At 38.0% G+C, this 57,671-nt stretch carries 60 protein-coding genes and 1 riboswitch (2 of these 61 running past the window's edge); of the genes, 43 read left to right on the top strand and 17 right to left on the bottom strand.

The window, feature by feature from the left end; all coding sequences use genetic code 11:
- The 7 genes from HCH28_RS06640 to HCH28_RS06670 form a co-directional block, all read left to right on the top strand.
- Positions 1-761, top strand: the 3' portion of a protein-coding gene (locus HCH28_RS06640; RefSeq protein ID WP_221680303.1) for an MFS transporter. The gene continues 505 nt to the left of window position 1, outside the view; only the last 761 of its 1,266 coding nucleotides appear in the window; its start codon lies beyond the left edge, outside the window; the stop codon is at positions 759-761.
- A 210-nt stretch (positions 762-971) separates the two neighbouring features.
- Positions 972-1,208, top strand: a complete 237-nt coding sequence (locus HCH28_RS06645; protein WP_221680304.1) for a P-loop NTPase family protein — start codon at positions 972-974, stop codon at positions 1,206-1,208.
- Between the two features lie 559 nt (positions 1,209-1,767).
- Complete coding sequence (locus HCH28_RS06650) at positions 1,768-2,556, top strand: lipid II flippase Amj family protein (protein WP_255600892.1); 789 nt, start codon at positions 1,768-1,770, stop codon at positions 2,554-2,556.
- A gap of 149 nt (positions 2,557-2,705) precedes the next feature.
- Complete coding sequence (locus HCH28_RS06655; protein ID WP_221680306.1) at positions 2,706-3,380, top strand: response regulator transcription factor; 675 nt, start codon at positions 2,706-2,708, stop codon at positions 3,378-3,380.
- A complete protein-coding gene (locus HCH28_RS06660) occupies positions 3,377-4,738 on the top strand; it encodes a sensor histidine kinase (RefSeq protein ID WP_221680307.1) in 1,362 nt (453 codons plus the stop codon). The genes HCH28_RS06655 and HCH28_RS06660 overlap by 4 nt, the downstream gene beginning before the upstream one ends.
- Before the next feature lie 149 nt (positions 4,739-4,887).
- Positions 4,888-5,850 carry an alpha/beta fold hydrolase gene (locus HCH28_RS06665; protein WP_370635331.1) on the top strand — a complete coding sequence of 321 codons (963 nt, stop codon included), beginning with the start codon at positions 4,888-4,890 and terminating at the stop codon, positions 5,848-5,850.
- A 190-nt stretch (positions 5,851-6,040) separates the two neighbouring features.
- The gene (locus HCH28_RS06670) at positions 6,041-6,907 is read left to right on the top strand and encodes a DMT family transporter (protein WP_221680308.1); all 867 of its coding nucleotides are present in this window, start codon (positions 6,041-6,043) and stop codon (positions 6,905-6,907) included.
- Between the two features lie 26 nt (positions 6,908-6,933).
- On the opposite strand, the gene HCH28_RS06675 is transcribed toward HCH28_RS06670, so the two are convergent.
- The gene (locus HCH28_RS06675; protein ID WP_202341089.1) at positions 6,934-7,620 is read right to left on the bottom strand and encodes an ArsR/SmtB family transcription factor; all 687 of its coding nucleotides are present in this window, start codon (positions 7,618-7,620) and stop codon (positions 6,934-6,936) included.
- Positions 7,621-7,708: 88 nt separating this feature from the next.
- On the opposite strand from HCH28_RS06675, the gene HCH28_RS06680 reads away from it, so the two are divergent.
- The 4 genes from HCH28_RS06680 to HCH28_RS06695 all read left to right on the top strand — a co-directional run bounded on the left by HCH28_RS06680 (position 7,709) and on the right by HCH28_RS06695 (position 10,391).
- Positions 7,709-8,017, top strand: coding sequence for an antibiotic biosynthesis monooxygenase family protein (locus HCH28_RS06680; protein WP_004230621.1), 309 nt, complete (start codon positions 7,709-7,711; stop codon positions 8,015-8,017).
- 25 nt (positions 8,018-8,042) lie between these two features.
- A complete protein-coding gene (locus HCH28_RS06685; RefSeq protein ID WP_221680309.1) occupies positions 8,043-8,873 on the top strand; it encodes a CbrC family protein in 831 nt (276 codons plus the stop codon).
- A 23-nt stretch (positions 8,874-8,896) separates the two neighbouring features.
- Positions 8,897-10,006, top strand: a complete 1,110-nt coding sequence (locus HCH28_RS06690; RefSeq protein WP_221680310.1) for a PA2928 family protein — start codon at positions 8,897-8,899, stop codon at positions 10,004-10,006.
- A 94-nt stretch (positions 10,007-10,100) separates the two neighbouring features.
- A complete protein-coding gene (locus HCH28_RS06695) occupies positions 10,101-10,391 on the top strand; it encodes a hypothetical protein (RefSeq protein WP_221680311.1) in 291 nt (96 codons plus the stop codon).
- Positions 10,392-10,506: 115 nt separating this feature from the next.
- Here the strand turns inward: HCH28_RS06695 and rpoN are convergent, their stop codons facing one another.
- Positions 10,507-11,826 (bottom strand): RNA polymerase factor sigma-54, encoded by a 1,320-nt coding sequence (rpoN, locus tag HCH28_RS06700; protein WP_255600896.1) that lies wholly within the window; start codon positions 11,824-11,826, stop codon positions 10,507-10,509.
- A 567-nt stretch (positions 11,827-12,393) separates the two neighbouring features.
- On the opposite strand from rpoN, the gene HCH28_RS06705 reads away from it, so the two are divergent.
- The 9 genes from HCH28_RS06705 (at position 12,394) to HCH28_RS06745 (ending at position 22,786) form a co-directional block, all read left to right on the top strand.
- Entirely contained in the window at positions 12,394-13,785 is a 1,392-nt protein-coding gene (locus HCH28_RS06705; RefSeq protein ID WP_221680313.1) for a sigma-54 interaction domain-containing protein, read from the top strand.
- Between the two features lie 320 nt (positions 13,786-14,105).
- Complete coding sequence (locus HCH28_RS06710) at positions 14,106-14,876, top strand: SDR family NAD(P)-dependent oxidoreductase (RefSeq protein WP_221680314.1); 771 nt, start codon at positions 14,106-14,108, stop codon at positions 14,874-14,876.
- A gap of 27 nt (positions 14,877-14,903) precedes the next feature.
- Complete coding sequence (gene gcvPA, locus HCH28_RS06715) at positions 14,904-16,292, top strand: aminomethyl-transferring glycine dehydrogenase subunit GcvPA (RefSeq protein WP_221680315.1); 1,389 nt, start codon at positions 14,904-14,906, stop codon at positions 16,290-16,292.
- A 22-nt stretch (positions 16,293-16,314) separates the two neighbouring features.
- Positions 16,315-17,901 carry an aminomethyl-transferring glycine dehydrogenase subunit GcvPB gene (gene gcvPB / locus HCH28_RS06720; protein WP_221680316.1) on the top strand — a complete coding sequence of 529 codons (1,587 nt, stop codon included), beginning with the start codon at positions 16,315-16,317 and terminating at the stop codon, positions 17,899-17,901.
- Positions 17,902-17,913: 12 nt separating this feature from the next.
- Entirely contained in the window at positions 17,914-18,660 is a 747-nt protein-coding gene (locus tag HCH28_RS06725; protein WP_221680317.1) for an SDR family NAD(P)-dependent oxidoreductase, read from the top strand.
- A 21-nt stretch (positions 18,661-18,681) separates the two neighbouring features.
- Positions 18,682-19,509 carry an ABC transporter substrate-binding protein gene (locus tag HCH28_RS06730; protein ID WP_221680318.1) on the top strand — a complete coding sequence of 276 codons (828 nt, stop codon included), beginning with the start codon at positions 18,682-18,684 and terminating at the stop codon, positions 19,507-19,509.
- Positions 19,510-19,710: 201 nt separating this feature from the next.
- Positions 19,711-20,406 (top strand): amino acid ABC transporter permease, encoded by a 696-nt coding sequence (locus tag HCH28_RS06735; protein WP_004230603.1) that lies wholly within the window; start codon positions 19,711-19,713, stop codon positions 20,404-20,406.
- Positions 20,381-21,103: an amino acid ABC transporter ATP-binding protein gene (locus HCH28_RS06740; protein ID WP_004230601.1), complete on the top strand. Its 723-nt coding sequence runs from the start codon at positions 20,381-20,383 to the stop codon at positions 21,101-21,103. The genes HCH28_RS06735 and HCH28_RS06740 overlap by 26 nt, the downstream gene beginning before the upstream one ends.
- A 30-nt stretch (positions 21,104-21,133) precedes the next feature.
- The gene (locus tag HCH28_RS06745) at positions 21,134-22,786 is read left to right on the top strand and encodes a M20/M25/M40 family metallo-hydrolase (protein WP_221680319.1); all 1,653 of its coding nucleotides are present in this window, start codon (positions 21,134-21,136) and stop codon (positions 22,784-22,786) included.
- 423 nt (positions 22,787-23,209) lie between these two features.
- On the opposite strand, the gene HCH28_RS06750 is transcribed toward HCH28_RS06745, so the two are convergent.
- From HCH28_RS06750 to fdhF, 3 genes are read right to left on the bottom strand one after another with little or no spacing between them, the layout of a single operon-like run.
- A complete protein-coding gene (locus tag HCH28_RS06750; protein WP_221680320.1) occupies positions 23,210-24,256 on the bottom strand; it encodes an Mrp/NBP35 family ATP-binding protein in 1,047 nt (348 codons plus the stop codon).
- Positions 24,257-24,268: 12 nt separating this feature from the next.
- Positions 24,269-24,748 carry a helical membrane plugin domain-containing protein gene (locus HCH28_RS06755; protein WP_221680321.1) on the bottom strand — a complete coding sequence of 160 codons (480 nt, stop codon included), beginning with the start codon at positions 24,746-24,748 and terminating at the stop codon, positions 24,269-24,271.
- 4 nt (positions 24,749-24,752) lie between these two features.
- The gene (gene fdhF / locus HCH28_RS06760) at positions 24,753-27,689 is read right to left on the bottom strand and encodes a formate dehydrogenase subunit alpha (RefSeq protein WP_221680322.1); all 2,937 of its coding nucleotides are present in this window, start codon (positions 27,687-27,689) and stop codon (positions 24,753-24,755) included.
- Between the two features lie 574 nt (positions 27,690-28,263).
- Between fdhF and HCH28_RS06765 the strand changes: the two genes are divergently transcribed.
- Genes HCH28_RS06765 through moaA form a run of 3 tightly spaced genes read left to right on the top strand, consistent with a single transcriptional unit; the run spans position 28,264 to position 30,456 of the window.
- The gene (locus tag HCH28_RS06765) at positions 28,264-28,611 is read left to right on the top strand and encodes a Na-translocating system protein MpsC family protein (protein WP_004230595.1); all 348 of its coding nucleotides are present in this window, start codon (positions 28,264-28,266) and stop codon (positions 28,609-28,611) included.
- Positions 28,612-28,623: 12 nt separating this feature from the next.
- Positions 28,624-29,439: a formate dehydrogenase accessory sulfurtransferase FdhD gene (gene fdhD, locus HCH28_RS06770; RefSeq protein WP_221680323.1), complete on the top strand. Its 816-nt coding sequence runs from the start codon at positions 28,624-28,626 to the stop codon at positions 29,437-29,439.
- Positions 29,440-30,456, top strand: coding sequence for a GTP 3',8-cyclase MoaA (gene moaA / locus HCH28_RS06775; RefSeq protein WP_221680324.1), 1,017 nt, complete (start codon positions 29,440-29,442; stop codon positions 30,454-30,456).
- Positions 30,457-30,507: 51 nt separating this feature from the next.
- Here the strand turns inward: moaA and moaC are convergent, their stop codons facing one another.
- From moaC to HCH28_RS06790, 3 genes are read right to left on the bottom strand one after another with little or no spacing between them, the layout of a single operon-like run.
- Positions 30,508-30,990, bottom strand: coding sequence for a cyclic pyranopterin monophosphate synthase MoaC (moaC, locus tag HCH28_RS06780; protein ID WP_048392450.1), 483 nt, complete (start codon positions 30,988-30,990; stop codon positions 30,508-30,510).
- Positions 30,983-31,573 carry a molybdenum cofactor guanylyltransferase gene (gene mobA, locus HCH28_RS06785; RefSeq protein ID WP_221680325.1) on the bottom strand — a complete coding sequence of 197 codons (591 nt, stop codon included), beginning with the start codon at positions 31,571-31,573 and terminating at the stop codon, positions 30,983-30,985. Before mobA ends, moaC begins: the two co-directional genes overlap by 8 nt.
- Positions 31,570-32,064: a MogA/MoaB family molybdenum cofactor biosynthesis protein gene (locus HCH28_RS06790; RefSeq protein ID WP_221680326.1), complete on the bottom strand. Its 495-nt coding sequence runs from the start codon at positions 32,062-32,064 to the stop codon at positions 31,570-31,572. The genes mobA and HCH28_RS06790 overlap by 4 nt, the downstream gene beginning before the upstream one ends.
- 107 nt (positions 32,065-32,171) lie before the next feature.
- On the opposite strand from HCH28_RS06790, the gene HCH28_RS06795 reads away from it, so the two are divergent.
- From HCH28_RS06795 to moaD, 5 genes are read left to right on the top strand one after another with little or no spacing between them, the layout of a single operon-like run.
- On the top strand, positions 32,172-33,188 hold the full coding sequence (locus tag HCH28_RS06795) for a thiazole biosynthesis adenylyltransferase ThiF (RefSeq protein ID WP_221680327.1): 1,017 nt from the start codon (positions 32,172-32,174) through the stop codon (positions 33,186-33,188).
- Between the two features lie 13 nt (positions 33,189-33,201).
- Positions 33,202-34,491 carry a molybdopterin molybdotransferase MoeA gene (locus tag HCH28_RS06800; protein ID WP_221680328.1) on the top strand — a complete coding sequence of 430 codons (1,290 nt, stop codon included), beginning with the start codon at positions 33,202-33,204 and terminating at the stop codon, positions 34,489-34,491.
- On the top strand, positions 34,461-34,979 hold the full coding sequence (gene mobB, locus HCH28_RS06805) for a molybdopterin-guanine dinucleotide biosynthesis protein B (protein WP_221680329.1): 519 nt from the start codon (positions 34,461-34,463) through the stop codon (positions 34,977-34,979). The genes HCH28_RS06800 and mobB overlap by 31 nt, the downstream gene beginning before the upstream one ends.
- Complete coding sequence (locus HCH28_RS06810; RefSeq protein ID WP_221680330.1) at positions 34,976-35,452, top strand: molybdenum cofactor biosynthesis protein MoaE; 477 nt, start codon at positions 34,976-34,978, stop codon at positions 35,450-35,452. Before mobB ends, HCH28_RS06810 begins: the two co-directional genes overlap by 4 nt.
- On the top strand, positions 35,449-35,682 hold the full coding sequence (moaD, locus tag HCH28_RS06815; protein ID WP_221680331.1) for a molybdopterin converting factor subunit 1: 234 nt from the start codon (positions 35,449-35,451) through the stop codon (positions 35,680-35,682). Before HCH28_RS06810 ends, moaD begins: the two co-directional genes overlap by 4 nt.
- Positions 35,683-35,719: 37 nt before the next feature.
- Here moaD and modB read toward each other — a convergent pair whose 3' ends face one another.
- Together modB and modA are read right to left on the bottom strand one after the other, a co-directional pair.
- Positions 35,720-36,376, bottom strand: a complete 657-nt coding sequence (modB, locus tag HCH28_RS06820) for a molybdate ABC transporter permease subunit (protein ID WP_221680332.1) — start codon at positions 36,374-36,376, stop codon at positions 35,720-35,722.
- Positions 36,377-36,379: 3 nt separating this feature from the next.
- Positions 36,380-37,165, bottom strand: coding sequence for a molybdate ABC transporter substrate-binding protein (gene modA, locus HCH28_RS06825; protein WP_221680333.1), 786 nt, complete (start codon positions 37,163-37,165; stop codon positions 36,380-36,382).
- 162 nt (positions 37,166-37,327) lie between these two features.
- Here modA and HCH28_RS06830 point away from each other — a divergent pair, with 162 nt between their 5' ends.
- The 3 genes from HCH28_RS06830 (at position 37,328) to HCH28_RS06840 (ending at position 39,867) form a co-directional block, all read left to right on the top strand.
- Positions 37,328-38,254: a helix-turn-helix transcriptional regulator gene (locus tag HCH28_RS06830; RefSeq protein WP_221680334.1), complete on the top strand. Its 927-nt coding sequence runs from the start codon at positions 37,328-37,330 to the stop codon at positions 38,252-38,254.
- A gap of 228 nt (positions 38,255-38,482) precedes the next feature.
- On the top strand, positions 38,483-39,109 hold the full coding sequence (locus HCH28_RS06835) for a trimeric intracellular cation channel family protein (protein ID WP_255600900.1): 627 nt from the start codon (positions 38,483-38,485) through the stop codon (positions 39,107-39,109).
- Positions 39,110-39,165: 56 nt separating this feature from the next.
- On the top strand, positions 39,166-39,867 hold the full coding sequence (locus HCH28_RS06840) for an SIR2 family NAD-dependent protein deacylase (RefSeq protein WP_221680336.1): 702 nt from the start codon (positions 39,166-39,168) through the stop codon (positions 39,865-39,867).
- A 30-nt stretch (positions 39,868-39,897) separates the two neighbouring features.
- On the opposite strand, the gene HCH28_RS06845 is transcribed toward HCH28_RS06840, so the two are convergent.
- From HCH28_RS06845 to crcB (HCH28_RS06855), 3 genes are read right to left on the bottom strand one after another with little or no spacing between them, the layout of a single operon-like run.
- A complete protein-coding gene (locus tag HCH28_RS06845; RefSeq protein ID WP_221680337.1) occupies positions 39,898-40,245 on the bottom strand; it encodes a hypothetical protein in 348 nt (115 codons plus the stop codon).
- 14 nt (positions 40,246-40,259) lie between these two features.
- Positions 40,260-40,589, bottom strand: coding sequence for a fluoride efflux transporter CrcB (crcB, locus tag HCH28_RS06850; RefSeq protein WP_221680338.1), 330 nt, complete (start codon positions 40,587-40,589; stop codon positions 40,260-40,262).
- On the bottom strand, positions 40,586-40,948 hold the full coding sequence (gene crcB / locus HCH28_RS06855) for a fluoride efflux transporter CrcB (protein WP_255600813.1): 363 nt from the start codon (positions 40,946-40,948) through the stop codon (positions 40,586-40,588). The genes crcB (HCH28_RS06850) and crcB (HCH28_RS06855) overlap by 4 nt, the downstream gene beginning before the upstream one ends.
- 905 nt (positions 40,949-41,853) lie before the next feature.
- Between crcB (HCH28_RS06855) and HCH28_RS06860 the strand changes: the two genes are divergently transcribed.
- Both HCH28_RS06860 and HCH28_RS06865 read left to right on the top strand, forming a co-directional pair.
- Positions 41,854-43,596, top strand: a complete 1,743-nt coding sequence (locus HCH28_RS06860; protein ID WP_004230573.1) for an ABC transporter ATP-binding protein — start codon at positions 41,854-41,856, stop codon at positions 43,594-43,596.
- Complete coding sequence (locus HCH28_RS06865; protein ID WP_221680340.1) at positions 43,593-45,326, top strand: ABC transporter ATP-binding protein; 1,734 nt, start codon at positions 43,593-43,595, stop codon at positions 45,324-45,326. Before HCH28_RS06860 ends, HCH28_RS06865 begins: the two co-directional genes overlap by 4 nt.
- 49 nt (positions 45,327-45,375) lie before the next feature.
- On the opposite strand, the gene HCH28_RS06870 is transcribed toward HCH28_RS06865, so the two are convergent.
- Complete coding sequence (locus HCH28_RS06870) at positions 45,376-45,744, bottom strand: hypothetical protein (protein WP_004230571.1); 369 nt, start codon at positions 45,742-45,744, stop codon at positions 45,376-45,378.
- Between the two features lie 195 nt (positions 45,745-45,939).
- On the opposite strand from HCH28_RS06870, the gene HCH28_RS06875 reads away from it, so the two are divergent.
- The 5 genes from HCH28_RS06875 (at position 45,940) to HCH28_RS06895 (ending at position 50,025) form a co-directional block, all read left to right on the top strand.
- Positions 45,940-46,443 carry an RNA polymerase sigma factor gene (locus tag HCH28_RS06875; RefSeq protein WP_221680341.1) on the top strand — a complete coding sequence of 168 codons (504 nt, stop codon included), beginning with the start codon at positions 45,940-45,942 and terminating at the stop codon, positions 46,441-46,443.
- Positions 46,433-47,437, top strand: coding sequence for an anti sigma factor C-terminal domain-containing protein (locus HCH28_RS06880; RefSeq protein ID WP_255600816.1), 1,005 nt, complete (start codon positions 46,433-46,435; stop codon positions 47,435-47,437). Before HCH28_RS06875 ends, HCH28_RS06880 begins: the two co-directional genes overlap by 11 nt.
- Positions 47,438-47,595: 158 nt before the next feature.
- Complete coding sequence (locus tag HCH28_RS06885; RefSeq protein ID WP_004230568.1) at positions 47,596-48,351, top strand: SDR family NAD(P)-dependent oxidoreductase; 756 nt, start codon at positions 47,596-47,598, stop codon at positions 48,349-48,351.
- 25 nt (positions 48,352-48,376) lie between these two features.
- A complete protein-coding gene (locus HCH28_RS06890) occupies positions 48,377-48,805 on the top strand; it encodes a MarR family winged helix-turn-helix transcriptional regulator (protein WP_255600819.1) in 429 nt (142 codons plus the stop codon).
- Positions 48,806-49,251: 446 nt separating this feature from the next.
- A complete protein-coding gene (locus HCH28_RS06895) occupies positions 49,252-50,025 on the top strand; it encodes an IclR family transcriptional regulator (RefSeq protein WP_221680342.1) in 774 nt (257 codons plus the stop codon).
- 27 nt (positions 50,026-50,052) lie between these two features.
- On the opposite strand, the gene HCH28_RS06900 is transcribed toward HCH28_RS06895, so the two are convergent.
- Complete coding sequence (locus tag HCH28_RS06900; RefSeq protein ID WP_221680343.1) at positions 50,053-51,252, bottom strand: aminotransferase class V-fold PLP-dependent enzyme; 1,200 nt, start codon at positions 51,250-51,252, stop codon at positions 50,053-50,055.
- A 14-nt stretch (positions 51,253-51,266) separates the two neighbouring features.
- Complete coding sequence (locus HCH28_RS06905) at positions 51,267-52,355, bottom strand: M24 family metallopeptidase (protein ID WP_221680344.1); 1,089 nt, start codon at positions 52,353-52,355, stop codon at positions 51,267-51,269.
- A 281-nt stretch (positions 52,356-52,636) separates the two neighbouring features.
- Between HCH28_RS06905 and HCH28_RS06910 the strand changes: the two genes are divergently transcribed.
- The 3 genes from HCH28_RS06910 (at position 52,637) to lepB (ending at position 54,745) form a co-directional block, all read left to right on the top strand.
- On the top strand, positions 52,637-53,572 hold the full coding sequence (locus HCH28_RS06910) for an LCP family glycopolymer transferase (protein ID WP_004230561.1): 936 nt from the start codon (positions 52,637-52,639) through the stop codon (positions 53,570-53,572).
- 351 nt (positions 53,573-53,923) lie between these two features.
- Positions 53,924-54,034 carry a transcriptional regulator gene (locus HCH28_RS06915; protein WP_221680345.1) on the top strand — a complete coding sequence of 37 codons (111 nt, stop codon included), beginning with the start codon at positions 53,924-53,926 and terminating at the stop codon, positions 54,032-54,034.
- A gap of 150 nt (positions 54,035-54,184) precedes the next feature.
- A complete protein-coding gene (gene lepB, locus HCH28_RS06920; protein WP_221680346.1) occupies positions 54,185-54,745 on the top strand; it encodes a signal peptidase I in 561 nt (186 codons plus the stop codon).
- A 36-nt stretch (positions 54,746-54,781) separates the two neighbouring features.
- Here lepB and HCH28_RS06925 read toward each other — a convergent pair whose 3' ends face one another.
- The gene (locus HCH28_RS06925) at positions 54,782-54,985 is read right to left on the bottom strand and encodes a hypothetical protein (protein ID WP_036218669.1); all 204 of its coding nucleotides are present in this window, start codon (positions 54,983-54,985) and stop codon (positions 54,782-54,784) included.
- Positions 54,986-55,144: 159 nt separating this feature from the next.
- A riboswitch (purine riboswitch) is annotated at positions 55,145-55,244 on the top strand.
- 74 nt (positions 55,245-55,318) lie between these two features.
- Between HCH28_RS06925 and HCH28_RS06930 the strand changes: the two genes are divergently transcribed.
- Both HCH28_RS06930 and HCH28_RS06935 read left to right on the top strand, forming a co-directional pair.
- On the top strand, positions 55,319-56,509 hold the full coding sequence (locus HCH28_RS06930) for an MFS transporter (RefSeq protein ID WP_004230558.1): 1,191 nt from the start codon (positions 55,319-55,321) through the stop codon (positions 56,507-56,509).
- 253 nt (positions 56,510-56,762) lie between these two features.
- Positions 56,763-57,671, top strand: partial view of a cation-translocating P-type ATPase gene (locus HCH28_RS06935; RefSeq protein WP_221680347.1) — the start only. The gene runs 1,698 nt beyond the window's last position; 909 of the gene's 2,607 nt are visible here — the first part of the coding sequence; its start codon is at positions 56,763-56,765; its stop codon lies beyond the right edge, outside the window.

The following is a 57,671-nucleotide window of genomic DNA, read 5'->3' on the forward strand; positions in this document are numbered from 1 at the left end:
ATTTAGTAGAATGGATGGGAAAAGTGGCCCTGTCTATCGGTATTCCAGCTCTAGCGGGACCATTTCTATTATCTGCTTTGGCCTTTATTATGGCGGGGCTTGTATTGTTTACTATGTTGCGTCCTGACCCTCTAGAAATAGCGAAAGCCATAGAGGCACATAAGCAAAAAATGAACAAAGAAAATCAAACACCATCCATGCCTATATCAAGCAATAAAAGAGGCCTAGCGGTAGGAGCAACAGTTATGGTCCTAACACAAATTGTCATGGTGGCCATCATGACAATGACACCTGTACATATGAAACATCATGGACATGGATTAGCTGAGGTTGGTATTGTGATAGGGTTTCATGTAGGTGCTATGTATCTGCCATCACTCGTCACAGGTATGCTTGTTGATAAAATCGGACGTACGGCAATGAGTATTGCTTCAGGTATTACGCTGCTGCTCGCGGGCGTAGTGGCTGCATTTGCACCAAGCGATTCCATGGTGTTACTCATTGTGGCACTTTCTTTACTGGGATTAGGTTGGAACTTCGGCTTAATTAGTGGAACTGCTCAAATTGTTGATGCGACGGAGCCTTCTACCCGTGCAAAAACACAGGGGAAAATGGATGTCTTTGTGGCATTGGCAGGTGCATCAGGTGGTGCGCTATCAGGTATGGTAGTAGCGAATTCAAGCTATGCAGTGTTGTCCTTAGCAGGAGGGCTATTGTCGTTAGTATTAATTCCTGTTGTCATTTGGTCTAGAAGAGCCTAAAAAAGAGAAGGAGAAAAAAGGGAATCTCATCATCTTGGACATGGTACCTTTTGATTGCGCAAGATGTTGTCCGACGTGATATGTTAAAGGTGCATTTATCGAGAAGGCAATCTTTCTATTGAATTAATTCGTCAAATCGCAGAGTATGGTAAAGGTCGTTGTGAAGTTGTCATTGTAGAAGGAATATTACATACCAGTCGTTATGGAGCTATGTTAAAAGATTTAATCCACTTCTATGATCAGAAGGCCAATACTTATTATTTTGATTTATCTTTTGAGGAAACCGTTATTCGTCATCATTCTAGCGCTAAAAAGAATGACTTCGGGGAAGATTCTTTACGTGCTTGGTGGAATCCGCATGATTATCTTGGGGTGGATGGAGCATCGCTGCTGACGGAAGAGATGTCACAGGATGATCGATTAAAATTGTTGGTAAAGCAACTATAGAAGTAACAAAAACTTACCCTTTCTTAGGGTAAGTTTTTTCATAGTGTTGAAAAACAAAACCATCAATAGAATTGTTGTAAAAGGTAAAAATGGATTTCCGTGCAGGTCACTTGCTTTCCTCTTTGGCGAACACAGCTCCGTTTAGAGGTTTACCTGTATCGCTATCCCAGAAGATTCAAGTAGCCTTCCACTCCAACCCATTAAAATGTTTCTTTTTTAGAAAAATTTATCGAATAAAACAAAGGTGTTCACTACTCTTTATGGCGAGGGTAGTCACTCATCACTTCTCACTACTGCCAGTATGAAAGAGGAAAAGACACTTTTGTAGAATGGTTGATTGGAGAGGAGTCAGCAACACAGAGGAGACCCCTAAAGCGAACGCCCTGGAAAGGACACTGGCGGAACGAAATCAAACCCTCGCCTTTTAAAATTGCATTTTCTACCGTTGACATCACATTTTTTCAATTGGAACTATTTTATTGAATAAGCGTTACAATATTAAATCGTTAGAAAGCGAAGAGTAGGTACATATGTGGATTTAATAACAGAAAAATTAATCATGATTGCTTTATTTATTTTAATCATTCATGCGATTGAAACGCTTGCCTATGCCGTACGTTTATCAGGAGCACGTGTCAAATTACTAGCATCGGCTTTATCTCTTTTTAATGTAATGGTCATGGTGTCGAGGTTAGCAAATATGATGCAACAACCATTTACAGGGAGCCTTGTTGATACAGCCCCTACGGTTAATGCGATGACATTTGTAGAGCATCAATTTCGACTAATTATTGGAGCGGCTTCGCTTGGAACAATAGTAGGAATCTTACTTATCCCCACCTTTGTAGCCATTTTTTCAAGGGCTATCGTTCATTTGGCTGAGGAAAGAGGTTCAATCCCGTCTTTATTGAAAAAGGGCTTTACATTTGACTATGTAAGACGGGGGATTAAGCATATTCATACACCAAATTTTAGTTATTTAAAAGGCATTCGTCTACAGGATATACCGATTAAATTATTTGTCATCAATATTGTCATTACAGCTATCTATACGATTGGCGTTTTATCTGCATTGTATGCCACATTATTAGTACCAGAATTAAAGACTACTGCTGTTATGGCATCTGGATTAATTAATGGCATTGCAACGATACTATTAATCCTATTTATTGACCCGAAAATATCCATTCTAGCAGATGATGTGATCAATAAGAGAGGAAGCTATCTAGACCTAAAAAGAATGTCTGTTATGATGATGTTTTCCAGATTTTTAGGAACCATTGTGGCACAGTTATTATTGATTCCAGGGGCTCATTACGTTGCATGGTTTGCAAAGCTAATTGCTTGATTAGAACCACTTCCTTTATGTTTTTTTAGGAAGTGGTTTTTTACTTTTAGGACACAGCAATTAATCGTGAGGTGTGGTAGGGGAGAAGTAAAGAAATTATATAGTATAATGTGGGTGAATAATAGATTCGAAAAGAGGGGAACGAATGTATGCCAACGATACTTGTTGCGGATGACGATGCGAACATTCGTGAACTTGTTTGCCTTTTTCTGCGCAAAGACGGGTTCACTACAATGGAGGCAGGAGATGGTAAAGAAGCATTAGCCATCTACGGCTCAGCACCTATTGATCTTGTTGTACTGGATATTATGATGCCAACGATGGATGGCTGGACACTATGTAAGGAGCTCCGCAAAATGAATATGGATCTTCCTCTACTGATGCTGACTGCAAGAGGGGAGACATGGGAAAAAGTGAAGGGCTTTGAGCTTGGAACGGATGATTATTTAACAAAGCCATTTGATCCGTTAGAGCTAACTGTACGTGTAAAGGCACTTTTAAAGCGCTACAGAATTGGCCATTCGCAGACCATTCAACTTGGTCAAGTCACGTTGGACCGTCAGACCTATAAAGTAATGAGAGGAAAAGATGTTATTTCACTACCACTCAAGGAATTTGAATTATTATATAAGCTTGCAGAAACACCTGGACAAGTCTATACAAGAGAACAACTGATCGACCAAATTTGGGGGATTGATTATGTGGGAGATAATCGAACCATCGATGTACATATTAAGCGCCTGCGTGAGCGCTTCAACACCATCACTGATTTTCATATCGATACAATAAGGGGTCTGGGCTATAGGCTTGAGGTTGAGGAATGATTAAATCTTTATATACACGCGTCGTTTTAATCTTTCTAGTTGCTGTCATTGGGGGAACTGTTATCTCTTTTTTCATGGCAACATGGGTATTTAAAGATAAATTAAATGAAAGCTTACAAATTCCCTTACTAAATTTTGGACAAGACATGGTACAAATTTTTGACACATTGCCATATCATGAAGCAGATCGTTTTATACGTGATATGCATCAGCTTGAATCCTATCATATTCGCATTTATGAAGAAACAGGGCAGTTTACGTCTTACGGAAAGCTTCATGGCAATCAGTTAGCCCCTGTAACAATGGAACAAGTACAAGCTGTACTGGATGGAGAGGTCATTCAAGTAATTCCAAGTGGTATTTCATCAATATTTGTCGGCATACCTCTAACAACAGAAATGGGAACTAGAGCGATGTTTATCCAAACGATTTCTTTACCTTCAACCTCTTTTTCCATTAAGTTGATTTTGAATTTTGCTACTTATGCCCTTGTTATTGGAAGCGTTGTGTTTTTAGTTGCAGCGATGTTTTTAGTCAAGCCAATCAAAAAACTAACACAAGCAACTAAACATATTGCTGGTGGTGATTTCAATGTCGAATTAAATATTAAGCAATCGGGGGAGTTAGGTACGTTGGCTAAAAGCTTTGAAGACATGGCGGAGGAGTTACAGCAGCTAGAGCAAATGAGGAGGGATTTTGTATCAAATGTGTCTCATGAGGTGCAATCTCCACTTACCTCCATTTCTGGTTACGCATTAGCACTGAAACAAGTCGATGTAACGGATGACGAGAAACGCCGTTATCTTGATATCATCATTTCAGAGGCCAATCGAATGTCTAAGATGAGTGATAGTCTTTTAAAGCTGAGCTTACTAGAATCAAAGACACAGCCAATGCTTCTCGATACGTTCAGTCTAGATGAACAAATTAGACGTGTCATAGTCTCCCTCCAGCCTCAATGGTCCTCTCGTAATATTGATTTTGAGCTTCAGTTGAAGGCTGTTCGCCTCATGGCTGATTACGATCAATTACATCAGGTATGGACAAATATTCTTACGAATAGTATTAAATTTTCAAGTGCTAATGATACGATTGAGATCAGCATGAAGCATAGTGCAAATCATGTGACAGTCCGAATAGCGGATAGAGGCATTGGGATTTCTTTAGAGAATCAGCAACGTATATTCGAACGGTTTTTCAAGGCTGATCGTTCCCATAGTCATAAGTATGAAGGCAGTGGGATGGGGCTTGCTATCGTAAAGCAAATCGTCTCGCTACATCGAGGAGAAATTGAAGTCGAGAGTGAGCTTGGATACGGGACGACAATGATTGTCAGATTACCTATCACCTTAAATTAAAGAGAGAATGTTTGTCGTAACATTTTTTTTGTTGTTCATCTTGTGTTCATCTTGTCGTCATGCGTAAGACATCTCTCTCCTTTATAGTAACACTAACAGCTCAAAAGTAGCTGGAATAATCGTAGTAAAGGAGGGAGGCACGAGTAAAGGTGAATCCCCCTCGTGCATCAAACATGAAAAAATTTATGCGTGTTTTACTGAAATCAATGGCAATCCTAGGTGTATCAATTGTGGGGTTACTTGTCATTGTTTTTACAATAAACATTATTTGCAACAAAATAGAGCAAGGAAAAATAGAACCCTATGGTCAGCTCGTCTCCGTTAATGGGGAAAAGATGAATGTCACTATTCAAGGAAAGGGTACTGAAACCATCGTATTACTACCAGGCTTTGGGACTGCAGCACCGACGCTTGATTTTAAGCCATTGATAGATGAACTAGCTCCCTATTATAAGATCGTCTCAATAGAGCCATTTGGCTATGGCTTAAGTGAGGATACAGCTAAAGAACGAAGCACAGAGAATATTGTTAGTGAAATTCATGAAGCTTTACAGGAGTTAAAGATTGATCGGTATTTGCTAATGGGCCATTCGATAGCAGGCATCTATGGACTCGATTATGTTAATAAATATCCGAATGAGGTAACTGGATTTGTCGGAATTGATAGCAGTGTCCCTACACAGGATGGTATGGACACGAAGTTTCCAATCAAGTCGTTACAACTTCTAAAAAAATCAGGGATTGCAAGAATTCTTATAAAATTTTCAGATGATCCCTATGCAGGTCTTCCGTATGATGATGACACAAAAGAGCAAATTAGGATGATTACACTCAAAAACTTTTATAATACAAGTACTTCAAATGAATTAGAATATATAAGCGAAAATTTTACAGCAGCAAAAAATCTTATATTCCCTAAAGATTTACCGCTTCTCTTATTTGTCCAAGCAAAAAGTGGTGGAGTTGAAAAGAACTGGATACCGCTTCATGAAGAACAAGTCAAACATTCAGTTTATGGCAAAGTAATCACATTGGATGGGGATCATTACTTACACCATACAAAATCGCAGGACATCGCAGACAACGTCAGATCGTTTATGCAAAATAAATAATCCATAGTATCTTACCTCTTTGCTTTTGGAGGTAAGATTTTTTAAAGACTATTCCTTTCATTAATTTCTTCCTAAGGAAAGCTTATAAAATTTTTCAATCGAGTTGTAATCCATACTTCGATGAGTATTGAAATACTTCCTGATTATAATGGACGTAGAACAATTATTCTATCAGGTAAGGAGCTATTGGATGAAAAATTATCAATTTATTGCTTTATTAGTAGTAACGACCTTTTTAATGGGTTCATCATTTGCCATTGTTAAATTAGGCTTACCGTATGCCTCGCCTTTATTATTGGCTGCACTTCGTTTTATATTGGCTGGTATAATCATGGCGATCGTTGTTATCATCTTGAAGAGACCCCATCCTATTACAAGGAGGGAGTGGTTCAAGTTATGCATGATCGGGCTCTTTCAAACGGCAGGTGTGATGGGGTGTATTTTTTTAAGTCTACGCACCATCACGGCAAGTGAGTCTTCTATTTTAACATTTACAAACTCATTACTGGTTGTGATTTTTGCCACCATTTTCATGAAAGTGCGCTACCGTTTCTATCAATGGATAGGGGTTTTATTTGGTTTAATCGGGGTGATGATTACGATGGGGGCACAAGTTGATTTGAAAGTAGGGATCCTTTTTGGCTTGCTATCAGCTATTTTTTGGGCTACTGCCACCCTGTTAGTGAAAAAATGGGGCGTGTTATTTGATACGTGGGTTTTATCTGCTTATCAGATGCTGTTTGGTGGCTTACTATTATTAATAGGAAGTTTATTGTTAGAACAGCCATTTTTTATTGTGAACCCACAATCGTTATTTATTCTATTGTGGCTTAGTATTTTTTCCTCCATCATTCAATTTGCAGGGTGGTATTATCTTCTGCAAAATAGTGATCCAGGGAAAACAAGTGCCTATTTATTTTTAGCTCCTTTTTTTGGCGTATTAACAGGCTGGGTGTTATTGGATGAACCGTTAAAACCATCACTAATGGTTGGCGGCTTACTCATCATCATGGGCATTTATTTAGTAAACCGTACTTTTAGTAGAGAAAAGGGCTAGGAGATAACTCCGTGCCCTTTCCTATTTTACAAATCTAAATGAAAGATCTCTTTAAAGCCTATTTTCCCTTTCTCCGTCACTTTAATGGCGCGAATAGAGGGAACGCGTAAAAGCCAACCAAGGTTGAAAAATTGATTTAATAGCTCACAGCCTAATGCACCAGCTAAATGATAACGCCGTTCACTCCAATCTAAACAGGCATGAGAAAAGGATCGTCGTTTTCTCTTTAAAGCAGTTAAATCGATTCCGAATGTCGTAAAAAATAATGTGCCCTCATCTGTCAGGACAAATTGTTTACCCTCCAATGTAAGATAGCCTGCCTTCAGCATTGATTCCGTTAATTGGACACCCAATTTACCAGCAAGGTGATCATAGCAAGTTCTAGCATCCTGTAATAACTTGATTTGGCTCGATTGCTTTAATGAACGTACTTCAGGTGGTGGAGAGATGGCTAGGAATGACTCTAAAAAATGAGCAATGTCCTCACCAGCCAATTGAAAATAACGATGACGGCCCTGTTTTTCAACTTTTATCAGCTTTCCTTCTACTAATTTAGCAAGATGAAAGCTAGCAGTTTGTGGTTTGATGGCAGCCATATAAGCTAGTTCACTAGCCGTATGAAAACGACCGTCCATCATACTAGCAAGTATGGTTGCCCTTGATGTTTCACCAAGAAGTGCCGCTATTTCTGCCATGTTTGGATTAATTCCCATTCTGTCACAATCCTTTCAGTGTCCTATATTTAGATTTTAGTCAAAGTCATTATGGTTTACAATAAAAGTAATGGAGGAGGAGAAATAAATGGAAACATATTATGCAGTGATTTTTACATCGCAAAGAACTGAGCAAGATGGGGATGGCTATGGCAAGATGGCTGACCTAATCGATGCCTTAGCACAGCAACAGCCTGGCTTCATTCGTGTTGAAAGTGTTAGAAATGAGGAAGGAAAGGGCATAACAGTGTCTTATTGGGAATCGCTAGAGGCTATCCAAGCATGGAAAGACAATGCTAAGCATTTAACAGCACAACAATTGGGTAAAGACAAATGGTACACAAACTATAAAGTGGAAATCTGCCAACTGATAAAAGATTATTCATTTGCCAAATAGCAAGTGAGAAGGAGGCTTATTTTTTATGACGATTGTGGAAGAATGGCACGAACTAAGACAAAAATTTAATCCTTCCAATCCGATAACCATTAATCAAATGCATATTTTTAAAGATCAATTAAAGCAGGTTCAACAAACAGAAGAAACATTAAGGATATTAGTAGAGGTTTACTGTTTACTTAGGATGTATCCTGAGGCATATCAGTTATTTACTGTCATTATGAATAAAGACGATAAAAAGGATCTGAAAAAATATGGCGTTCTCCAGACCTACATAGATAAACCAATTACGGTGAATCCTCTGCTACCAAGAAAAATTAGAGACCATCAGCAACTTAAAACGAAAATTCCAACGTTTAAATATCTACCAAACCCTCTTGAGGCTGAAATTTTTGAAACAGATGAAATCGTTGTATGTGATTGTTGCGAGCAAGAAGTGGATGTTTATTATACTGGTGGTATTTATGCAATTGAGGACGTAGATTATCTTTGTCCTTCCTGCATCCATAGCGGGGAAGCAGCTCAAAAATATGATGGTTCTTTCCAGCAAGACTTAATGGATGATGAACAGGTTACGAATCCCAAGTTTGCGGAGGAAGTGCTCTTTCGGACGCCTGGCTATGTAAGCTGGCAGGGCAATAATTGGGTGGCACATTGCTCTGACTATTGTGCGTTTATCGGCTATGTTGGTTGGCGTGATTTAGTAGAGCTAGGAATTGAGGATCAATTTGATAATTATACCGGCTTTTCAAAAGAAGAACTTTCCGCATCCTTAATGAACAATGGGCATCATCAAGGATATTTATTTCAATGCTTGGAATGTGACCGTTATGTGCTTTATTCAGATTTTAGTTAATCGTTGTTTGAGGGGGTAGAGAAGTGGAACAATTTCTACAACGATATATCTATTCATGGCGTTTAAATGGTTGGCTCACCCACGATATTTTTTTCTGCATCGTGCTAGGCATAGGATTTTTACTGTTAATGTTTATCGTCATGAAACGAAAACGACTCGTTACTTCTAGCATTTTGCTCATTGTTTTTTTATTGGTCAGTAACCTATTAATGATTGTTTTTGGCTTAGCGGGGAGAGGCTTTCCCATCAAATCAGATTCTCCGATTTATACGGATGATTCACAAAGCATTGCTGTTCAAATGGTGCAAGGCTCAGAAAATAATGGGACATCGAATGGTATTACACATGTAATCGCCCACCATCTCCTAGTAGCTGTGAATTTACAAACAGGTGAAAAGCAATGGACAAAATCAGCTTCCTATAAAGAAACACTGCTCGGGGAATTTATGGGTGGTGTTCTTGTCCATCATCGTGATGATGAATTTGGTCAATTATCACTGGTAGATATGGAAACAGGCAAAGAAATACTTTCTGAAAAAGATTTTCGAACGCACCACCCGTCATTAATAGCGATATTGAGCAATAACGCACATCAAATGGCTGTCCTAGAGAACAATTTATATTTGGAAGGGGTCGATGGCAAATTCTATCGCTTTGATGGTAAAACATTAAGTGAGGATGCGAAGGCTCAAGATTACCTATCTGCCCGTTTTTTCATCGAGACAGAGTTGCCAGGATATTTTGCCACACATCCACAGCCTGTAGAGAATTATCAAGGTATTCGAGATTTTAGTGAAGCTGTCCTAACTGAGCCAGCCATTCGAGCCTATGAAAATTTACAACCAAAAGTGGTGGATGTAGATATCATAGAAAAAACGGCTCTTGTTTCATATAGGCAAACACAGCGAGAAAGTGCTGAACACATGTTATTGCTCTATGATATGAACAAACATCAAATATTGTGGGAAAGCAATATTGGCATCATTAATTCCCAGCAGCAACAGCCCGCTGTACGGACTTTAGAGAATAGCTATGTTATTCAAGCTGGTGATAGATTACTGGTATTGGACAAACAAATGAAAAAGAGGTCTGTTCACTATCATCTACGTTGGAATCGTCCTATTGATGAGTGAAATCTACTGGAAAAATCGTTCTTTTTTTGATTCGCCAAAAAAGGAGTATAATTTAAGTAGGAAGAAACTCTGATTAAAAGGACGGCATGCGAATATGGATGAGCAATTAGTAGAGTGGATTATACGCTTTCAAAGGGACAAGGATATGGAAGCACTGGCCCATTTAAAAGATTATTGTTATGAGATGATCGAGCCTTTGATGGAAGAATTTACGATGAAGTATGGCGAAGAAGCAGGAGAGTTATTACGCCTAAAGTGGGATAAACGATTTTATTTTATATTTACAAAATATCAAGTGAATGTAGGGCTACCCCTAGAGACATTTGTAAAAAATACGTATCGTTTTTATTTCATGCAGGTGTTACAAAAGGCTGGTTATAAGTAATCGAAAAAACCCTTCATTTGGGAACTGACAGTCGTTTTTGAGACAGTCAATCCCCATAATGAAGGGTATTTATTTTGTCTTTAACCTCTTAATAAGTAACTGATAATAAAGTTTTTTATAAATAAATGCGTTTAGATGAATTGGCTATGTTCAATTCTTTACGATATTTTGAAACTGTGCGTCGTGAAATTCGAATACCCTCAGTTTCTAATTTTTCAGTTAGTTGTTGATCTGATAAAGGAGTTTTTCTATTCTCATTTTCTACCAATTTTTTAATGCGACTTTTTATATAGGACACAGAATCAAGCTTTCCTGAATCGTTGATAATTCCTTTTGTAAATAAAGACTGGAGTGCAAAGATTCCATGTGCTGTACGGATAAATTTATTTTTAACCGCACGACTTATGGTGGATTCATGCATATTTAATGCTTGTGCAACATCTTTTAAACGCATAGGAGATAAGGCTTTTATTCCATGTTCAAAGAATGAAGCTTGTAAATCAAGCAGTAATCGTGTCAGGCTGTATAAAGTTTTATCACGTTGAGCTATTCCTTGTGTTAAAGCTATAATATCGTTCATGCATTGTTGGTAATAGGCATAATCTTCAACGGACTCTTTTAATAGATCTACGTAATCTTGATTAATTTCTATTTTAGGTAAAAACCGATTATTTAGTTCTATTATCCATTCCCCATCCAATTTGCTAATGATTATATCAGGTATAATATACACGCTAGTAGCATTATTATCCAATGAAGCTGGAATGGGTTTTAGGTTTCGTATATATTGTATTGTTCTTTGAGTTTCTTCTATTGAAATGTCGTAAGTTGTACTTAACAATTTAATTGATAAATTAGCTACTTGTTCTAAATGATGTTGAATGAATGGAGCTGCAAATGGTGGGGCCTCTATATCATTGTAAATTTGAATTAATAAATATTCTTTCATATTTCTAACGCCAACGCCAAGAGGTTCGAATGTTTGTAATAGATCTAACAGTGTATTTATATGGTCTAAAGAGATGTTAAATGATTTAGCAACTTTGGATAAATCTACATTTAAAAATAGATGTTCATCGAGGTTATGTATGAAATATTTTAAAATTTCTCTGTCATGTTGTGTAAGACTTAGATGTAAAGGTATTTGATCGAGTAGTTGGGTAATATATGAATGTTGCTGTGTTAGCCTAGTTTGAATGAAATCATACTGTTGCTTTTGCTTAGGTTGAATACCTTTTATAGACATTGTGGCAAGGTCTACAATATCCTTTGTGTGATTCATGTTTTTCTCAATAACAGTTAATAGTGGATTTTCATTTGATTTCTCATAAATATGTTGTTCTAATTCGGAGCTGGAGTATTGTAGTAGTTCCAATTGATGAATGAGTTCAGTTGTCAACGTTTGAGTAATTTGTTGTGAGACGTTTAAATTCATTTTCAAGGGAATCACCTCATTTTCTCTATGTAATGTTATTATTATCTAATCTACAAATTTTGTCTATATTGGATCAGATATTTAGTAAAAAAACATAATGCTTAAAGGTAACTAGTTCTTACAATGAGTAGGAAAGCAGATAAAGATAAATGAGCTGTTGTTGAATGAGATAAACTTCTAATTTAGAGGATGATATAGAATATAGACATAGTTATAAATGTTAGCTACCCAGTCATGGAATGCCCCATTTAAAGTTAGATATTCTGTTTAACTTTTAGCTACCCAGTCATGGAATGCCCCATTTAAAGTTAGATATTCTGTTTAACTTTTATGGGGCAATTCAATTTTGCATGGCTTTTCTCATGCTCTATAATCCTAACTTGAAGAAAATTATAAAGGTAAGATGTAACTTTTGGCGAATTAAAAAAGATAAGATAATTAAACTTCCGTAAAAGGTGTAATTCTCATGAAACCTAATCCATTAACTATTTTACGGACTATTACGAGCTATTTTCACTATAAACAAATTGGCTATATTACTTTTTCGATTTTTGTGGGGGGAATATCATGTTGAATGCCGAAAAATTAGTGCAATCTATGCTGGATGCCTTTGGTGAACTATTACAATTGGAAATGGCCTATTTCACTTCGAATGGTGAAGTTTTTATAGCAACGGAAGAATATAGAAAGCAAAAAGGGATACAGGTACACCTTCCGTTCTTTCAGAAGTATTATTCTAAATCTGTTCAATATTTACAAAAACCTGGTCAAATGAAAGTATGTTCTGGTTGTAGGTTCCAAAATAACTGTCCATCTAAAGTGGAAATGCTAATGAATTTAGTAAAAGGAGATCGTCACTTCGGATATTTGACATTTGTCAGTTTTACAGATGAGGGGGAGAAAAAATTTTCATCTGAGCCGAAGGAATATCAGTATTGGTTAGCTCGGTTGGGAGATATGATTATGAATGCCCTGAACAACGAAGGATCCTATTTATTGCTTGAACATAAAAAAGGATTTGATACGAAATATGTATTAGGCAACGCACCTCACTTACAACTTATAAAGAGTAAGTTAAGTAGTATTGCAAATAGCCCATCTTCAATTGTCATAACAGGAGAGACGGGAACAGGGAAAAGTTTATTAGCGAAATATATTCATTCAAATAGCATTACACACAAAGGGAAATTTATAGAGTTGAATTGTGCAAGCATTCCAGAAAACTTGTTTGAAAGCGAGTTATTTGGCTATGATGAAGGGGCGTTTACAGGGGCTAGAAGAAAAGGGAAAATGGGCTATTTTGAAGTAGCAGATAAAGGTACTTTATTCCTCGATGAAATTACAGAATTACCATTACATTTACAAGCGAAGCTATTAACAGTTTTGCAAGATGGGCTTATTTATAGAGTCGGAGCAATTGAGCCTAGAAAAGTAAATGTCAGGATTATTGCTGCGACAAATAAACCTTTAGAAGATATGGTGAGAAAAGGTGAGTTCCGTTCGGATTTATATTATCGACTAAATGTGATCCCTTTAACATTACCTCCTTTAAAAGAAAGAACAGATGAAATAGAATATTTGATTGTAAAGTTACTTGAAAAGATTCAGCATAAAACAGGGAAATTTATTAAAGATTTTTCGCAGGAATTTTTGGAGGAATTGAAATTATACTCTTGGCCAGGGAACATAAGAGAGTTAGAAAATGTATTAGAGTACAGTATGGTAATGGAAAATTCCCTACAATTAACAAGGGAAAGCTTACCGAAATATATCATCGAGAATAATCAAGCACAAAATCTTTTTAGCAATTCTACTATATTGAAAGATACAGAAATGGAGGTCATTTACCAAATGCTCTCTATATATGGAAATGACACTGCTGGAAAAGAACGTGTTGCTGAAGAATTAGGCATAAGTACAAGAACGCTTTATAGAAAACTAAAAAGTGTAAATTTATAGTTTAAGTTTGACACAAATACCTTGCTTATAGAGATTTTTAAATTTCTCAACTCCTTAATGGGGAATTTAAAATGAACTTCCTAGGTATTTGTGTTTTTTTATGGCTGATTTTAATGACAAAAGTGACAACGGAATTGACAAATATGGCAAAAGGAAATTTAGTATATTGCTGAATCTTTTACGATACATATTTTGAAAACCCTTTAACATCAGAAATTTCTGATATTTTGTAGATTAAAATTGTAAATGGATTTGTGTTTCTACACTTGGCACGTATTTTGCTAGATATATAGTAAGCAAAGGAAAGGAGGAAGATTTATTTGGTAGATTATTTTGAATTGGAAGGTAAGGTGGCTGTGATTACAGGAGGTGCCTCAGGGATTGGCCTTGCAACAGCTAAATTATTAAGTGAGTTGGGAACTAAAACTGTGATTTTAGATATTGATCAACAAAAAGGTAAGGATACAGAAAAAAGCTTTCAAGAAGCTGGTTTAGATGTTGAGTTTTTAAAATGTGATGTAACGAATACACAAGATTGCAAAAGTGTGGCTGATTCTATACAGAAGAGATATGGAAAAGTAGATGTGCTTTTTAATAATGCAGGCATTATCCGTAGAAAAACGGTAGTGGATTTAGAGGAAGCGGATTGGGATGCGGTTATTAATGTTTCTCTAAAAGGGGTCTATCTACTTTCGAAATACTTAATCCCACTCATGAGAGGAAATGGTGGCAGTATCATTAATACTGGTTCTGGGTGGGGAATCAAAGGTGGAGACAAAGCTGCATCTTACTGTGCTGCAAAAGCAGGGGTTGTAAATTTAACAAAGGCTATGGCTATTGATCATGGTCCAGAAAATATTCGCGTAAATTGCATTTGTCCTGGAGATACAGATACGCCATTACTTCGTGGAGAAGCAAAACAATTAAATATAGATGAATCAAGTTTCTTACGTAGTTCAGCTGTTGATAGACCGTTAGCAAGATTAGGAACACCTGAAGATATTGCTAAAGGGGTACTATTCTTGGCAAGTAATTTATCTGCTTGGGTTACGGGAACGACATTAACAGTTGATGGTGGCGGCTTAGCCTAAAAATAATTATAGAGGGAGGCAAATTAAATGAGTAAAAAGGTCCATCCATATATCCCCAATATGGTATCTGAGGTAAAGCAAGAAATGTTAGATGAAATTGGTGTTCAATCCGTTGAGGAACTTTATTCGTGTATTCCAGAGGATTTACATTTTAAAGGTACCATGAATATTCCAAAAGCTTTAAATGAATTAGAGTTACGACGCCATATTGAGGGTCTTTTAAATAAAAATATAAGTACCAATGAATATATTAATTTTCTAGGAGCTGGTTGCTGGCAACACTTCATACCAGCCGTATGTGATGAAGTGAATCAACGTGCAGAGTTTTTAACAGCTTATGCAGGAGAGCCTTATGAGGATCATGGACGCTTTCAAGCATTATTTGAATATCAAAGCTTAATGGCGGAGCTTGTGGATATGGAAGTAGTGAATGTTCCTACATTCGATTGGGCCCAAGCTGCATCTACATCGATTCGTATGGCGAGTCGGATTACAAAGCGTACGAAAATATTACTTGCTAATACACTTTCTCCCGAACGCAGAAAAGTTATTACAAACTATGGTACACCACAGTTATCATTTGAAGGAATAAAATTCAATCTTAATACAGGATTAATGGACTTAGCCGATTTAGAAGAAAAGTTGTCAAATGAAGTTGCAGCTATTTACTTTGAAAATCCATCCTATTTAGGTTTTATCGAGTCGCAAGGTCAGGAAATTTCACAACTTGCTAAAAAATATGACGTACTTATGATAGTAGGAGTTGATCCAAGTTCCCTAGGGGTATTGGCACCACCAAGTCAATATGGAGCCGATATCGTATGTGGAGATCTTCAACCATTAGGTATGCACATGAATTATAGTGGAGGGCAAGCTGGATTTATTGCAACATATAATGATCCAAAATTTGTTAATGAATATCCATCACGATTGTTCGGTATTATTCCGACTGTAAAGAAAGGTGAATATGGTTTTGGTGACATTGCCTATGATCGTACGTCCTTTGCAGATAGAGAAAACGGTAAGGAGTCTGTAGGCACACAAACAGCTCTTTGGGGAATTACAGCAGGTGTGTATTTATCATTAATGGGGCCAAATGGCATGTACGAGTTAGGTCAAGCCATTATGCAAAACAGTCAGTATGCAGTAATGCAATTGAATTCTATTAACAATATTCGGGGTTCAAGAATTACCTCTCCATTTTTCAAAGAGTTCATTATAGATTTTAACGATACAGGATTAACAGTAGAAGAAATCAATTCACGGTTACTTGAGCAAAAAATCTTCGGTGGTAAAGACTTATCGTTGGAATTTCCTGAATACGGTCAAACAGCACTTTATTGTGTAACTGAAGTTCACACTAAAGAGGATATTGATAAGTTAGTCAATGCTTTATCTACAATTGTTGGATATTAAATAGGGAGAAAGGAGTTTTAACGTGGATAAGATTCTAAGAGAGAATGTAAATAAAGATTTTCATCAAGCTAAATGGAATGAACCTATCATTTTTGAGTTACATCAATCAGGAGAAGTCGGAGTAGAAGTACCGCAACCTTCAAATGAGATTGTAGAAGCAGTCGGGGATGGTATTTCATCCTTACCTCAGAAAATGAAAAGAACAAATAAACCGAATTTACCAGAAATAGGTCAAGCACGTGTGTTACGACATTATGTAAGGCTATCGCAAGAAACATTAGGCTCTGATTTTAATGTTGAAATTGGACAAGGCACTTGTACGATGAAGTATATTCCAAAAATTAATGAATTGCTTATTCGTAATCCTAAAATAATGGAATTACATCCTTTACAAGAGGGAAGTACTGTCCAAGGAATGCTAGAAATCATTCACAATTTGGACTTAGCGATGCGTGAGATTTCGGGGATGGATTGTTTCTCTTTCCAACCAAGTGGGGGTACACAAGCACTGTTTGCTATGGCATCGATTGTGCGCAAATATTTTGAAGTAAAAGGTGAGGCAGATCAACGTAATGAAATTATTACAACCATCTTCTCACACCCTTCTCAAGCAGCAACCGCAGTAGTCAAAGGTTATAAAATAATAACTATTCATCCAGATAAAAATGGTTTTCCGGATATTAATAAATTGAAAGAAGTTGTATCCGAAAGAACAGCTGGTTTTGTTGTAGCTAACCCTGAAGATACAGGGATTTATAATTCTAAAATTAAAGAATTTACGAAAATAGTGCATGATGTTGGTGGAATTTGTTATTACGATCAGGCAAATGCCAATGGACTGTTAGGAATCACACGTGCAAGAGAAGCAGGTTTTGACATGTGTTTTTTCAATCTACACAAAACATTTGCAGCACCTCACATGTGTGGAGGACCAGCAACAGGGGCTCTTGGGGTCACAGAAGAATTAAAGCCTTATTTGCCAGGCCCAATTGTTGAAAAAGAGGGAGACCAATATGTGTTAAATGATCAATTAGAGCATTCGATTGGAAAAGTACGATCATTCCATGGGGTAGCTCAAACGATTTTGCGTTCTTATGCTTGGATTAGGGCATTAGGCACAGATGGACTTAAAGCTGTGGCAGAAACAGCCGTATTAAATAACAATTATCTGTATAGTAAAGTATCAAAAATTCGAGGTGTAAGTGTGCCATATATACAAGGGCAACGATTAGAGCAAGTTCGTTATAGCTGGGAGCAGTTGGAGAAAGAAACAGGTGTTACAACAGAGGATGTACAGCGCCGAATGACTGACTTTGGTTTACATTACTGGACTAGTCATCATCCGTATATTGTTCCGCAACCATTTACACTTGAACCAACAGAATCTTATTCTAAGGCAGATTTAGATGAATACATTCAAGCGCTTGAGCAGATTTCTAAAGAAGCGTACGAAACGCCAGAAATTGTTAAAGCAGCACCGCAAAATAGCACAATTCATCAATTAATTGAAGCAGACTATTTAGATGAGCCTTCTAAATGGTGTATTTCATGGAGGGTATATCTACAAAAGGTGAAAAATAAAAAGGATGTATTAATTAATAACCATTAGGGGGGTGTTTGATTGAGAACCAATCATAGAAGTTTAAAAAATAAGAGAGTAGTTATTACAGGAGGTGCTAGTGGTATAGGATTAGCCACCGCACAACGTTTTATAGAAGAAGAATCTATAGTGGCTATTTTAGATATTAATAATGAGGGTATTGAACAGTCGATAAAAGAAAATCCCGGAATTGCTAAAGGCTATGTAGTAGATGTTAGTAATCCTGAAAATGTAAACGCTGTTTTTGAGAATATAAAGAGGGATTTAGGTGGTGTAGATGTTTTTATTGCGAATGCAGGTATTAGCATTCGCAATAAGTTTCTTGATATTAGTCCTGAACAATGGAGTAAAGTATTAAACATTAATCTTAACGGTGTATTTTATACTTCACAAGCAGCCGCAAAAATGATGGTGGAGCAGGGCAAGGGTGTCATACTTATGACAGCGTCTACAAATGGAGTGACAGGACATCCATTCTATGCTGACTACAATGCTTCAAAAGCAGGGGTTAATCTTTTAGCACGAACAATGGCATTGGAGCTTGCTCCAAATATCCGAGTTAATACGATATGTCCTGGATACGTACTAACCCCTATGCAAATGGCTGAGTATACACCAGATATGTTGGAAGTTGTAAATGAAGGTATCCCTCTGAAACGACATGCAGATCCTAAGGAAGTCGGAGCATTATATGCTTTCCTTGCTTCGGATGAGTCATCTTATATTACCGGACAAACAATTGCTATTGATGGTGGAGAGCTAGCTTAATTAAATGGAAGGGGTTATTTGATGAAGAAAAATTTATTCTATTTATTATTGGTGTTGGTTATTTCGCTGATGGCGGCATGTTCGGAAAATAAAACAAATACACAAGTTCCAGCTACTGCGGATGCAAAAAATGAGGATCAGGATAAAAGTGTAACAACAGAAATGAAATTGGTTAAGGATGGCAAGTTAACATTTGCAATGAGTGGTTTACTCAAACCATTAAATTATAAGGAAAACCAAGAATTAGTAGGCTTTGATGTTGAGATAGGGAAAGAAATTTCAAAAAGGATTGGGCTAGAAGCAAATCCTGTAACAAATCCATGGGAAACAATTATTCAAGGGTTACGAGGAAATAAATATGATGCCATTATTGGCAGTATGACAGCTACCGAGGAAAGGTCTAAACAGGTCGACTTTTCAATCCCTTATTATGTTTCAGGTGCTACAGTATTTATCTCGAGTGAAAATAATGAGATTAAAACGGTAGAAGATTTAAAGGGAAAAACGATTGGCGTTATGCAAGCTAGTACGTATGTTGAAGATGCGAAGAAATATACAGATAAAATCAAAGAATTCCCTAGTGAAATCTATGCATTACAAGATCTTCCACCAGGTCGGCTAGATGCAGTAATTACTGATAGAATTGTAGGTATTTCAGCCATGCAAGAATCCGGATTAAAGATTCAAGCCCTAGGAGAGGTCATTAAAAGAGAAGAAATTGCAGTGGCGATTAATAAAGATAATGAAGTTTTATTAGAAGCGATTAATAAGGCGATTGAAGAGATGGTTAAGGATGGAACGTATAAAGAAATAAGTATGAAATGGTTTGGGAAAGACTTGTTAGAATAACTGTTAAAAATAGCGTGCCTAGTATGCTAAAGACGTACTAGGCATAGATATTAATTGTTCTAAAATATAAAGTTATTAAAATTGTAGGTTAAATAGATTGAAAATTCTATCTATTTAACCCCTACCAAAATCTAATTTTAGCTATCTATAGGAGTGTTTGTCTTTTACGTCCACATACTTAAAAGAGGTTAGGTGATTAATATGGATTTTCTAACAAATGTAACATCTATATTCCAAAAGCATGGCATTGAGTTTTTAAAAGCGACAGTTTTAACTATTGAATTAACAATTGTTTCTTTATTTATTGCTTGTGTGATTGGGTTAGTGTTTGCCTTCTTCAAAGTATCCAATATAAAAATCTTGGAAAGTATTGCTAATGCTTACATTTTTGTTGTTCGTGGTATGCCATTAATCGTACAACTTATGTTCTTGTACTATGGTATTTCTAGTATTTTTACTTTATCAGACTTTGCAGCTGGATCCATTGCGCTGGGAATTCATTCAGGAGCATATATTGCAGAAATTTTCCGTGGATCCATTCAATCTATTGATAAAGGCCAAATGGAGGCTGGTCGATCATTAGGAATGACATATTTTAAAACAATGAGAAGAATTATTTTACCTCAGAGTTTTAAAAGAGCTATTCCAGCATTAGCTAATCAATTTATCATAGGGTTAAAAGATTCGTCTTTAGTAGCTTATATCGCAGTGTCAGAATTATTTAACCATGCACTTTCAACCCAAGCATACAACTATATGCCTCTTGAAACATACTTTGTTGTGGGAATATACTATTTAATTTTAGTCTTATTATTCACGTTGTTATTTAATAAACTTGAAAGTCGACTGGATGTTGGAAGGAGGAAAAAACGTGATAAAGTTGAAATCGCTTTCTAAATCATTTGGTGACTTGGAGGTTTTAAAAGGTATCAATCTTGAAATTAATAAATCAGAAGTGGTTGTTCTAATAGGGGCTAGTGGATCAGGGAAGAGCACTTTATTACGATGTATGAATTTTTTGGAGATATTAGATTCAGGTACGATAAGCATTAATGATGAGATTATTGATGTAAAAAGAACTAATTTAAATCATGTAAGAGAAAATATGGGGATGGTATTTCAACATTTCAATTTATTTCCCCATTTAAGTGTTTTACAAAATGTAATAGAAGCACCAATTCAGGTGAAAAGGCAAAGTAAAGAGGAAGCGATTAAATTTGCTATGAATTTGTTAACACGAGTAGGTCTTGCTGATAAAGCTAATTACTATCCTGAACAACTATCTGGTGGTCAAAAACAACGAGTTGCTATTGCTAGAGCACTGGCAATGAATCCAAGTGTTATGTTATTTGATGAACCAACATCAGCATTGGATCCTGAGTTGGTAGGAGAAGTCTTAGAGACTATGAAAAACCTTGCTAAAGACGGAATGACGATGGTCGTCGTAACCCATGAAATGGGCTTTGCTAAGGAAGTTGCGGATAGGGTAATTATGTTAGCAGATGGCAAAATTATTGAAGAGGGCTCGCCAGTAGAAATTTTTAAAGCGCCAAAACAAGAAAGAACGATTAAGTTTTTGCAACAAGTTTTATAATTATTATCTTTAAATAGGGGATGATGAGAGATGTTAAAAACGTATGAAGAAGTATTAAAGGTTACGAACGAACTTGTAAATATTGAAAGCATTGTTAATACCGAAGGGGAAATTAACATTTCAAAGTCACTGGCTAAAACAATTTCTAATTTACCTTATTTCCTGAAAAATCCTAATAATGTGTTTACTTCACGAACAATTAATGATGAGGTTGAAAGGTACAATGTGTTTGCATTTGTAAAAGGGACTAAAGGAGATAGTAATAAAACGGTTGTGCTAATGGGACATACAGATACGGTGGGTATCGATGATTATAATAGTTTGAAAGAGAAAGCTTGTTTTCCTAATGAACTGCATGAAGCGTTAAAGGGTGAAGAAGTTCCGCCGTTGGTTCGAGAGCATTTAGAATCAAATGAATGGTTATTTGGAAGAGGAACACTTGATATGAAGAGCGGTGTTGCAAGCCATTATTATCTATTAAAATATTATTCAGATCACCCAGAGGAACTGAATGGAAATATCGTATTTTTTGCTGAATGCGATGAAGAGGATAGTTCTCATGGCGTATTGTCTGGTTTAAATGATTTAAAAATGTTAAAAGTAGAGCATGGGTTTGATTACGCGGCATTAATTAACTCCGATTTTGTTGCTCCTAAGTATGAGGGGGATGAAAGTAGATATATATATAAAGGAAGCGTTGGTAAGCTACTCCCTTCTTTTTATATAACTGGGGTGGAAAGCCATGTAGGCTCTAGTTTTGAAGGAATCGACCCTAACTATATTGCTGCGGAGTTAACTAGACAAATTGCATATAACCCAGAGCTATGTGATAAATCGTTAGGAGAAACACCAATGCCACCTGTAAGTTTGAAGCAAACTGATTTTAAAGAGACTTATACAGTTCAGACAGCTCTTGCTTCATATGTATATTATAATTTCTTTGTGCAATCATGGTCACCTAAAGATGTGTTAGAAAAGTTAAAAGTCCATGCTGAAATTGCATTTAATAATGTAATAACTAATTTAAATCATCATTATAAGAGATATTGCGAAATTAGTGGGCAGGAATATACAAAATTGCCATGGAAGACGAGGGTATTGTTCTATGAAGAATTAGAACAATCAATTATTGTTGAATATGGGGACAATTATAAAGAGCATATAAAAAATTTTAAACACGAATTATTAAAAAATAAAGAGTTAGATGTACGCATGTTTTCTGCAAGAGTGGTAGAAGAAGTTTGGAAGTGGACCAAGGATAAGAGTCCTGCAATCATTATTTTTTATTCTTCATTGTACTCACCATGTGTAGAAGTAACTGGTAAAAATGAAAAAGAAAAAAATTTACTAACCGCCTTAGATTATGCAGTTGAAAAAGTTCAACCACATTATGATAAGCCTATTGTACAAAAAAATTATTTCCCTCATATTTGTGATATGAGTTGCGTGGCTATAAATGTCGATGAAGATAGTGTGAATTCAGTTGTTAACAATAACCCTAGCTGGAGAACTAAACATTATGTAAATTATGATGCCATTAGAGAACTAAATATCCCTGCAATCAATATTGGACCATATGGATATGATGCACATAATAGATATGAAAGAACAGAATTGAAATATACTATGGAAATAATGCCTAATTTAACAAAGCTAGTAATAGATAAATTACTTGAAAATTAAAGCGTATCATGGTATTCGTTTTAGTGAATGATAGAACGTTGCGGATCTAAGCGAGAGTTAGGTCAAAAACATCTCGATTGGGGGATGATTGACTGTGCCTTTAGGGGACATGCTCATGGTCATTCCTTTTTTACTTCTTGTTGATAATACAAATTATAGAGTCTTAATTTATATGCAAGGTAACTTTTTCTGACAGATGATGTGACTGAAGAAGTGTGCCTAAGATAAAAAAATGTAGACGCAATGTTTGGCGGGGACTTTTGCTTATCTTATTTTTTTCTTCTATATAATAACATACTCTTGGTCACATAAAAAACACCTTCACGTTGATTGTTTGGGATGCTTATCCCCTTATTTCAGCGAAAGGTGTTTTCATCTGTATCAGTTTTTAGATTAGTGCATGGTAAAAAAACAAATCAAGGGTTATTTATAGAGTAGATCTTCTGCTAAATGAGTAAACACCTCACCGATTATCGACACTTCATCATAGACCGAGGAACCTGTATTTTCCTCAGGTTGAGCAAAAGGAATTTGAGCGATTACATCTGTCTGTAATAAATCTGCTAATTGTTCGGCTCCGCCTTGTCCAAATAGATAGTTTTTTTGACCGTCAGCACCTTCAAAATAGGCCATGTTTTCAACAACACCAAGAATCCTGTGTTTCGTATGTTGCGCCATCAAGCCTGCACGAGAAGCAACATGAGAAGCGGCAAGATGCGGTGTTGTCACGATGATTTCTTGAGCTTGTGGAATCATCGCAGCCATATCAATCGCAACATCACCTGTACCAGGTGGTAAATCGATGAGGAGATAATCTAAATCTCCCCATAGCGTGTTGACAAGGAAATTGCGAATCCACTTATTGAGCATAGGACCACGCCACATAACAGGCTGGTTGTCATTTGTAAAAAAGCCCATCGACATTATTTGTACGCCGTGACGTTCTACTGGAATCGCCGTTTGATCAAGCATGGTAGGCTTTTGATCAATCTTCATCATGGCAGGGATACTGAAACCATAAATATCAGCATCTAAAATACCTACACGTTTGCCAAGACGAGCAAGTGCAACCGCTAAATTGATTGTTACAGTAGACTTTCCAACACCGCCTTTACCACTTGTAATGGCAATGAATTGAACACCAGAATTAGGCAGTAGCATGTTTGGCATTCCTTGTTCAGTCACATTTTTTGCCTGTAGAGAGGCGGTTAAAGTGCGTCGCTCCTGATCTGTCATAGAGCCAAAGCTAATGGTAACAGTGGAGGCACCAAGCGCTTGTAAGGCCTCCTCCACATCTTGCTGTATTTTCGCCTTTAACGGACATCCTGGTATGGTCAAAATAATATCCAGCGCTATATGGTTGTCATGTATTTGAATGTTTCGCACCATATTCAAATCTACAATACTCTGATGTAGCTCAGGATCATTTACCTGTTTCAATGCGTTTACAACATTTTCTTTTGTTAACATTTAGGAACCACCTTATTCTTTTAAGCCTTTGCCGAGTCCCTTTAAGAAATGAACCCCAAAATGGAGCGCACGATTGACATCTGGATCGTTTATCATTTTCATGAGCTTAAAGGCACTGACCTTTTCATTCGATTCAAGTGCTTTACTTGCTTCATCTACTCCTGTATTTAAGCCTTCAATCAGCTTAGTCGTTGTTTCAGGATTGAGCTCCGTCAATGCTCCCGCAACACCCATTAAATTGTTAATGATATTGGTTACAGGCTTACGTGTTAATTGTCCAAGTGCAATATGGGCCACTTCCTCTTTGGCTTCAAGTAGCTTCATTGCTGCTTCTAATGCACCGATATCATTTAATTCAGCCATAATACTAAACACTTGATTGACGGTTTCTTCATTTTCAGAAAGCAGTTCTTTTAGATTGTCTAATTTTTGTTCCTTTAGTTGTTCTTCCGTTAATTGTTGTTTTTTAATACCTGTAATGGGTACAGCCATGCTCTCACTCTCTTTCGTTTATGGTTGTTAAGTGAACGTAGCCAGGACGATTCCATTTTCGTTGTACCTCAACACCATTTTGAGGATGACGCTTTTTATAGCGTGGGTTTGTGCGAGGAAGTGGTGATTTACCTTTTGCTTTTAGCACTTCTACTCGTACTTTTGTTTGTTTATAAGCTGGTGTTGACGTATTCACATCTGCTGCAGGGCCAGTTAGGAAGTTGATGGCTGAATCTTTGCTAACAGAGTTCATTGGTAAGAATAATTCGTTTCCTTGTACGCGATCTGTAACAAGAGCATTTAGCTTCAAGGCACCATATGGAGACACTAAACGAAGTAGGGCTCCATCTGCAATGCCTCGTTCTTTCGCCAATTCTGGTGATACTTCAACGAAAATTTCAGGTACTTTCGATTGAATACCTTTCGATTTATTTGTTAGATTTCCTTCATGGAAGTGTTCAAGCATACGGCCATTATTAATATGACAATCGTATTGTGCTTCAAACTCAACAGGTTGCACCCAATCATTTAAAGCAAAACGAGCTTTTTTGTCAGGGAAGTTAAAGCCATCTTCATATAATAAAGGCGTATCCTTACCATCATGGCTACCCCAACAGAAGCTTCCCCAGCCCTCTAGAACCTCATAATTGGCTTGTGAGAAGAGGGGAGACAGGCTCGCCATTTCATCAAAAATGTCACTTGGGTGATCATAATGCCAATCTGCTCCTAAACGACGAGCAACCGCTTGCAAGATTTCCCAATCTGCTTTCGACTCACCAAGTGTTGGTAATACTTGATACAGGCGTTGAACGCGGCGTTCTGTATTCGTGAATGTACCTTCTTTTTCAAGCGAAGGCGCAGCAGGTAAAATCACATCTGCATATTGTGCTGTGCGTGATAGGAAACAATCTTGGACAACGAAAAAATCAAGCTGTGAAAGCACCTCATCTACATGGTTAGCATTACAGTCAACGAGTGCCATATCTTCACCCACTAAATACATTGCTTTCATTTTCCCTTCCATAATCGCATCTAACATTTGCATATTATTTCGACCTGGCTGTGGTTGAATAGGGACACCATAGGCTTTTTCGAATTTTGCACGTGCCTCGTCATCAGTGACTCTTTGATAGCCTGGCAGTAGATTTGGAAGTGTCCCCATATCGCAGGCACCTTGCACATTGTTATGGCCGCGAAGTGGGTAGGCACCAGCACCTGGACGACGATAGTTCCCAGTTGCTAAAAGTAAATTTGAAATCGCCGCGGATGTATAGGAGCCACCAGTATTTTGTGTTACACCCATGCCCCAAAGAACACATGTCCCATCTGCATCACGAATCATTTCAGCCACTTCGATCAATGTTTCTTTACTTATACCAGTCATTTCTTGCGCATAATCAAGTGTATAGGTTGCAAGTACTTGTTTAAAATCTTCATAATGAAGGACGTTTTCTTGAATAAAGGCTTCATCATGCCAACCTTGATCAATGATATATTTGGTAACAGCCATTAACCAAACTTGGTCAGTACCTTGCTTTGGACGCATAAAGATGTCGGAACGCTCTGCCATTTCATGCTTACGAATATCAGCAACAATTAATTTCTGACCATGTAATTTATGTGCACGTTTCACACGTGTTGCTAAAACAGGATGTCCCTCAGCTGGATTAGCCCCAACAATAATGACAAGTCCAGCCTTAGCAATATCTTTGATCGTACCAGCATCTCCTCCCATGCCAACTGTACGTAATAAACCATCAGTTGCAGGAGATTGGCAATAACGAGAACAATTATCGACATCGTTTGTTCCAAATAATTGGCGGGCCATTTTTTGAATTAAGTAATTCTCTTCATTTGTAATTTTAGAAGAGGAGATAAAGCCAACAGAACCTGGACCATATTGTTGTTGAGTGCCACCTAGTTTTGTTGCAATTAAATCCAGGGCTTCATCCCACGATGATTCCACAAACTCATTATTTTTACGAATGAGTGGTTTTGTAATACGTTCCTCAGAATTGATAAAATCCCAGCCGAATTTCCCTTTGACACATGTAGAAATCGCATTTACTGGACCATCGGAAGGCTGTACTTTTAAAATTTTACGACCCTTTGTCCAAACTTCGAACGAGCAGCCTACACCACAGAAAGTACAAACTGTTTTTGTTTTTTTGGTGCGCTTACTACGCATAGCAGCTTCCACTTCAGAAATGGCAAAAATACCGCTATAACCTGGTTCAACTTCCTTAATCAAACTGATCATCGGATCTAACATATCCTGTTTGAGGCCAGTCATAAATCCTGCCTCTCCAAGCATGGATTTTTCCATTAAGGCATTACATGGACATACGGTTACGCATTGACCACAACTTACACAGGAAGAATCATTGATAGCTACGCCTGTATCCCAAATGACACGTGGTCTCTCTGCTTCCCAATCGAGGGATAATGTTTCATTTACTTGTAGATTTTGACAAACCTCTACGCACTGACCACAAGCGATACATTGGTTAGGATCATATCGATAAAACGGATGGGACATATCCACTTCATGAGGTTCAACTTTTGGTTGGTAGGGATATTTTTGATGCTCGATTTCCATCATTTCAGCGGTGTTGTGTAATGCACAATTACCATTGTTGTTATCACAAACTGTGCAATACAGTAAATGATTTTCAAGTAGACGGTCCATCGCTTCTGTTTGTGCCGCTTTTGCTTTGTCAGAAGTTAGGAGTACATTCATGCCGTCTACTGCCTTTGTAGAGCAGGAACGAACTAATTGGCCATTCACTTCCACGATACATGTATCACATGTTTCAATTGGGTCAACAGCGGGCACATGACAAATCTGTGGATGCGGAATGTCATGTTGATTAATGGTATCAAGGATTGTAGCTCCTTCTTTTACTTCATACGGTACGCCATTAATATTAATTTGAGTCAAGGTAACTTCCTCCTTTTGCACTTTGAGACGAATCGGATAACATGTTACAGCTTAAGACAAAAGGGAATAACAAATCGAGTTGGTGATTGTTGAAAAAGATTGTCTTGTTATCATTGTAATTCCCAATGGTTCTTGAAGCTACCTCAAAATAGGTAAATTGCTAGATCATAACATGTTATCCATGTCTCGGTTTGAAAAAATAAAAAAATCCACCATGAAATCACATGTCCTAGACATGCTAATAATTCATGGTGGATAAAATTCTTAGCAGGTCTTGCTAAAAACTCAATCTACTTTTATTTTTTAATAACAATAGAATTCAACTATTAAAAACACTATGCAACATCGTAACATAGGGATCAAAATAAATTAATTCCATTTGTGATATGCATATTATAGCCCTTTCCTTCAAAATGAACAATATTTATCATAAAATTTATTAAATGAGAATTGTTATCTAAAAGTATTTTCTCTTTTATTTTTTTAAAAGTTGCTATATCATTAACAAACTGTAAGGGTGGCCTACATAACCATTTGCCTAAAAAAGTTTAATTATGATGGGAGAATCGTTGCTATGTCTAAAAAAATTCACGAATTTAATGACATGATTCGAAAGTTAAGGAAGGAAGTATTTGGTAAAGGTCCGGAGCGTATTCATACCGTTTTTGTAGAGAATATGGCTGTATCTACCCTATACGGAAATATCACTCCGACAGAAAAATTTATTGCCAGTACACCAGAAGGGCTGAAAATGGTCCATGCTGCAAGAACAAGTATGATTCAAGATTTATATAGACAATCGCCACCAGAGGGTATGGAAGAACTGATGGGCAGCAAATTACTTCACTTATTTTCAGATATTAAAATTGAAGAGGATTTTGCGATTTCCGTCTTTGTTTTTGAAAAGCATATCAGTGAATAAAGGGGATGCCTTATGGATCAAGCAATGACAAGAAAAATTGTGCGTGTTGAAGGACAACGAGTGACAGAAATGGATGATTTAATTGTTTCAGAATACGCTGTGACCGTAAAAATTAATCAGCAAGAATTTGTCACGATGGTATGTACACCGGAGTATGTAGAAGATATGGTTATTGGCTACTTAGCTTCTGAACGAGTGATTCGTAGTTTTGAGGATATTGAGGAAATTTGGCACCAAGAGAAAGAGGGCTTTGTGCATATTAAAACAAAGCATATTAATCCTTATTACCAACAGACGCAAAACAAGCGCTATATTACGTCTTGCTGTGGGATGAGTCGACAAGGGTTTGTGTTTACGAACGATGCATTAGTAGCGAAAAAAATGGATCAAGTCCATGTGCAAATAACGACCGAGGATTGCTTCCGTCTAATGCATGCGATGCAGGATAGTGCCGACATTTTTAAGAAAACGGGTGGCGTGCATAATGCTGCACTCTGTGATGTAAATGGTATCGTCCTAAGTCGCATGGATATTGGACGTCATAATGCTTTGGATAAAATTTACGGCTATTGCCTACGCAACAACATCCGTATGGAAGATAAAATTATCGTCTTTAGCGGACGAATATCATCAGAGATTTTACTAAAGGTTTCCAAAATAGGCTGTGCCATTGTGTTATCTAAATCAGCACCAACCGAATTAGCATTGCAATTAGCAGAGCAGCTTGGTATTACGACGGTTGGCTTTATTCGTCAACAGACATTGAATATTTATACACATCCACAACGCATCCTATTACCAGCTAATGAATTGAAAGAAGGAGATTAAATGACGAATCTACAAGACCAATTACACAGACCGTTAAGAGATCTAAGAATATCCGTGACAGATCGTTGTAATTTTCGCTGTCGCTATTGTATGCCAGCAGAAGTATTTGGTCCAGATTACGCATTTTTACCGTCTGATAAAATATTAAGTTTTGATGAAATTGAACGATTAGTAAAAATCTTTGTTTCATTGGGCGTGAAAAAAATACGGATTACAGGTGGGGAACCCTTGCTACGTCGTGATTTGCCCGAATTAATTGCCCGTATTCACCGCATAAAGGGTGTAGAAGATATTGCTTTAACAACCAATGGCTCGTTATTAAAAAAATACGCACAGCCATTGGCACAGGCAGGCTTAGCCCGAGTTTCTGTTAGTTTAGATTCACTTGATGATGAGCGTTTTTTCGAGATGAATGGTCATAGAGGCAAGGTATTGCCAGTGTTAGAGGGAATTGAAAAGGCTGCAGAAGCGGGCTTACAAGTAAAGATTAATATGGTTGTTCAAAAAGGGAAAAACGAACAAGATATTGTTACTATGGCGCAGTTTTTTAAAGAAAAACAACATATTCTACGCTTTATTGAATATATGGATGTAGGGAATTCGAACGGCTGGCGCTTGGATGATGTGGTGTCCAAAAAAGAGATCATTGAGCAAATCCATCAGTTTACGCCTTTACAACCAATAGCTCCCAATTATAAAGGAGAAGTGGCAACGCGTTATCAGTATCAAGATACTCAAGGTGAGCTTGGTGTCATTTCATCTGTAACGGATTCATTCTGCTCCAATTGCTCACGTGCTCGTCTCTCTGCAGAAGGGTCATTATACACTTGTTTATTTGCAACAGAAGGCACGGATTTAAGAGAATTGTTACGTTCAGGGCAAGATGATGCTGCCATCATCAAGTGCATTTCGAACGTTTGGGAAACAAGGAATGATCGTTATTCAGATGAACGCAATGAACAAACGATGGCAAAAAGGAAAACGTCAAAAATTGAAATGTCTCATATTGGGGGGTAGCGTGTAAAAAAACAGAAAAAAATCGGCACAATAATGCCGAATTTTTTCTGTTTATTTATGCACAAAAGTGCCACTTTTTCCACCCGTTTTTTCAACAAGGTAAGTTTCTTTGATGACCATCGTCTTATCAACGGCTTTGCACATATCATAAAAAGTTAGTGCAGCGACAGACACAGCAGTGAGAGCTTCCATTTCAACACCCGTTTTTCCACTACATTTAACAGTGGCTTGAATATGGAGCTCATAGCCATTCTCTGCTTTTTCATAATCAAACTGGAAATCCGTGCCCTGTAGCATAATGGGATGGCACATGGGAATGATATCAGCTGTTTTTTTAGCTCCCATAATCCCTGCAATTTGCGCAACTTGCGTCGGATCACCTTTTTTAATGCCTCCTTGTTGGATGGCTTCATAGACCGCATCGGATAAAAGAATCGTACTGCGCGCAATGGCTGTACGTGTGGTAATTTCTTTTGCGGAGATGTCGACCATTTTAGGACGACCTTCTTCGTTCCAGTGTGTAAAATTATTCATTATTAAACTCCTTTTTACTTGTTTGTGACCAGTCTTGTTGTGCGTTGATATTGATGAATGTTGAGCAATCGTCATCAAAAGGGACATAACAAACACGAAGTTGCTCTAAAAGCACTTTCATACTTCGTTTATTTTGTGCCGTTAATTGTGTCGCCTTTGGTAAAGCCGTACGTCGATATAATGCAGCTAATGGCTGATCGCGTAGTGCTTGCGTCGGAACAATGGCATCGTACGTGTCATGAATCAGGCCTAACATTTTTTGGATAAATTTTGCATTCATATAAGGCATATCGCTCGCTACGACAAAAAACCATTCCACATCAGGATAGGCTGTCATGATATGATGCAAAGCAAAAAGAGGGCCTTGATGTGGCTGCTTTTCAATGACCCATTGGACATTTTCCTTTCCAAACTGATGTTGTAAGTGCGCATTCGTAGCGATAATAAGAGGATCTAGCTGATTTTTTTGCAGGGCTATGAGACTATGTTTATATAATGGCTGTCCAGCAAACATCTCAAACATTTTTGGCTGTCCATAGCGAGAGGATTGACCGCCAGCTAACACTATACCTGCAATTTTCATAAGCGCTTTAACTCACCGACAAAATGTTGGACAGTAGGTACTATGAGCTTCGTCATAGCCAAAGTCACCGCATTTGTGGAGCCTGGTAAAACATAAATGGCTGTTTGCTGGAGACTTCCAGCGGTGGCACGACTAAACATCGCCTTTGGGCCAATTTCTTCATAGCTGAGCATTCGAAATAATTCACCAAACCCCATCATTTCTTTTTCAAGCAGAGGCAGAATGGTGTCATAGGTTTGGTCTCTTGGTGTAAATCCTGTTCCACCAGTAACGATAATGGTATTTATTGTTGGATCGCTGCACCATTTTTTAACATAACGAGCGATATCGAGCGGTTCATCCTTTGTTAGTTGGTAGTCTACAACTTCAAATGCAGCTTCCTGTAGTAAGGACTGAATACGCTGACCAGCATGATCATCTGCCTTTGTGCGTGTATCACTGACCGTTAAAACGGCAACTTGAATTGGTTGCTGCTGATGTGTGGGATGCACAGTAAGACCTCCTTCAAATGCGTTTTTGCTAAAAAACATTGCTTTTATTATAATGCTATAAATGAAAAGGTCAAACGAAAATTCATAGAAAGAAAGGCCTCATACGTATGCAAAATAGATATTCTAGACAACAATTATTTCATCCGATCGGACAAACAGGGCAACAATCCCTCCAGCAAAAACATGTCCTTATCATAGGTGCGGGGGCATTGGGGAGTGCTAGTGCAGAAGCGCTTGTGCGAGCGGGTATTGGCAGGCTGACCCTCATTGATCGTGATTATGTAGAGTGGAGTAATTTACAAAGACAGCAATTATATACAGAGCTAGATGCACAAGAAAAAATGCCCAAAGTTATCGCAGCTAAAAAGCGTCTCCAACAAATAAACACAGAGGTAGAAATTCATGTCGGTATTATGGATGCTTGCACAGAGACCTTGCTACCATTACTAGAAGATATTGATGTGATGGTCGATGCGACCGATAATTTTGATGTTCGCTTTGTCATGAATGACCTTGCGCAAAAATATCGTATTCCTTGGGTATATGGCTCTTGTGTTGGTAGTTATGGTGCGACTTATACAATTGTGCCAGGCAAAACACCTTGTTTGCATTGCTTATTAAACGTGATGCCTCATACTGGGATGACTTGTGATACGGTAGGAATTATTAGCCCAACGGTACAAATCGTAGCTGCTTATCAAGTGGCAGAGGTTTTCAAGCTGCTTGTTGGGGATGACAAAGCCTTACGAAAAAGCTACTTAACGTTTGATGTTTGGCAAAATCAACACTATGAAATCAATGTGGAGAAAATAAGGCAGGGTGATTGTCCATCTTGTGGCGACAAGCCAACCTATCCTTACCTATCCTATGAAAATCAAACGAAATTACAGATCCTTTGTGGCCGAGACGCGGTACAAATTCGACCACCAAAGCCTATCTACTATTCGCTCGACCAGCTGGCAAATCAGCTCCGTTCCCACGGAGAAGTTCAGATTAATCCTTATTTGCTAGCTTGCCAAGCGGACGATTACCGAATTGTTATTTTCCAAGATGGGCGAGTCGTGATACATGGTATACAAGATATACAGAAAGCCAAAAGCATTTATTATCGTTTATTAGGTTAAGGGAGTGTACCAAATGGTAGAAAAAAGACAACCAATTCCTGTGGCAGAAGCCGTTCATCGTGTAATGGACTATGCCTTTCAAGCAAAAAAGGAGCATGTGCCATTAACGCAAGCGCATGGACGTTTTATAGCACAAGCTATTAGAGCCGATCATGATGTACCAGCTTTTGATCGTTCACCGTATGATGGCTATGCCATTCGTTCCATCGATAGTCAAGAGGCATCTTCACAGCATCCAGTCCGCTTTCAAGTCGTTGGGGAAATTGGCGCTGGCTATGTCTATGATGACGAAGTTGGCGATCATCAAGCTGTCCGCATTATGACGGGGGCCCCAATACCACAAGGATGTGATGCAGTGGTCATGCTAGAATTAACCCATACATTCGAAGAAAATCATCAAAAGTATATGTCGATTAAACGACCTTTTGAAGCAGGTACTAACATTTCCTATAAAGGGGAAGATGTACAGCAAGGCGCTGTCCTCATTGAAAAGGGACAAACGATTAATCCAGGGGTGATGGCACTGCTTGCTACTTTTGGCTATGAGCAAGTACCTGTTTATCGTAAAACAGTTATTGGTGTGCTTGCCACTGGTAGCGAATTATTAGAGCCAGGGGAATCTTTACAGCCAGGTAAGATTCGCAATAGTAATGCCTATATGATTATGGCGCAAATTGAGCGTGCTGGCGCAGAAGTGAAATATTTTGGCAAGTTTAGTGATAATCTTGCGTTATGTATTGATCGTGTTGAAAAGGCCCTACAGGAAGTTGATATTTTAATTACAACGGGTGGCGTTTCCGTAGGTGATTATGATTATTTACCAGCTATTTACGAGGCGATTAATGCAAAGGTATTGTTTAATAAAATAGCGATGCGTCCAGGTAGTGTGACAACAGTTGCTGCTCGCAACGACAAATTATTATTTGGCCTTTCTGGTAATCCTTCAGCCTGCTATGTTGGCTTTGAGCTATTTGTACGTCCGATTATACGTTCTGCATATGGGCATACTCAACCACATTTACGTAGAGAGCAAGCTATTTTAGGGGCTGATTTTACAAAGCCCAATCCCTTTACACGCTTTGTACGAGCTCGTATCGATTATGAAAAAGGGCAGCTCGTAACTATCCCATCTGGTTTCGATAAATCGAGTGCAGTTTCATCTTTAGCGACAGCCAATGCGTTCATTGTTTTACCAGGAGGCTCCAGAGGCTATGAAAAGGGTATGCAAGTGGATGTCCTTTTGCTAGAAGATTTGCAAGGAAGTGAGTGGCCTTGGGACAATATCGAAAAATCTTACAGATAGTTGGCTATCAAAATAGTGGGAAAACAACATTGATGGCGCAATTGATCGAGCGGGCTACAATGGAAGGGCTAAGGGTTGGAGCCATTAAGCATCATGGACATGGTGGTGTACCGATGATGGAAACTTCAAAGGATAGTAGTCGGCATGAGCAAGCAGGAGCGGTTGTCACAGCAGTGGAGGGGGCGGGTACTTTACGTATGAGTATCCACCAAAATAGCTGGCAATTGGCTGATATACTAGCGATTTATGATTCTTTTCCCCTGGATATCATGCTAATTGAAGGGTATAAAAATGAACATTATCCGAAGGTTGTGCTGCTGCGCACTGCTCAGGACCAAGTACTGCTACAGCAAGTAACCAATATCCTCTGTGTAATTTATTGGCCAAGCTGTCCACTTGATCTATCCCTAACAATCCCAGCTTTTTCGATTCATGAAGAAACACAATATATGGAATTTTTGTTGACAGAAATGAGGGGAAAACGATGACGACAGCGTTATTTGAAATTATCGATCAACCGATAGATGTAGAGGAAGTAAGGCAAAAAGTCCTAAGTCGAAATGCTGGAGCCATCACATTATTCATCGGCACAGTGCGTGAAATGACGAATGGTAAAAAAACGATGCATTTGGAATATCAAGCCTATCCAGCAATGGCGATTAAAATGTTTGAACAGATTGCAAAGGAAATACAAGAAGAGTGGCCAGAAGCAAAAGTGGCCATCACCCATCGTGTCGGGCATTTAGCTATTTCCGATATTGCCGTAGTGATTGCTGTGTCATCACCGCATCGTAAAATAGCTTACATGGCGAATGAATATGCAATTGATCGCATAAAACAAATCGTACCCATATGGAAAAAAGAACATTGGGAGGACGGGACAGAGTGGATTGGTGATCAATTGGAAAATGTCCCCTATCCGCAAGGGAAACCAGCCATTCAGGAGGAGGAAGACCTGTGATTAACATTTTATTATTTGCCCACCTACAGGAAGCACTAGGTGAATCAAAGCTATCAGTAGAGCTGTCAGATGTGACAGTTGCACAGTTAAAAGAGTGGATGGAAAAGCGCTATCCTCAGCTAACATTACAACAGATCATGACAGCGGTTAATGAGGAATTTGCAACGGATACGACGATTGTCAAATCTGGCGACACAATCGCCTTTATTCCACCGATCAGTGGGGGATGAGCAAAAAGAGGTAGTTGGCTTGAGCCAACTACCTCTTTTATACTTTCAGGATATGGATAGTAAGAAGTAAAAGGAAGGAAATGGCGATCATACACAGAACCCATGTCCAGGCAAGGGGCATGTTTCCAGAATCGATGGCCATATATATTGCTAGCGGTGTTGTTTGTGTTTTCCCTGGAATATTTCCCGCAAACATAAGTGTCGCTCCAAACTCACCCAAAGCTCGTGTGAAGCTTAGAATCCCACCAGAAACAAGTGCCTTTAATGCAAGGGGAATGGACACATAAAGAAAGACCTGCCATTCATTCGCCCCATCCACACGCGCTGCATTTTCAATATCTCGATCGACAGAGGCAAAGCCAGTTTTAGCTGATTGATACATTAATGGAAAGGCAACGATTGTAGAAGCGATGACGGCCGCCCACCATGTGAACATGATAGGTTGATCGAATAGCCAGATAATGAAATTTCCTAGCATACTATTTTTCCCGAAAATGACGATAAGCAGGAAACCGACTACGGTAGGAGGTAAAACTAATGGTAGTAGCAATACCGTTTCTAGCACTAGTTTGCCTTTGAAATCATGAGTTGCCATCCATTTACCCATTAAAATACCTGCTATAATAGCGATAATCCCTGCAACAAAAGCAATTTCAATCGAAAGCCTAAGTGGAGACCAAAAATCGGTACTCATCTTTTATTGAGCCCCTTTAAATCCATACTCTTCAAAGACATCCATCGCTTCATCACTTTGTAAGAAGTGATAAAAATCCTCCGCCTCTTGCGCATGCTTACTAGCTTTTAAAACACCTACAGGATAAATAATCGGTGCGTGCATAGCATCATCGGCAGTTGCCACGACATTGACCTTATCAGAGACAAGGGCATCTGTTTTATAGACCATCCCAGCATCCACATTTTCTGTTTCTGTATAAGTAAGTACTTGACGTACATCTTTTGTATATACTACTTTTGATTCGAGTGAATCCCAAAGTTGCATATTTTTTAATGTGTCCACACCATACTGTCCAGCAGGAACCGTTTCGGGCGTACCGAGTGCAATTTTTCCTGCTTGTTGTAAATCTTCAAAGGATTGAATTTGCTTTTCATTGTTTTTAGGCACGATTAATACTAAGTCATTGGCTAAAAGATCCGTTCCTAGCTTTTGATCGATCATTTCTTTCTCTACAAGCACATCTAATTTATCCTCCGCTGCTGAAAAGAAAAGGTCTGCAGGAGCCCCTTGTAAAATTTGTTGCTGTAAAGCACCTGAACCACCAAAGTTATAGAGGATTTTGATTGTATCGTGTTGTTTTTCATAAGTTGTTTTCAATTCCTCTAAGGCATCCTGTAGACTAGCCGCCGCAGAAATCGTGAGTTCAACAGGTTCGTTTGTTGCCGCCTCTTTTTCTTGGTTACCACAGGCTGCTAATAGTCCAACTAGTACGAACAGTGTCGCAAATAAACGATAAAATTTTTTCACTATGAGTATACTCCTTTTATAACTCGTTATAACAAGACATAACTAATTATAATCAGATATAAATAAAAAAGAAAGTTAGTAAGGGTAGAAAATGTCAAGATGTTCATAAAGCTATAAATACGTTACCATGTAAATAGAGGCTTATAGGAGGAGAACTTTTACATGTCACAAGAACAATCCTATACGATTGAAGAGGTTGCACAATTATTAAAGGTTTCAAAATTAACAATTTATGATTTAGTGAAAAAGGGAGATTTGCCAGTTTTCCGCGTAGGACGGCAAATGCGGGTAGATCGTGCTGACTTGCAAACCTATATACAAAAACGGAAAACAGGTAGTACGCCAGCTGTGGCACAGGCTTCCATTGTCACTCCGACTAAAAATCATGCGAAAATTATAGTGAGTGGGCAAGATTTAGTATTAGATATTTTAGCAAAATATATCGAGAAACGACGATCTATGAAAGTATTACGCTCACATGAAGGTAGTTTTAATGGTGTAATGGCGTTGTATCACGGAGACTGTGATATTGCGAGTTTACATATGTTTGATGGGGATACAGGAGATTATAATACTCCTTATGTAAAAAAAATCTTTGTCAGCCATGCCTTTGTGCTCATCAATGTTGTATCACGTAAAGCAGGTTTCTATGTTCAAAAGGGGAATCCGTTGGAAATTCACACATTTGAAGATTTTCAAACAAAGACATTCACATTTATCAACCGTGAAAAAGGCTCAGGTGCTCGTACGCTGTTAGATGAGCAACTGCGCATTCACGGTATCGCACCATCCACGATTGCAGGCTATACCCATGAGGAAATGAGCCACCTCGATGTCGCCTCTGCAGTCGCCAATGGACGTGCAGATGTTGGGATTGGCATTGAAAAAATCGCCAAGCTTATTCAGGTCGATTTTATACCAATGGTCACTGAACGTTACGATATTGTGTTATTAAAAACACCAGAAAATCAACCGCTCATCGATATGGTGAAGGAGATTTTAAATACTTCTGATTTCCAATCTGAAGTAGCTGCATTAGGAGATTATGACGTCTCTTTAATGGGCCAAGTCATGTATGAAACGCTATAATCGAAAATTCATATTGAGTTTAATGAAAAAATCAATTACAATTCTAACTAGGAAATTTTATGGTCGTTGTGTCATTTAGTATGGCTCAGCTACTATATGTTTTATGATACATGGTGAGATGGATAAATTAGTAGGTGCTACTGCTAGGATATTAGCCCACCATAAAATAGCTTGCGTACTCAATGCGCAACTATTTTATGGTGGGCTTTTTTGTATAGTAAAAAGGAGATGGATGATGTGACATGGTCAGTACTACATATTATTGGCATGATTGCCTACGCCATTAGTGGAGCATTTGTTGCGTTACAGGCCAACTATTCTTTTATTGGCATATTTGTGCTTGGTCTTACAACGTCTTATGGTGGTTCCATTATCCGCAATGTTGTACTGGATATCCCTGTGTCAGATATATGGGAACGGCAATCCTTATTAGTCGTTTTAGTCACGCTGACGACCATTTTATTTGTCAAAAGGAACTGGATTCATCATTGGAACCGCTGGGGCTATTTCTTTGATTCAATTGGCCTAGCCTCTTTCGCCATACAAGGCGGCTTGTTAGCAAAAAGCTTGCATCACGACCTAGGTATCATTATTATAGCGTCGATGTTTACGGGTGTTGGCGGAGGCATGGTTCGAGATTTATTAGCTGGTAGAGCGCCGCTTGCATTAAGAGAAGAAATCCACGCTGTCCTAACCTTTGTATGTGCCCTTTGTATATGGTTGGGGTGGGACAGCCCGTTTGAATTGTCAGTCATTGTTATTTTTATAGTAGTGATTCGCATGTTATCTGTGAATAATAAATTAAAATGGAAGCTTCCTTTTCAACATTCCTATAACCATGCAAAGGAAAAATAGGTTGATTGTCGAAATAGGTGAAGGTAGTTTTTTAATTCGAAAAAAGGAGGGGTAAAATGGCAATAGAACGTTTACGTGAGTGGTTACTATCTTCAAATAATACAGTGATTCTAACAGGAGCGGGCATGTCAACGGAAAGTGGAGTTCCCGATTTCCGTTCAGCATCTGGTTGGTGGAAACAAATGGATCCAAGAACTGTCGCAACAACGGAAGCATTAACAGATCACTACTCATTATTTCATGAATTTTATAAAACACGTATTGAAAACCTAGAAAAGGCGGCTCCCCATGAGGGGCATCATATATTAGCTGATTGGGAAGAAAGAGGTCTAGTGTCTCTAATCGCTACTCAAAATGTGGATGGTTTTCATCAATTAGCGGGAAGTCAATACGTAGAGGAATTACATGGCTCCATTCGATCTATTCGTTGTCAACGTTGCCAGCAGGCTGCAGGCATGGAAAGCTTCTTGAACAAGGCTAATTGCTCCCATTGTGGTGGGAAACTTCGTCCAAATGTCGTGCTATTTGGAGAAAGCCTACCACAAGCAAGCTGGCACCGTTCCATGGAGGCAATCAAAACAGCTGAACTTGTCCTTGTCATTGGAACGAGTCTTGAGGTGTATCCCGTCAACCAACTGCCTATGATGACAACAGGAAAAACCGTTTATATTAATATGGATATTTCACAGCAGACAACCCCATTTGATCTGACGGTGAGAGGGAAAATAAAAGAAGTGTTGCAAACACTTCAAATCTAAAAAAGGCGCCCTTGCAATTCCAAGTGGCGCCTAAAACATTTGGGGTAGAAATTCCCTCATGAATCGTTGATTTTTTCGTAACCATATCTTCAAAATCATACGATGTGTTAACAGTTTATGCCTTTTATTTGGTCTCGCCTTTGCTTCTATGAGGCTCTGTAAAAGAATACAAGTTTCAGGTGCAAAAGCTTGAGGTTCAACGAGAACATCCAGCTTGTAATCAATCAACTGGGCTGTCTGAACCTTGGCAAGTAATTGCGCAAATTGTGTATTCATTGTAGCGTAATTTTCCTCTAATTCTAGGTCAATCAATGAATAGAGCGTTTGCTCTATTTCAACTTCTAATTCCTCCAGTAACTCTTTTGACGGCAGTGTCAATAGTTCACCCTCTTTTATACGACTAGATAACCAATAGCTGCACTAAGTATGCCAATTAGCAAGGTACTGGCAATATAGCTAATGGCTTGTCTCCATTTTTGTTGTTCTATAAGCTGTAGACATTCAAATCCAAAAGTAGAAAAAGTTGTGTAGGCTCCTAAAAAACCTATGCCAATTAATTGCCATAACCAATCACTAAGATGTAGGGCAAATAAGAAACCAAGCGCAAAGGAGCCTGTACAATTAATAATCAAAGTCGCCCATGGATAGGGATCTACAAGTAATTTTCCTAAATAAAATCTAGAAAGAGCGCCAAAAAATCCACCAATTCCAACTAAAATCATGCAATACGCCCCCTAGCAAGTCGTATTCCCAGCCATGTGCAAGCTAATCCACCTAAAACACTCACTGTAACATAGAGTACAGCCTGTAGCCACTCGCTATTTTCTAGGAGTAATAGTGTCTCTAAGGAAAATGTCGAAAAGGTAGTAAAAGCGCCACAAAACCCTGTACCTACTCCTAGTATAATAGGTGTGCGTTTTATAAAAGAAGTAAAAAGCCATGCTAAGCAAAAGCAGCCCAGTAAATTTATAAACAGTGTTGTGAATGGAAATATTTCTGTATTGGGAACGGCGAGACTAAGGCTATATCGACAGATGGCACCAAGAATTCCACCAATTCCCACGGCTAGGAATGACCTCAACATAAAAACCCCTTACTGAAAATGACTATAATGAAAGTGTATCATGAGACAAAAATTTTAGAAATATTTCAATTCAAGTTATGTCCCCAAATCGATTATTAAAATGTATATAGTGTATAGAAAGTTATAAATGCTTATGAAATAATATTTCGAAATATTATATATGGAAAATGAAATTGCATGGACAATTCTTTGTCCATTTTATGTGAATCCGTTGACGGAAAACCCGATGACGGCTAAACCATAAACGGAAATCACGGCACTACTAAATAATAAATAACTAAATAATAATTAACTAAATAAAGATGATGATAAGCATATTGAAGGAGTGCAATAGACGCAAAGAGAATATTCTATTGTCTGCTATTTGGTATCAAAATCACTAGTCGTGTATTTCAGTCTTTAGGTTAATGTTTGTGCTGTAGAATTATTGTAAGGTTATAGACAACACTGTAATTTTAAGCATGTTCTCCCTTTGATTCCTTGAAGCATTTCAATGCTTTAAAGCGCTAACTATTTCCTGAAAATGATAAAAAATAACAGGGTGATAGTTGACAAATATTTCTATAGTGTGATAATCTTCAAGAACACTATAACAAATAAACTAAAGGAGGGCATGACAATGTTAATTTTATCCGCATCAAATTCAATCACAGTTACATACATTGTCCGTGCCTAACGCTTTATTTACTATTGCAGAACTAGGTATGGAATTATCCTGCCTTTTATAAGAGACACTTACTCTTTTAGGGTATGTGTCTTTTTTTGTGCAAAAAAGGTTGTAGTGAAAACAAAAAGGAGTGTATGTATATGACAAAAACAGTTAGAAGAATGATTTTCAAAAAGGAATTTCTAGAAAGTGGGTAGTCATCCACAACAGCACGGAGGAAAGAAGGTTATGATGTATGTTTGATGTGTTAAGTAAATTAGGCTGGTTCTTTAAAAAATACTGGAAGCAATATACGGTGGCCATTATTCTACTAATGGTTGCCAGTGGATTAGAGGTTGTCCCTCCCTATCTACTCGGTTCTATTATAGATCTATTGACTGCAGGAGAAATGACACCAGCTATTTTAACAAAGTATGTCTTGATTTTTATTGGGATTATTATTGGGGGCTATTTATTAAATTTTGTGTGGCAATTCCGACTATTTGAAGGAGCTATCAACCTTGAGAAAATTTTACGTCGTAATTTAATGCAGCATTTTTTACGCATGACCCCAACATTTTATGAAAAAAACCGTACTGGTGACCTGATGGCACGTGCAACAAATGACTTGAATGCCGTATCCATGACAGCAGGTTTTGGCATTATGACGTTGATTGATTCAACGATTTATATGGGCTTTATCATTTTTGCGATGGGCTATATGATTTCTTGGAAGCTCACATTTTTTGCCATGTTACCAGTCCCTATTATGGCGATCCTCATTCAATATTTGGGAAAAATTGTTCATGAGCGATATATGAAGGCACAAGATGCTTTTGGGGAACTAAACGATAGTGTGCTGGAATCTGTAGCAGGAGTGCGCGTGGTGCGTGCCTATGTGCAGGAAAAAAAGGATGAGGCTAATTTTGCAGATATGAGTGAAGTTGTGTATGCGAAAAACATTCATACAGCGAAAATCAATGCTTTATTTGGCCCGATTACAAAAGTTGGAACAGGCATTAGCTATGTTGTAGCACTTGGTTACGGGGCTCATTTAGTGGCAACAGAAGCGATGACGGTTGGGCAACTGGTGACGTTTAATGTTTATTTAGGTTTGGCTGTTTGGCCGATATTTGCGATTGGTGAGCTCATCAATGTTATGCAACAGGGGAATGCCTCACTAGATCGCGTGCAGGAAACATTGAACTACGAGGCGGATGTTCGAAATATTCCGAATCCCCAAATGATTGCGACACCAAATGCGATTGGCTTTGATGCCTTAACATTCCAATATCCGATGAGTCAGGTGAAAAACCTACAGCAGATTTCACTTTCCTTGAAAAAAGGTCAAACCCTTGGCATTGTAGGTAAAACGGGAGCAGGTAAAACAACCTTCCTACGCCAATTATTGCGAGAATACCCAATTGGTCAGGGACAGCTTGCCATTGACGGTATCGATATTACGGCTCAAACGAAGGAGCAGATCCTCGATTGGATTGGTTATGTGCCACAAGATCATGTGCTATTCTCACGAACTATTCGTGAAAATATATTATTTGGGAAAGAAGATGCAACACAAGCAGAGTTGCAGCAGGCGATACGTGCCGCTTATTTTGAAAAGGATTTAGACAATCTACCAATGGGCCTTGAAACACTTGTTGGAGAAAAGGGTGTCTCTCTTTCAGGCGGTCAAAAACAACGTGTGTCTATTGCTCGTGCTTTAATTAAAGATCCTGAAATTTTAATGCTGGATGATTCGCTTTCCGCTGTCGACGCGAAGACAGAGGCAAGAATTATTGAAAATATTCAGCGTGAACGTCAAGGTAAAACGACGATTATTACGACACATCGCTTGTCTGGTATTCAGCATGCCGATGTCATCATCGTACTGGATGATGGGCAAATTGTAGAGCAGGGAACACATGAGGAACTTCTTGCGCAACAAGGATGGTATAAAGAGCAATTTGACCGTCAGCAGCTAGAAGGAGGTGCCTCATGAGTACGAGTCAACGTTTAATACGCTATGCGATGTATTTTAAAAAGCCGATACTATTAGGCTTATTCTTCCTAACAATTGCCGTATTCACGGAGCTTGTTGGACCGTTTATTGCGAAACATATTATTGATAATTATATGACAATCGGTCATATAGAAATCAAACCGATTACATGGTTGCTCATTGTTTATTTACTTTTAGCCATTGCAACAGCCATATTACGTTATTTTATGTATATTTATTTGCAAATTGGGGCAAATCGTGTCATCCAAAAATTACGTAAAGATGTCTTTGAACATATTCAAACTTTACCGATCCAATACTTTGACAATTTACCAGCGGGTAAAATTGTTGCTCGTGTAACAAACGATACAGAGGCAGTTCGGAATCTATATGTACAGGTACTATCTAATTTTGCGACGAGCTTTATTTCTATTTTTGGGGTGTATATAGCGCTCTTTATTTTAAATTGGAAAATGGCAATGCTTGCTTTAACCATGATTCCAATTGTTTATGTGTGGATGATTTTATATCGAAAATTTGCCTCTAAATACAACGATGTCATTCGTACAAAAATTGCAGATATTAATGCCATGATTAATGAATCCATTCAGGGCATGACAATTATTCAGGCGTTCCGTCGTGAGCAGCAAATGACGAAGGAATTTGATGACATGAATAATGAGCATTATGCGTATGAACGTAAGCTGCTGGTGCTTGATTCAGCTACATCCTTTAACCTTGTGAATACGCTAAGACTCATCATGTTTACGGTCTTTATTTTCTACTTTGGTACACGCTCATTCACTGCAACTGAAGTGATTACGGCAGGGACATTGTATGCATTTGTTGATTACTTAACAAAGCTATTTAATCCGATCACGAATATTGTGAACCAGTTTTCACAGCTTGAGCGTTCACTCATTGCAGGTAAACGTGTCTTTGAGGTGCTCGATACGAATGGCGAGCCTGTTTCTAAAAAGAGCATCCCACGATATAAAGGAAATGTGGTTTTCGAAGATGTTTCCTTTGCCTATAAAGATAATGAATATGTGTTGAAAAACCTGTCATTTGAAGCACATCAAGGTGAAACAATTGCCTTAGTTGGTCATACAGGTTCAGGGAAAAGTTCCATAATGAACTTGTTGTTCCGCTTCTACGATCCGTCAAAAGGCAAAATAACCATTGATGGCATTGATATTACCTCTGTTCCACGTCAAACGATGCGTGAACATATGGGTATTGTGCTACAGGACCCTTACTTATTTACGGGTACGATTGCATCCAATGTTAGCTTAAACAACCCGCGCATCTCTCAGGAGAAAATAGAAGCTTCCTTAAATGCTGTTGGTGGGGAACGCGTTTTAGCTAATTTACCAAATGGCTATGAGGAGCCAGTCATTGAGAAGGGCAGTACATTATCTTCAGGACAACGTCAGTTGATTTCATTTGCACGCGCTCTAGCATTTGATCCAGCAATTTTAATATTAGATGAAGCGACATCGAATATTGATACGGAAACGGAAGAAATTATTCAGCATGCGATGGATGTCCTGAAAAAAGGACGAACAACGTTTATTATTGCCCATCGACTTTCTACGATTAAAAATGCAGATCGTATTCTTGTACTTGATCGCGGGAAAATTGTAGAAAACGGCACGCATGATGAACTGCTAGCACTTGGCGGAATTTATGACAAAATGTATCAAATGCAAGCGAACTCCTTACAATAAATTAATAGCTATGAAAAGCCCCACTTCAACTGAAGCGGGGCTTTTCTATTTATCTTACATATTTAAAGACATTGACAAAGAATAACAGGACAGACAACGCTACAGCAATACCACCACCAGACACGAAAAGCTCAAATAACCAGCGTGGTACATCCCAATACACCATCATCATGCCAACAAAAAGGAAGGGTAAACCGAGATTGTAAAGCCAGAACTGTGCTTTGGCGAGACCTGTCTCCGCAGCATTTTTATAAGTCGAATAAATTAAACCAATGAATCCAGTAGTCAGCCAACCTACCACACCAATATGAGCATGTGTCGCTTTCCATTGAAGTTGAACCGTATAATGCATAAACAGGCCAAAAGCAAAAACAATCAATAAATAAAAGACTGAAACCTTTATCCATTTAGCACCCATTATCCACAACTCCTTTCTTGAAAGTGATTTTAGCTAGCTGCTACAGTATATTCTTGTCAAATTAAAAAGATGCTTGTATGTATTTGAAAATAAATGTTGTTGGTTTTCATTAAACTAAAATAATTAATGGGAACTTTTTGTAATATGTAAACTTTTCATGGAGTTCTGCGTTGTATAGGCAGAAGGGAGGTGGACATGGTAAAGCAATCAATGAATGCGTTTCTACAGCAAGCAGGAACGCTGCTATATCGTTATTTGAGAAAACGTGGATTAGCCCATGAGGATGCAGAAGATATCGTCCAAGATACATGTTATAAATTTTTATTACATAAAAATGGAATTCAGTCAGACAAAGTAATGAGTTGGTTATATCGTGTAGCAACCAATCAATTTTATGATCTCAAGAGAAAAGAAACACGTCATCCAACAACAGAATTAGATGAGGTTCAATTGACTTCATTCATTCATATTCCTGAGATCCAGATGCTAAAGAAAGAAAAATTAAAGGACATACAGAACACACTCGAAACGCTATCCATTTTGCATCAGGAATTATTAATCCTGAAATATGAGCTGGGATTATCGTATAAGGAAATTTCAGCCTTGATGAATAAGAATGAAAACACACTAAAAACGCATGTCAGACGTGCTAGGGAAGAATTTACAGAACGATTTAAGGAGGATATTCATGATGAATAAAGAAGAAAATGAATTTTTGTTTGATGATAAACAAACGAACAAAATAATGAGAAAGGCAAGGTTTTGGTCAACAGTCAAAATGATTGGGATTACATTGGTCGTTACCCCCATTGTGCTAATAGCATTATGGTATGGGCTGAGGGCTTTATCGTTAAATAGCGCGCAAAAAGTAATGGATGATATTCATTTATTTAACGAAATAAGTGCGCCCAATGTCCAAATTAGTAATCAGGTTTATGACGATCATTTGCTGGGAGGGAAAATAACAACAACAACCTATAAGGTGCTTGGAGATCAGCATCGTCCATATATTTGGGAGCCTATCAAAAGCGATTATAATTTATTTGGAACGCTTACACGAACGGCCATTTCTAGCTCCATCCAGATAGAAGGTTCAGAATCACTGGCAGAAACATATCAATTCGAACGGTTTAATGACTACACAGGTGACCGAGAAATGTTTTTTTATCATCCAAGGATTTCCTACGATCATTACCAAGATAATATTAGTGAACTGCATCAATTGGAGAAAAATACTTTAGTAGAAATAGCTATTTCCTTTGATGATGCCTATAATTTTGGTGAAATTAAAAGCAAGCTACCTTCTGAAGTACAAGTAGATTGGTGGTGGGTGGATGCCTATCCAGATGCTACACTAGATTTTTTTAAGCAAGGACAGAATACTATTTCAGCCAATGATCCATACATTTACGGCTTCCAATCAGAGCAATCTAAACCTAAACCTCGACGCTCTTCAAACGACGAGGTTGAGACCTTTATTCGAAACATTGAGCTTCTTCGTAAAAGCAAGAACTTTGAGTGGGAAACAAATCAAGTTTATCAAGCTTTAGTAGGGGAAAATGGAACCCTAGAGAAAAGTGATGTGAAAATAACCGGGGCTGTAGTAACTGGTACTCCAGAGCAATTGCAGTCTTTACAAGGACAAACCTACATTAAAGGGTCTATATTTGGTGTAATATCGAATCAGAAATAGAGCGCTGGAAAAGAGTAAACGGACAATCAATTTTAGAAAAGCTTATTTTGGATTAACTCTTCTCTAGAATAGGCTTTTTATCTGAAGCATTTTAGTTTAAAACTAAATAGTTTGATGTTAAACTATTAACAGATAAACAAGAAGGAGATGTTGTTGCAATGGGTAAGCTACAAAACAAAGTGGTCATTATTACTGGTGGCGCAGGTGGGATTGGTAGTGGAATGGCAAAAGCTATGGTAAAGGAAGGGGCGATTGTGACAATTGTTGACTTAAATACAGAAGCAGGCGAGGCAATGGCAAAAGAATTACAAGAAATGTCTCCGAAGTCTATGTTTTTACAGGCTAATCTAATGGAACGCGACCAATTACCAAAAATTATTGATACAGTCGTAGAAAAATACGGTAAACTAGATGTGCTAGTTAATAACGCTCATGCTGCTAAACAAGTTACAATAGAAGAAACTACACAAGCAGATCTTGATTTGTCATTTGGAACAGGTTTTTATCCAACCTTCTATTTAATGCAAGCAGCCCTACCGCATTTAAAAGAAACTAAGGGTAATATTATTAACTTTGCATCTGGAGCAGGCATTCAAGGTCATGAAACACAGGCTGCTTATGCCGCTGCCAAGGAAGCCATTCGTGGTATTTCCCGTGTTGCCGCAAATGAATGGGGACGTTTTGGTATTAATGTCAATATCATTAGTCCGCTTGCTGATTCACCAGGTGTACAAGCATGGGCAAAAGCACAGCCAGAGTATTATGAAGCGGTGAGAAGTAAAATCCCGTTAGGCCGTTTTGGTGATATTGAGCAAGATATCGGTCGAGTAGCTGTTTTCTTAGCTTCTGACGATTCTCAATATATTACAGGTCAAACGATTATGGTGGATGGAGGCTCACTAATGCTTCATTAATTCTCAGCGTTTGAGGAGGATTTTTTTGAAACAGACAAATATTTTTAAACTGATTCATATGATTGAACAGGTGAACAATGCGAATATTATACGTTTTACAAAAGCGTTCCCATATCCTTTAGGAATTTCACCAATTTTAGTTTTAAATGAGCTACATGTCAAAGGCCCACAAAAACAAGCCGAGTTAGCTGAGACAATCGGCTATACAAAAGGTGCTATGACGAGCATTGCTGAAAAGCTGGTCAAGCTTGGATTAGCAGAAAGACTATATGATCCATCCGACCGTCGCACCATTCGCTTACAAATTACAGACGAGGGTCAAAGTGCTTTAGCAAAGGCTCAATCTATCGGGAAAGAGGTCTTTGTACAGCTTTTTGAAGTATTAGATGACGAGGAAATTACCCAATACTTGCGGATTCAAGAAAAATTAGTACAGGGTATTCAGCAGAAATAGCCATGTAAAAAAATCAACCTACCTTTTAAGAGATGGGTTGATTTTTCATTGTTCAGGCGGATAGCCCTCCTTTTTTGCGGAATAGAATGGCTCTAAGTGGATAGAATGTCCAAACTCGCGGATAAAACTCAATATGTGACGGATAGAAAGAGGATTCTGACGGATAGCCTTCTTTTTTTGCGTGATAGAATGGCTCTAAGTGGATAAAATGTTCAAACTGGCGGATAAAACTCAATATATGACGGATAGAAAGAGGATTCTAGCGGATAGCCTTCTTTATTAGTGTGATAGCCATGCTCTGCACAATCCGAATGTGCATAGGAACTGCTTGAAATGAAATCGTGCATTTAAAATCTAATTGTAAAATAGTTGAATTTATTGAAAATTGTCCGTGTTCATTTTATAATCAAAATACGGTTCTATTATAGAGACATTTGAGGTGTGAAATGACATTAAAAACATTAGATAACTCATTGGAGGTACTGAAATATTTTAATAAGGAAAATCCTACATGGGGTGTTCGTGAGCTAGCGAAAGAGATGGATATTAGTCACTCCATTATTTATCGGATTTTAGCAACCTTCGAAAAACAAGGCTTTCTTATTCAAAATCCGGAGACAAAAAAATATGAATTAGGGCTTCGCTTTCTAGAATATGGCCAGATGGTTAAAGATAAATTAAATCTTTCTGACTTTGTTTTACCAATTATGATCAACCTTGCAGATACCATTAAAGAATCCGTATTCTTAACTTGGCTGGATGGCACAGATGGTGTCACAGTAGAAATAGCTGAGAGCTCTCAAACCATTAAGTTTTCAGTGTCGATTGGCACGCGGACACCACTACATATCGGGGCATCTTGTAAAGTCATCATGGCTTATCTACCTGAAGAGAGAAAAAAGGAGATCATGGAACATGGGATGAAAAGATTAACTCCTGAAACCATTACTGACCCTGATGAAATGTTAGCCGATTTAGAAAAAATACAACAGCAAGGCTGGTGCTTTTCAACGGGAGAGTACTCTCATTCAGTATTTGGGATAGGTGTACCTCTTTTTAATAGTAAAAAAGAAGTCATTGCCTCTTTAACAATTGCTGGTCCTATTTATCGTAAGCCAACAGAGGAGAAATTACCTGAAATGGTGAATGTTCTTCAATACGGAGCGATGAATATTCAACGGTATTTCGATCAATACAGCTTTAAATTATATCATGAATAAGCATGAAAAAGAGGCTCAAGATAGACATTAACTATCTTGAGCCTTTGCTTGGATTTTTTTCATAATGGATACGGCCTTGTCAATTTCTTCAAACGTATTAAAATAGTGTGGTGAAAAACGGGCCATTTTAGAAATCTGATTGCGTTCCATAATGGTATTCGCCATAAATGTGCCAGCTTCAATGATGACCCCATGTCCTGCTAAAGCATTGGTTAGCTCATCTGGTGACAGCCCTTCAATGTTAAACGGCGTAATCGATAATCGATGAGCACTATTTTGAGGACCATATAAGACAATGTTTGGAATGGTTGCAAGCTGTTCAATTAAATAGTTTGTTAGCTGCTTTACACGATCATATATGTGGTGGATACCAATATTGTTCGCATAATCAATAGCTGCACCTAATCCAAAAATACTTGGAATGATTGGACAACCTGGCTCAAAACGTTTAGCGGTTTCTAAAAAAGAATAGGCATTGTTCTGATAATCCCACTGGGTGCTGCCCCAGCCAATCATAATAGGCGTCAATGTTGGAATGAGTGCTTCTCGTACATATAAAATACCTGATCCTTCAGGGCCGCGTAGCCATTTCCGCCCACATGCAACTAGAAAGTCACAGCCAAGTTCGGCAACATTAATCGGTGTTAAACCAAGTGTTTGATTGGCATTCATCAATGTTAGTACATGGTGTTGCTGGGCGAGCTGACATATTTCTTTGGCGGGCTGGAGTGCCCCAGCAGCATTAGACATATGGGCAAAGGTAATCAATTTCGTTTGTGGTGTGATGAGTTGCTCAAGTGCATCTAAATCTACCATATATTCATCATTGGTTTTTAACACTTTCAGCTGTACCCCTTGCTGCTGAAGGGCAAGCCAAGGCACATAGTTACTCAACATTTCTGTGTCGAGCACTATGACCTCATCTCCCTGTTTCCATTGCAAGCCCCCTGCGACATAATTAATCGCCACTGAACCGTTTGGCACAAAGGCAATTTCCTCTTTTGTTGCGCCGATGAACAATGCGGCTTTTTCTCGAATACGCTCTACTTGCGCATACGTTTCTTGACGAAAGGAGGGCAAGTAGGGACCAATACTTGCTTGTTTTTGGAGATAGCTAGTCATCTCATCCACTACTGGCTGTGGCATGGCAGATGCAGCAGCTGTGTTTAGGTAAATATAGTGTTCAAGTAGTGGCATATCCTGTTGTATTTTCCTCATATCGATCATTGTACACACCAACCTTATAAAATGATTAATTCTTTCGAATAGGTCATGAAATTTTCGTAACCATTTTCTGTGACGATTAAATTATCCTCGATACGAACACCACCAACATCCTGCACATAGATACCTGGCTCCACGGTAAAGGCCATGCCTGGCTTTAACACTAGCTGATTACGCTGCATCATATAAGGCTCTTCATGTGCACTTAAACCAATGCCATGGCCAAGTCGGTGTGTGAAATAATCGCCATAGCCAGCATCGCGAATAATGCCTCTTGCCAGATCATCAATGGCATGAGCTGTCATACCTGGTTTTATGGCTGCTATGGCTGTTTCATTTGCTTGCTTCACAATACTATAAATGGTTTTGAGCGTTGGTGAAACTTCTCCTAAAGCAACTGTTCTAGTCATATCCGCCACATAGCCCTTATAAATCGCGCCAAAATCTATGACGATTAATTCACCTGTCTCTATTTTCTTTGTGCTCGCTCTGCCATGAGGCAGTGCACCTCGATAACCAGAAGCAACAATGGTTCCAAAAGGTGTTCCCTCTGATCCACGTCGTCTCATTTCATATTCTAATTGGGCTGCGACTTCCATCTCTGAAATACCAGCTTGAATAATCGGTAATGTGGCTGCAAGACTTTCTTCGACAATCTGTACAGCCTGACGCATGAGGGCTATTTCGTGTTCATCTTTTTCCATACGTATATCACGAATGGTTTCACCGATATCACATAAATTGTCATATGTAAGATGTTCAATCGCTTTCTGTTCCTTCACGCGCATGGTGTCAAACTCAACGCCAAGTGTCTGCGCTGTTTCTAGTTCTTTTTTTAGTTGCTGGATGGCCTGTGTCGGTCCTTCTTCATCCGAATAGGATAAGATTGTTCCACCATTCCGCAAGTCAACTTTTGTTAATTCTACTTGTGGAACGAGAAAGTATAATTGATGGTGAGCAGTAATAGCGGCTACCGTTAGGCGTTCACTTTGCTTTAACTGAAGACCTGTAAAATAATACATGCTTGACCCTGGCACTAGCACTGCTACATCAATTGACTGTTGCTGCATACGGGAAACGAGCTGCTCTCTTCTTTTCTGAAACATTGAGTGATCCCTCCTAAAAACGTTTCTATTATAGAGACGTTGTATCTGGAAATTAGTATATATCAACAATAATGAATTTTCAATAAATTAAGATAGCATCATTTTGATAGAGGATAAAGAAGATAATTGACAAATGAGGGAATAGTATGTTGTAAATTTAGTAAATACTAGTGTACGTCTTTTTTTCGTTCATTATGCATATAAGTAGACTAGATAAACTTTTTTCCAACTTAATACGTCAAAAAGAGGGGCAAAATTGTTAAGCAAGAAAGGACTTATGTATGGAAAAAAACATGAAACGCTCAAAAGAGAAAAAGAGCAAGAAAAAATTATGGCTGTGGATTGTTGGTAGCCTATTAGCAATTTTTTTAATTTTTATAGGTACTGCCTACTTTACCATCCAAAAAACTATGAATAAAATAAATACACCACTTATTCAAACAACAGATGCAGCACAACCAGAAGAAAAAACAGTGATTAAAAAAGATCCCTTTTCGGTTCTAATGCTTGGGGTCGATGAACGAAAAGATGATAGTGGACGTTCCGATACCATGATTGTAATCACTGTGAATCCTGAAAAGCAGACGATGAAAATGCTTAGTATACCCCGTGATACTCGAACAGAAATCGTTGGTCATGATACGGTAGATAAGATTAATCATGCCTATGCCTTTGGAGGCGTCCCTATGGCTGTGGATACGGTCGAAAACTTTTTAAATATACCCATTGATTATTATGTTTTTATTAATATGGAGGGTTTTTTACAAATTATTGATACGCTGGGTGGCGTAACAATCGATAATGATATGGATTTAACCTTTGACGAATACCATTATCCAAAGGGAGAAATCACATTAGATGGTAATGAGGCCCTTATTTTTTCTCGTATTCGTTATGAAGATCCTCGAGGTGATTTTGGACGCCAAATTCGACAACGTCAAATCATTGAAGCGGTGATGAAAAAAGCCTCCACACCATCAACATTATTAAAAGCAACCGATATGTTGAATGTACTAGGCGACAATGTTCGCATGAATTTTTCGGTGAAGGATCTTATTCAGCTACAAAGTATTTATAAAAAAATGGATAAGGATATTGAGCAGTTATCGTTTGAAGAGGGAGACGGTGAAAGGATTAACCGCATTTGGTATTATATTCCGAATGAGGCAGAGCTTCAAAAAATACAAACGGATTTAAAAAACCATTTACAAAAATAAGGAAGCAAGTTGCTTACAAATGTCGCATACTAGTTGTAAACTTTTTGGCCACGAAGGGAGGGAGATGAATGAATGGGAGGACCCAGGTGCTGAGGTATACAGCGCTGAATCATTGCATGCAAAGCTATGTACCTAAACGTAAAGTGCGAAAAAATCCAGTCCAATCAGCAATAAGAGGCCTACAAGTATTATGTTTAAAATTATTTATGTAAGGGATAAAAAATCATTCAGGTAGGGTGCATGCCTAGTTGAATGATTTTTTTGCTGTTATTCATCATTTTTCGATATTTCTTGAAATATCAGAAAATTAAGTGTATACTGACATTAGAAATGGTTAAAGGAGTGATTGTGATGATTATAGGCACAATTTTATTAGCATTTGCATTACCAGTGGGTATCGTATTAGCAGTAGATTTATTAAACGAGCAGCATCACTCTACCACACAAACTAACCATTCATAACGATGAAACAGCAAAATATCAATTTCTAGACAATGTTACTTTGTAGCCTTGTCTATTTTTCTATGAATAGGAAACAATTTGTGTGATTCATTCGTCAATAATAGTGAGAAAATGTTATACTATTAAAAAAAACAGTATCGGGGAATGAGCATGCAAGCGGAAAAACCATCCAATCTAAAAAAAGAAATAGTATCCTACATCAAAATTATTGTCATTACAGCTGTTGTTGTTTTTGGCTGTAAGCAATTCTTGTTTGCGCCGATTAAAGTGCAGGGAGCATCCATGTATCCAACTTATCACGATAAGGATATTATTATTGTAAGCAAAACAAGTAAAATCGAGCGCTTCGATCAAATTGTTTTCCAATCACCTGTCGAAGATGAGTTATATATTAAACGTGTCATTGGGCTTCCAGGGGATAAAGTGGAAATGAAAGATGATGTATTGTACGTAAATGGCAAAGCATACAAAGAAGATTATGTGAACCGTCAAACGGATGATCCTAATCAATTACGCATTACGGAAAACTTTACATTGGAACAATTAGTGAATGAAAAAGAAGTGCCGGAGGGCATGTATTTTGTGCTTGGTGACAATCGCTTAAAAAGTAGTGACAGTCGCCATTATGGTTTAATTTCAGAGGATGCTGTATATGGTGAATCAAAATTAATACTCTATCCATTTAGTCATTTTCATATTGGCTCAAAATGATGAAAAAAGAGGTCACTCCATTGAGTAGCCTCTTTTTTATTGTTGGGGTAAATCGGTACAGCTTTTATACGTGGGATAATAGACACAAATCCTTGAATTTTCAACGGTTTCCTTGATGGGCGATGGCTTACTTTTCATGGGAGATTGCATTGCTGGTTCTTCATTTGTGAACGCTTCTTCTACTAATTCTACGCCATAAAATAGTATTAAAAAATAGCAGACAAATCCTACTATACGCAAACAATCACCTCGTAAAATAGTTATTGTATGTTACTATATATGGTCAAATTCGTCGAAATATAAGCAGAAAATCAAAATTTTCTCTTGCCCAAAAGATTTTTAAAGGCAATGAATTCTATGAAAAAAGTTATTGTCAATGAAATTTTGATGTGCTACTATAGCTAAAGTAAATATTTGATCTGTATAACCTCAATAATATGGATTGAGGGTCTCTACCAGGAACCATAAAATCCTGACTACAAAACTTTGCTTCATTTTTGTAGTCAGGATTTTTTTAGTTTGTTTTAAAACAATCTCCTACAAAAATGAACGTGTAACGAAGGGGAGATTACGATGAATTGGAGAGTTTATATTCTTGCTGTGACTACCTTTGCAGTAGGGTTAGTTGAATTAATTGTTGGCGGAATCCTGCCAAATATCGCAGAGGATTTAGATGTGTCTTTAGCGACGGCGGGACAATTAATTACTATTTTTGCACTTGTTTATGCGATTTCTGCGCCTGTCCTACTATCCTTGACAGCCAAGGTGGAGCGGAAGCGCTTATTCCTTATTTCTTTATTTATTTTTACGTTAGGAAATCTAATGACCTTCTTCAGTACAACGTTTATCATTGTGCTAATCGCACGTATTTTCACAGCTATGAGTACAGCGTTAGTGATTGTTTTATCATTAACGATTACAACTAAAATCGTAGAGCCTCGCCATCGTGCTAAAGCACTGGGGCTTGTTTTTATGGGTGTAAGTTCTGCGCTGGTGATCGGTGTGCCAATGGGTATTTTTATTACAGAAGCGTTTGGCTGGCGAGCCGTATTTTTAGGTATTAGTATCCTATCAACGATTTCAATGATATTAATTGCTTTATTACTTGAAAAAATGCCAATTGGAGAAGTAGTGCCACTCAAGGCGCAAATCAAATCGCTGGCGAATTTAAAAATCCTGACAGCACAGTTAACTACCCTCTTTATGCTAGCGGGTCATTACATGCTTTACGCCTATTTAACACCATTTTTAGTAGAGGCATTTGATATGAATGCTTCATGGATTAGTATTTGTTACTTAATCTTTGGTATTGCCTCTGTTAGTGGGAATGCTGTAGGTGGATGGGTGAGTGATAAAATTGGCACAAGTAAAGCCATTATTTTAATTGTCTCAGCTTTTGCCATTGTCTTATTTAGTATTCCTTATACAATTATTGCCCTTCCACTGTTTTTAGTATTTACGGTTTTATGGGGTGCGTTGAGCTGGGCACTGACACCGCCATTACAAAATTACTTAATTCAAGCAGATCCTCAATCATCGGATATTCAGCAAAGCTTAAATACAGCAGCCCTGCAAATTGGTATTTCTATCGGATCAGCAGTGGGTGGCGCAATGTTTGCTTGGACAGGATCCGTTATGCACCTAGCTAGCTTTGGTACGATTCTAGTTCTTTGTGCATTAGGCTGCGCCATCTTTTCTATTAAAAGGGCACCTCTTGGACAGGAGCAGCACGTAGATTATCAGTCAGCACATCATAATTCATAATCAAGCAATAGCCCTGAAAGGTATTGGGAAAGCCATCCCAATACCTTTTTAATTGGTTGGCATGAATCTATTTTCGTACACTTCCCAAAATTAAATTCTCTATGGTTTCTTAGCATACTCTAATTACCTATGGAATAGATTGTTGTAGTTAATGAATTTACAGATTTGAGAAGTTTGAGATTTTAAGAACGAATATTATTTTTAAGAAAAATAGTAGGAGACTTTCAAATCTTGTAAATGGAAGGAGAACTCAATGACTGAATATCATCAACAATCATCTGCTGAAGTCATGAAGATATTGAACGTCACCACGCAAGGTTTGACTGATGATGACGTCCAAAAGAGGCAACAAGTCTATGGCTATAATGTATTAGAGGAAGGGCAAAAAACAAGTACGTTGGCTGTTTTTATGGGCCAATTCAAAGATTTATTGGTCATCATTTTACTCGTTGCTGCCGTCGTTTCCTTTCTACTAGGAGAAGTAGAAAGCACCATTGTGATCATGATCGTGGTTATTTTAAATGCCATTTTAGGTACAGTGCAGCATGTGAAGGCCGAACAATCATTAGATAATCTGAAAGCATTGACCTCTCCCATTGCCAAGGTCATGCGTAATAATCAACTAGTAGAAATTCCTTCTGAAGAAATTGTAGTAGGCGACCTTCTGATGTTGGAGGCGGGAGATTATATTAATGCGGATGGAAGACTACTAGAAAGCCATAATTTACACATCAACGAAAGCTCTCTTACAGGCGAATCAATTGCTGTGGCAAAAAGTACAGACCCCATTCGGAAACAGAATATCACCATTGCGGATAAGAAAAATATGGTGTACTCAGGAAGTTTTGTGACCAATGGACGTGGCATCGTGATGGTTACGGCAATTGGGATGCAGACGGAAATCGGAAAAATTGCGAATTTACTCGATACAGCCAAGGAAAAGAAAACGCCATTACAAATTAGTCTCGATCAATTCGGTGAAAAATTAGCCTTAGGAATTACGCTAATTTGTTTAGCAATCTTTACGATTGATCTTATCCGAGGACGAGCATTAGTGGAATCCTTTATGTTTGCTGTATCTCTTGCTGTGGCGGCTATCCCTGAGGCTTTAAGTTCTATCGTGACCATTGTATTAGCTTTTGGCACCCAAAAGATGGCAAAG

The organism is Lysinibacillus sp. K60 (genome assembly GCF_019731275.1).
In the GTDB taxonomy this organism is placed as follows: domain Bacteria; phylum Bacillota; class Bacilli; order Bacillales_A; family Planococcaceae; genus Lysinibacillus; species Lysinibacillus capsici.

Coding starts and splice junctions, on each gene's coding strand:
- HCH28_RS06645 (WP_221680304.1), top strand. CDS start 972: ATGTTAAAAGATTTAATCCACTTCTATGATCAGAAGGCCAATACTTAT.
- HCH28_RS06650 (WP_255600892.1), top strand. CDS start 1,768: ATGATTGCTTTATTTATTTTAATCATTCATGCGATTGAAACGCTTGCC.
- HCH28_RS06655 (WP_221680306.1), top strand. CDS start 2,706: ATGCCAACGATACTTGTTGCGGATGACGATGCGAACATTCGTGAACTT.
- HCH28_RS06660 (WP_221680307.1), top strand. CDS start 3,377: ATGATTAAATCTTTATATACACGCGTCGTTTTAATCTTTCTAGTTGCT.
- HCH28_RS06670 (WP_221680308.1), top strand. CDS start 6,041: ATGAAAAATTATCAATTTATTGCTTTATTAGTAGTAACGACCTTTTTA.
- HCH28_RS06675 (WP_202341089.1), bottom strand. CDS start 7,620: ATGGGAATTAATCCAAACATGGCAGAAATAGCGGCACTTCTTGGTGAA.
- HCH28_RS06680 (WP_004230621.1), top strand. CDS start 7,709: ATGGAAACATATTATGCAGTGATTTTTACATCGCAAAGAACTGAGCAA.
- HCH28_RS06685 (WP_221680309.1), top strand. CDS start 8,043: ATGACGATTGTGGAAGAATGGCACGAACTAAGACAAAAATTTAATCCT.
- HCH28_RS06695 (WP_221680311.1), top strand. CDS start 10,101: ATGGATGAGCAATTAGTAGAGTGGATTATACGCTTTCAAAGGGACAAG.
- rpoN (WP_255600896.1), bottom strand. CDS start 11,826: ATGAATTTAAACGTCTCACAACAAATTACTCAAACGTTGACAACTGAA.
- HCH28_RS06705 (WP_221680313.1), top strand. CDS start 12,394: ATGTTGAATGCCGAAAAATTAGTGCAATCTATGCTGGATGCCTTTGGT.
- gcvPA (WP_221680315.1), top strand. CDS start 14,904: ATGAGTAAAAAGGTCCATCCATATATCCCCAATATGGTATCTGAGGTA.
- HCH28_RS06730 (WP_221680318.1), top strand. CDS start 18,682: ATGAAGAAAAATTTATTCTATTTATTATTGGTGTTGGTTATTTCGCTG.
- HCH28_RS06735 (WP_004230603.1), top strand. CDS start 19,711: ATGGATTTTCTAACAAATGTAACATCTATATTCCAAAAGCATGGCATT.
- HCH28_RS06745 (WP_221680319.1), top strand. CDS start 21,134: ATGTTAAAAACGTATGAAGAAGTATTAAAGGTTACGAACGAACTTGTA.
- HCH28_RS06750 (WP_221680320.1), bottom strand. CDS start 24,256: ATGTTAACAAAAGAAAATGTTGTAAACGCATTGAAACAGGTAAATGAT.
- HCH28_RS06755 (WP_221680321.1), bottom strand. CDS start 24,748: ATGGCTGTACCCATTACAGGTATTAAAAAACAACAATTAACGGAAGAA.
- HCH28_RS06765 (WP_004230595.1), top strand. CDS start 28,264: ATGTCTAAAAAAATTCACGAATTTAATGACATGATTCGAAAGTTAAGG.
- fdhD (WP_221680323.1), top strand. CDS start 28,624: ATGGATCAAGCAATGACAAGAAAAATTGTGCGTGTTGAAGGACAACGA.
- moaA (WP_221680324.1), top strand. CDS start 29,440: ATGACGAATCTACAAGACCAATTACACAGACCGTTAAGAGATCTAAGA.
- moaC (WP_048392450.1), bottom strand. CDS start 30,990: ATGAATAATTTTACACACTGGAACGAAGAAGGTCGTCCTAAAATGGTC.
- mobA (WP_221680325.1), bottom strand. CDS start 31,573: ATGAAAATTGCAGGTATAGTGTTAGCTGGCGGTCAATCCTCTCGCTAT.
- HCH28_RS06795 (WP_221680327.1), top strand. CDS start 32,172: ATGCAAAATAGATATTCTAGACAACAATTATTTCATCCGATCGGACAA.
- HCH28_RS06800 (WP_221680328.1), top strand. CDS start 33,202: ATGGTAGAAAAAAGACAACCAATTCCTGTGGCAGAAGCCGTTCATCGT.
- HCH28_RS06810 (WP_221680330.1), top strand. CDS start 34,976: ATGACGACAGCGTTATTTGAAATTATCGATCAACCGATAGATGTAGAG.
- modB (WP_221680332.1), bottom strand. CDS start 36,376: ATGAGTACCGATTTTTGGTCTCCACTTAGGCTTTCGATTGAAATTGCT.
- HCH28_RS06830 (WP_221680334.1), top strand. CDS start 37,328: ATGTCACAAGAACAATCCTATACGATTGAAGAGGTTGCACAATTATTA.
- HCH28_RS06835 (WP_255600900.1), top strand. CDS start 38,483: ATGGATGATGTGACATGGTCAGTACTACATATTATTGGCATGATTGCC.
- HCH28_RS06840 (WP_221680336.1), top strand. CDS start 39,166: ATGGCAATAGAACGTTTACGTGAGTGGTTACTATCTTCAAATAATACA.
- crcB (WP_221680338.1), bottom strand. CDS start 40,589: ATGATTTTAGTTGGAATTGGTGGATTTTTTGGCGCTCTTTCTAGATTT.
- HCH28_RS06860 (WP_004230573.1), top strand. CDS start 41,854: ATGTTTGATGTGTTAAGTAAATTAGGCTGGTTCTTTAAAAAATACTGG.
- HCH28_RS06865 (WP_221680340.1), top strand. CDS start 43,593: ATGAGTACGAGTCAACGTTTAATACGCTATGCGATGTATTTTAAAAAG.
- HCH28_RS06870 (WP_004230571.1), bottom strand. CDS start 45,744: ATGGGTGCTAAATGGATAAAGGTTTCAGTCTTTTATTTATTGATTGTT.
- HCH28_RS06875 (WP_221680341.1), top strand. CDS start 45,940: ATGGTAAAGCAATCAATGAATGCGTTTCTACAGCAAGCAGGAACGCTG.
- HCH28_RS06880 (WP_255600816.1), top strand. CDS start 46,433: ATGATGAATAAAGAAGAAAATGAATTTTTGTTTGATGATAAACAAACG.
- HCH28_RS06885 (WP_004230568.1), top strand. CDS start 47,596: ATGGGTAAGCTACAAAACAAAGTGGTCATTATTACTGGTGGCGCAGGT.
- HCH28_RS06895 (WP_221680342.1), top strand. CDS start 49,252: ATGACATTAAAAACATTAGATAACTCATTGGAGGTACTGAAATATTTT.
- HCH28_RS06900 (WP_221680343.1), bottom strand. CDS start 51,252: ATGATCGATATGAGGAAAATACAACAGGATATGCCACTACTTGAACAC.
- HCH28_RS06905 (WP_221680344.1), bottom strand. CDS start 52,355: ATGTTTCAGAAAAGAAGAGAGCAGCTCGTTTCCCGTATGCAGCAACAG.
- HCH28_RS06910 (WP_004230561.1), top strand. CDS start 52,637: ATGGAAAAAAACATGAAACGCTCAAAAGAGAAAAAGAGCAAGAAAAAA.
- HCH28_RS06915 (WP_221680345.1), top strand. CDS start 53,924: ATGATTATAGGCACAATTTTATTAGCATTTGCATTACCAGTGGGTATC.
- lepB (WP_221680346.1), top strand. CDS start 54,185: ATGCAAGCGGAAAAACCATCCAATCTAAAAAAAGAAATAGTATCCTAC.
- HCH28_RS06930 (WP_004230558.1), top strand. CDS start 55,319: ATGAATTGGAGAGTTTATATTCTTGCTGTGACTACCTTTGCAGTAGGG.